The following is a 55,741-nucleotide window of genomic DNA, read 5'->3' on the forward strand; positions in this document are numbered from 1 at the left end:
CACCGAGAACCCCCAGCGAGATCAGCGCGGCGTTGCTCAGGCCCTCAGGCGCAGCCTCGGTCGAGATCTCACCCGGCTGCTCGGTCTCTGCTTCCGCCAGCTCGTCGCTCTGGCGCCGCGAGGAAGCGGGCCCTCCCACGGGCGTGGGCGCAGGCGCGGACACGAGGGTCGGGTCGTCGTCGCCGGCCCAGCTCAGGGCGTCGTCATCACGGCTCGTCACCTCCTCAGAGTAGCGCCGGCCACCGGCGACTGGGAGGAACGAGCGCGCTCCGACGAGGTCAGCGACCGATCTGGCGGCCGCCACGCAGCACGAGCACGGCGACAGCAGCACCGGCGACCGCCAGAGCACCGCCCCACGGGGCCCAGACGGCGGGTTGCGCGAGCTCGACGCCCGAACCGTCGTGCAGCGAACCGACACGGACGGCATCGGTTCGTCCCGTGGGATCTTCCGCGGGGACCGAGGCACCGAGCTGGGCCGATCCGCCCACATCGGGTCCGCCGTCGACATGGACGACATCGCTCGGCTCGGGCGTCGGCGAGGCCGGGACGGCGTTCCGCGGCGTCAGGCGCAGCAGAGCGCCGAGGCGAACGGCGGTCGGCGCGCGCAGTTCGATGCCGGCCTCGCCTTCGACGCGCGGCGGGACCGGCGCCGGAGCCGGCGGCACCGGAGCGGGAGGAGAGGGCTCTGATGTCGGCTGACTCGGCGACGGGCTGGAGCTGGGCGACGGCGTGGGCTGCGCGTCGGTCGGGGAGGGCTCCGGCGTCGGCTCGGGAGAGGGCGTGCCGCTCTCCCCCGGCGCCGGGGTCACGACATCCTCGTTCGTCTCTCCGTCCTCAGGCTCCGTCGGCGTGACCGGAGCGTCCGACCGCGGAACGATCTCGATCTCATCGGTCGCGACCGACCAGGCGGACGGAGCGGTGATCGCCCCCGCGATCACAGAAGCTGCGACGCACACCGCCCCCAGGCGCGCGCGAGCGAACTGCTTCTTACGGACGGGCATGCATCCATCGTAAAAGGTCGGGGCGATGCAAGCACGCCGAAAGCCCGGCCCCTGATGGGGACCGGGCTTCCGTGGCACGAGGCCGGGCTCGACGGGGTGCCGCCGAGGGTCACAGAACGGACGGAGCCGTCCGTCACGGGTCAGCGCGCGGCGCTGCCCTCGATGTAGTCGCTGTCCTGCTGCTTCCAGGCGAAGAGGCCACGCAGCTCCTTGCCGGTCGCCTCGATGGGGTGACCCTGCTCCTTCTCGCGGAGGCCGAGGAACTCGGTGGCGCCGTTGTCCTGGTCGGCGATGAAACGCTGCGCGAACGCACCCGACTGGATGTCGGCGAGCACGGCCTTCATGTTCTCCTTGACCTCGGGCGAGATGACGCGGGGGCCGGAGACGTAGTCGCCGTACTCTGCCGTGTCGGAGATCGACCAGCGCTGCTTGGCGATGCCGCCCTCCCACATGAGGTCGACGATGAGCTTGAGCTCGTGGAGCACCTCGAAGTAGGCGATCTGCGGCTGGTAGCCGGCCTCGATGAGGGTCTCGAAGCCGTACTGCACGAGGTGGCTCATGCCACCGCAGAGCACGGCCTGCTCGCCGAAGAGATCGGTCTCGGTCTCTTCCGTGAAGGTGGTCTTGATGACGCCGGCGCGCGTGCCGCCGATGGCCTTGGCGTACGACAGCGCGGTGTCCCAGGCCGAACCCGACGCGTCGCGCTCGACGGCGATGATGTCGGGGATGCCGCGGCCGGCGACGAACTCGCGGCGCACGGTGTGGCCCGGCGCCTTCGGAGCGACGAGGATGACGTCGACGCCCTCGGGAGCGTCGATGTAGCCGAAGCGGATGTTGAAGCCGTGCGCGAACGCGAGGGTCTTGCCCGCCGTCAGCTTGTCCTTGATGGAGTCGGCGTAGATCGAGCGCTGGTGCTGGTCGGGTGCCAGGATCATGATGAGATCGGCCCACTCCGCGGCATCCGCGACGTTCTTGACCTCGAAGCCCTCGTCCTGCGCCTTCGCGGCCGACTTCGAGCCGTCCTTGAGCGCGATGACGACCTCGACGCCGGAGTCTCGGAGGTTCTGGGCGTGGGCGTGTCCCTGCGAGCCGTAGCCGACGATCGCGACCTTCTTGCCCTGGATGATGGACAGGTCGGCGTGGTCGTCGTAGAAGATCTCGGCCATGTTCGTGTGTTTCTCCTTGATTCGTGGTTCGGAAGGTCAGCCGCGCAGAACGCGCTCGGTGATGCTCTTGCCGCCGCGCCCGATGGCGAGCAGGCCGGACTGGGCCAGCTCCTTGATGCCGAAGGGCTCGAAGGCGCGGAGGATCGCGTCGATCTTGCCGCGATCTCCGGTCACTTCGACGACCAGGGCATCGGGTGCGTAGTCGACGATCGACGCCCGGAACAGGTTCGCGACCTCGATGACGTTGGAGCGGGTCTGGTTGTCGGCCCGCACCTTGATGAGGATGTGCTCGCGCTGCACCGACGACGAGAAGTCGAGCTCGACGATCTTGATGACGTTCACGAGCTTGTTGAGCTGCTTGGTCACCTGCTCGAGCGGCAGCTCCTCGACGTCGACGACGACCGTGATGCGCGAGAGACCCGGCACCTCGGTGACGCCGACCGCGAGCGATTCGATGTTGAAGCCGCGTCGGGCGAACAGCCCGGCGACTCGGGTCAGCAGACCCGGCTTGTCCTCCACCAGGAGGCTCAGCACGTGGCGCGACATCTCAGGCCTCCTCGTCGAATGCGGGCGCGTGCTCGCGGGCGTACTGGATGTAGCTGTTGCTGACGCCCTGCGGGACCATCGGCCACACCATCGCGTCCGCGCTCACGACGAAATCGATCACGACGGGGCGATCGTTCGTCTCGAGTGCGAGCTTGATGGCGTCGTCGATCTGGTCCTCCGTCTCGACCCGGATGGCGAGGCAGCCGTACGCCTCGCCGAGCTTGACGAAGTCGGGGATGCGCGCCGTGCCGTGCCCGGTGTTCAGATCGGTGTTCGAGTGACGGCCGTCGAAGAACAGCGTCTGCCACTGCCGGACCATGCCGAGCGACGAGTTGTTGATGATCGCGACCTTGATCGGGATCTGGTTGATGACGCAGGTCGCGAGCTCCTGATTGGTCATCTGGAAGCAGCCGTCGCCGTCGATCGCCCAGACCACACGGTCGGGCTCGGCGACCTTCGCGCCCATGGCCGCGGGGACCGCGTACCCCATGGTGCCGGCGCCCCCGGAGTTGAGCCACGAATTGGGGCGCTCGTACTTGATGAACTGCGCAGCCCACATCTGGTGCTGACCGACGCCGGAGGCGTACACGCCCTCGGGACCGGTGAGCTCGCCGATGCGTTGGATCACGTGCTGCGGCGACAGCAGACCGTCGGTGGTCGGGGCGTAGCCGAGGGGGAATTCCTCGCGCAGCCCGTCGAGGTACGCCCACCACTCGGTCGTGTCGGGCTTTCCGTCGCCGATTACGCCACGGAACGCCGACTCGAGGTCGACGAGCACGTCGCGCACATCACCCACGATGGGCACATCCGCGAAGCGGATCTTCGAGATCTCTGCGGGGTCGATGTCGACGTGCACGACTTTCGCGTGCGGGGCGAACAGCGACGCCTTGCCGGTGACACGGTCGTCGAACCGCGCGCCCAGCGCGACGATCAGGTCGGACTCCTGCAGCGCGAGCACAGCGGGAACCGTGCCGTGCATGCCGGGCATGCCGAGGTGCTGGGGGTGCGAGTCGGGGAACGCGCCACGAGCCATGAGGGTCGTCACGACCGGCGCACCCGTCGCCTCGGCGAGAGTGAGCAGCTCGTCCGAGGCACGCCCCCGGATGACGCCGCCGCCGACGTAGAGCACGGGCTTCTGCGACTCGGCCAGCAGCTGCGCGGCGGCCTGGATCTGCTTGCCGTGCGCCTTGGTCACCGGGCGGTAGCCCGGCAGGTCGACCTTCGGCGGCCACACGAACGGCGCCGCGTTCTGCTGAGCGTCCTTCGTGATGTCGACGAGCACGGGGCCGGGACGCCCGGTGCCGGCGATCTCGAAGGCTGCGGCGATGGCGCCGGGAATCTCCTCGGCGGTCTTCACGAGGAACGAGTGCTTCGTTATCGGCATCGTGATGCCGACGATGTCGGCCTCCTGGAAGGCGTCCGTTCCCATCAGGGTCGAGAACACCTGGCCCGTGATGCACACGAGCGGGACGGAGTCCATGTAGGCGTCGGCGATCGCCGTCACGAGGTTCGTCGCTCCGGGACCCGAGGTGGCGATCGCCACCCCGACCCGGCCGGATGCCGCGGCGTAGCCCTCGGCGGCGTGACCGGCGCCCTGCTCGTGCCGGACGAGGATGTGGCGGACCGCCTCATCGTCCATGAGCGGGTCGTAGACGGGCATGATCGCGCCGCCCGGGAGCCCGAAGACCTCGGTGACGCCGAGGTTGTCGAGCGAGCGGACGACGGCCTCTGCGCCCGTGATCACGGGAGCCGAGGGCGTGCGGGACGGCGGCCGGGGAATGGCCGCGGAGATGTCGGTGGACATGGTGATGAACCTCGCTGGAGAAGAGGAGACGATGTCGGAGCCGAAGTCAGCCGGTGGTCGCGCCCTCCGCGGCGGAGCGCACGAGCTTGGAGTACTTGGCAAGAACGCCACGGGTATAGCGCGGGGGAAGAGGAGCCCAGCCGTCACGGCGAGCGTTCAGCTCAGCCTCGTCGACGAGTAGGTCGAGGGAGCGAGCCGCGATATCGACCCGTATCAGATCACCATCGCGCACGAATGCGATGGGACCTGCGTCCACCGCTTCGGGTGCTATGTGGCCGATGCACAGGCCGGTTGTGCCGCCTGAGAATCGTCCGTCCGTCAAGAGTAGTACATCTTTGCCGAGGCCGGCGCCCTTGATGGCGGCCGTGATGGCGAGCATCTCGCGCATGCCGGGTCCGCCCTTCGGGCCCTCGTAGCGGATGACGATGACCGAGCCCGGCTCGATCTCGCCGTTCGCGACGGCATCCATCGCAGCCCGCTCGCGCTCGAAGACGCGCGCAGGTCCCTCGAACACGGCCGCGTCGAATCCGGCGGTCTTGACGACGGCGCCCTCGGGGGCGAGCGAACCGTGCAGGATCGTGATCCCGCCGCTGGCGTGGATCGGGTTGTCGAACGTGTGGATGACCTTGCCGTCGATGGGCTCCGGGTCGAGCTCGCGCAGGTTCTCGGCGAGCGTCTTGCCGGTCACCGTCAGAGCGTCGCCGTGCAGCAGGCCCTCGTCGAGCATCGCCTTCATGACGACCGGGATGCCGCCGTGACGGTCGACGTCGTTCATGACGTACTGGCCGAAGGGCTTCATGTCCGCGACGTGGGGCGTCTTGTCCCCGATGCGGTTGAAGTCGTGCAGGCTGAGGTCGACCTCCGCCTCGCGGGCGATCGCGAGGAGGTGAAGGACGGCGTTCGTCGAGCCGCCGAGGGCCATGACAAGCGCGATCGCGTTCTCGAAGGCCTCCTTCGTCAGGATGTCCTTCGTCGTGATGCCCTGGCGCAGCAGGTTGACGACGGCCTCGCCCGAGCGGTGGGCGTAGTAGTCGCGGCGACGGTCGGCCGACGGCGGCGCGGCGGAGCCCGGCAGGCTCAGGCCCAGGGCCTCGCCGACGGAGGCCATCGTGTTGGCGGTGTACATTCCGCCGCACGCGCCCTCGCCGGGAACGATGGCGCATTCGATGCGCTTGAGGTCGGCCTCGCTCATCTTGCCGGCGCGACAGGCACCGACGCCCTCGAACGAGTCGATGATCGTGACGTCCTTCTCCGTGCCGTCGCTGAGCTTGACCCATCCGGGCATCGTCGATCCGGCGTACAGGAAGACGCTCGAGAGGCCGAGGCGGGCGCTGGCCATCATCATGCCCGGGATCGACTTGTCGCAGCCGGCGAGAAGGACGGTGCCGTCGAGCCGTTCGGCCATGATGACGGCCTCGACGGAGTCGGCGATGACCTCGCGCGAGACGAGTGAGAAGTGCATGCCCTCGTGGCCCATCGAGATGCCGTCCGAGACGGAGATGGTGCCGAACTGCAACGGGTAGCCGCCGCCGGAGTGCACACCCTCCTTGGCGCCCTGCGCGAGGCGGTCGAGGCTCAGGTTGCAGGGCGTGATCTCGTTCCAGCTCGAGGCGATGCCGATCTGGGGCTTGTCCCAGTCCTCATCCCCCATACCGACGGCACGCAGCATGCCTCGGGAGGTCGTGGCTTCGATGCCGTCGGTGACGGCACGACTGCGGGGCTTGATGTCGATGGTCTCGGAGCTGTCGGGCATTCTCGAATTCTATGCCCGCGGGCCGAGGCTCATTCTCCGGCGCGCGCCTCGGCGAGCCGGCCGAGCACCTCCGCGAGCGCGGCGGCATCCGGCACCCGATACGCGGCGACGCTCTCTCCCCCGCCGACCCGGATACCGACGTCACCGGCGCCGAGCGATCGCAGCGCGTCCTCATCGGTCACATCGTCGCCCGCGAACACGACGACGTCGGCACCGACCCGCTCGCGGAGGTTGCGCACTGCCGAGTCCTTGCCCTCGTGCCGCGATGCGAACTCGAGGATGTCCTGGCCGGTACGGCGTCGCCACGTCGGGGCTTCCGCGCGGACGAGTTCGTCGATACGCGCCGCGGCGTCGGCCGCGCTCGTTCGATCGGCGAGGCGCGTGTGGAGGCCGAATCCGAATCGCTTGTGCTCGATCCACGCGCCCGCGATGCCCTCGACCATCTGCTCCGCCCGCGCCGTCAGGTCGTCGCGGAGGGCAGCATCGCCATCGGATTCGGAATCGGCCCGGGCACCCGGATGCCAGAACTCGGCACCGTGCGAACCGGCGAGATGGATCCGCGAGTCGGGTTCGCGCTCGGAGATCTCCGCCAGATGCTCGAGCGTCCGGCCCGATACGAGAGCGACGGTCGTCTCGGGTGCCTGCGCGAGCCGCGTGAGCGCTTCGCGCGCCGCGGGCAGCATCCGGGCCGACATGGGCTCGTCGACCAGCGGGGCGAGAGTGCCGTCGAAATCGAGGGCGACGAGGAGATGCCGCGCGCTCGCGGCGCGTTCGACGGCTTCTGCGATGCCGTCGGGCGTTGTGTACGCCACAGCGCTCATGCGCGGTGCTCCGCCTCGGTGGCCGCGGTCGAGATCGCGCGTGCGCCGGCAGCGGAATGGGCTGGGCTGTTGGAGCGAGCCGCTGACGCGAGCGCATCGAGGAATGCTCGCGACCAGTCCTCGACGTCGTGTTCGCGCACGCGTTTGCGCAGAGCGCGCATGCGCCTTCCCTGCTCGGCCGCGGGCATCTCGATCGCCCGCACAATGGCATCCTTCATCCCGTCGATGTCGTGCGGGTTGATACGAACGGCGCTCGCGAGCTCATCGGCGGCCCCGGCGAACTCGCTCAGAACGAGCACGCCCCGGTTGTCGATGCGACTCGCGACATACTCTTTCGCGACCAGGTTCATGCCGTCGCGGAGCGCGGTGACGAGCATGATGTCGGCAGCGAGGTAGAGAGCGACCATCTCTTCGCGCGGGAAGGCCTGGTGCATGTAGCGGATCGCGCTGTGACCCCATGTGTCGTGATCGCCGTTGATACGCGCGACCGTCAGCTCGATCTCGTCCCGCAGCTGCACATACGACTCGACGCGCTCGCGGCTCGGGCTGGCGACCTGCACCAGCGTCGCATCCTCGACCGAGACGCGCCCGTCTTCGATCAGCTCGCCGAACGCCTTCAGCCGGTGCCGGATGCCCTTGGTGTAGTCGAGCCGGTCGACCCCGAGCAGCACCGTCTTGGGGTTGCCGAGGTCTTCGCGGATCTCGGCGGCTCGCGCCTGGATGTCGGGGCGCTGCGCGAGCTCGATGTAATCGTCGGTCGAGATTGAGATCGGAAAGGCCTTCGCGAGAGCCGTACGGTGTCCGCCGCCCTCCGCCGGGACGCGGATGCCGCTCGCCTTCGTCTCGTACCGCAGCTGGCGCCGCACGGCGCGGGCGAAGTTGCCGGCATCGGCGATCCGCTGGAAACCGATCACGTCGGCGCCGAGCAGCCCCTCCAGAACCTGCTTGCGCCACGGAAGCTGCGAGTACAGTCCGTACGCCGGGAACGGGATGTGGTGAAAGTAGCCGATCGTCAGATCGGGCCGCATGTCGCGGAGCATCTTCGGAACCAGCTGAAGCTGGTAGTCCTGCACCCACACGGTGCCGCCGTCCGCCGCGACAGCCGCCGCGGCTTCGGCGAAGCGACGGTTCACACGCTGGTAGGCCTCCCACCAGTTGCGTCGGTACCTTGGCGCGGCGATGACGTCGTGATACAGCGGCCAGATCGTGTCGTTGGAGAAGCCCTCGTAGTAGTCCTCGACGTCAGCGGCGCTGAGAGCGACGGGCACGAGGTGCATACCGTCGAAGTCGAACGGTTCGAACTCGAGGTCGGGCTTGCCCGGCCAGCCGACCCAGGCCCCCTCGGTGCGGCGCATGACGGGCTCGAGGGCCGTGACGAGCCCTCCGGGCGAACGGCGCCATTCCCCGTCCCCACCACCATCCGTGTTCCGGTCAACCGGAAGCCGGTTGGCGACGACGACGAAATCAGCGGTGCTCATGCATGCCTCCAGGCTGCGATCGGCGGTGATCCCAGCCTACCCGCGCGCCCGGCGACCCTCAGGGCCAGCTACGTTTGTGGTATGCGCAAGTACCTCTTCGGCACCGGCCTCTTCTCCGCGATCACCGGCGGCGTCACGCTGCTCCGCTCGGCCCGCAGCGACGAGCCGTTCACGTGGCGCACCGCCCTCGCCTGGCTCAGCTGGGGCATCACGATGGCGCTCGCGATCGGCGCCGTGGTCGACAGCTACCGCGGGGCGCGCGGACGTCTCGTCGCGGACGACTCCAACGTCGACCGCGACAAGCTCTTCGCCGAGCGGGTCAAGCGCAACCGCCGCTGACCGCGACCCGTCGCCGTACCGGGTCAGCGGGTCAGAATGAGGGCCTCGCCCTGACCGCCGCCCCCGCACAGGCCTGCTGCGGCCGCGCCCGAGCCGCGGCGCGCGAGCTCATGGGCCAGGTGCACGACGAGCCGCGCCCCGGAAGCGCCGATGGGGTGGCCGAGAGCGATTCCCCCGCCGTCGATGTTGACGATGTCGGGCGAGACGCCCAGGCGGCGCTCCGAGGCTGCCACGACGGCACCGAACGCCTCGTTGATCTCGATGAGGTCCAGGTCGGAGGCCGTCATTCCCTGCTTCACCAGTGCGCGCTCGATCGCGGCGGCCGGCTGCTCGTGGAGTGAGTTGTCGGGTCCAGCCACCTGACCGCTGGCACCGAGCACGGCCAGTACCGGCCATCCCTCGCGCTCCGCGCGCTCGCGGGTGGTGAGGAGCACCGCGGCTGCGCCGTCGGAGATCTGCGAGGCGTTGCCCGCCGTGATCGAGCCGTCCTTCGCGAAGGCGGGGCGCAGGCCGGCGAGAGTGTCGACGGTCGTGTCGGCGCGGATACCCTCGTCGGTGTCGACGACGACAGGCTCGCCTCGTCGCTGCGGAACGGTCACCGGCGCGATCTCAGCCGCGTAGCGGCCCGCGTCGCGGGCGGCCGCGGCACGCTGGTGCGAGCGCGCGGCGACGGCGTCCTGCTCCTGGCGGGTGACGTCGAAGCGCGGGTTCAGACGCTCGGTCGAGGCGCCCATGCTCTCGCGATCGTACGCATCGGTCAGACCGTCGAACGCGGCGTGGTCGAGCACCTCGATCGATCCGTACGACCATCCCGAGCGAGAGCCGGGAAGGAGGTGTGGCGCTCGGCTCATCGACTCCATGCCGCCCGCGACGACCACCTCGGCGTCACCCAGCGCGATCATGCGCGACGCGTCGATGATCGCGGTGAGGCCGGACAAGCAGACCTTGTTGACGCTGGAGGCCGGGACATCCCACCCGATCCCGCCCGACAGCGCCGCCTGACGAGCCGGGTTCTGCCCGTTTCCGGCGGGGAGCACCTGCCCCATGATGACCGCGTCGACGGCATCCGCGGGAACGCCCGAGGCCGCGAGCGCCGCGGCGATGGCCGCCCCACCGAGCTCGGGCGCCGGAAGAGACGAAAGACTCCCCTGTAAGCGCCCCTGCGGGGTGCGAGAGGCTGCGACGATGACGATCTCGGGCGGGGTCATGCTCCCAGCCTAAGAGCGGACCCGACATCAACAGGCGACGCCGCACGCGCTCGGGGTGACCGCGAGCGGCGTACCCGCTGTGGATGGCTCCGGGGCGATGTCGGGGGTGTGTGACATGATTCGAACATGCATTCGAACGACGGGCTCGGTGGCGGGATGGGCAGCGACGGCGACGTCGCCGCGCTGGCTGCGCTCGTCGCGGATGCCGAGGACGTTTCGGATGCCGCGCGGGCGGTGCAGATTCGTGAGGTTCGGGTGCTCGCGGCGGCTGGAGTTCTCGCGGAGAAGCAGGTCGCTGGAGCGTCGGAACGCGTCAAGGCGCGTGAGATGGCGTTGCGCGGGATCGCCGCCGAGCTGGCTGGGGTGTTCGTGGCGACCGACCGGACGCTGCAGCGGCGCATCGACGAGGCGCGTGACCTGGTGGACAACTACCCGGTGACGATGGCGGCGTGGGAGGACGGACGAATCGTCCGCGGGCACGTGCGGGTCATCCAGGAGACGGGATGCCTCGTGCCCGCGGAGGAGCGGGCGGAGTTCGAACGGCTTGCGATCGAGCGGTGCGAGGGCGAGACCCCGAACCGGGTCCGGGACGCACTTCGGATGCTGGCTGAGCGGATGCACCCGCGGAGTTTCACGGAGCGACATGAAGAGGCCGCGGCGGGGCGGTGCGTGCGGGTGCAGGCAGGCGCGGATGGGATGTCGGACCTGATCGCGACCCTGCCGACGGTGATCGCGGATGGGATCGTCGACCGGCTGACGCGGCAGGCCCGGGAGATCATCAACGTGCAGCAGCACGCCGAAGCGGCGGGCGTTGACGCGATCGGCGCTGACGCTCGAGCCGACGCGCTTGGCGCTCGAGCCGACGCGGCGTCCGGTGGCGCTGGCGCTCGAGCCGACGCGCGTGGCGCTCGAGCCGACGCCAACGGTGGCGGCCGCGATGCCGACACGACGATCCGCGACGGGTCGTCGTTTGTCGACGATGCGCGAAGCATCGACCAGGTCCGCGCCGACGTGCTCAGCGACCTCCTCCTCGCCGGCACACCCGCCCTCGACCCCACCGGCACCGGTGACGGCAACGGAACCCTCGGCGCGATCCGGGCACACGTGCAGGTCGCCGTATCCGCGCTCACCCTCATGGGGCAAGACGACGGGCCCGCCGACCTCGCTGGCCGCTCCCCCATCGACGCGAACACTGCACGCGAACTCGCCGGAAACACCACCTACTGGGACCGGCTCCTCACCCACCCGGTCACCGGAACCGTCCTCGAATGCGACACCTACCGGCCCACGAGCGCGATGGTCCGGCTGCTGCGGGCACGTGACCGGCACTGCCGGTTCCCCGGATGCCGGCAACCCGCCATCCGCTGCGAGCTCGACCACACGATCGCTGCCTCCGACGGCGGTGCGACGCACGTGTGCAACCTCGCCAACCTCTGCAAACGACACCACGACGTCAAACACCACACCCGCTGGCGAGTCCGACAACTCCCCGGCGGAAGGCTCGTCTGGACCTCCCCCACCGGACGGATCTACCGGGAAGACGCACCACCGCCACTGGTGGCATTCGCGATCGCTGCGCCACCCGGCGGTGACAGACCGCATTCCTTCGTGAACGCGACGCCGACCGAGTTGGGCACTGCCGTGCGGGCCGTCACTGCCGTGCGGGCCGTCAGCGGCGCCCCGCCGTTCTGAGGCGCTCGATCGCATCCTGACGGCAACACACGAAGGCCCCGCAACTGGCGAGAGTTGCGGGGCCTTCGTGCTGGTGCACCCCCTGGGACTCGAACCCAGAACCCACTGATTAAGAGTCAGTTGCTCTGCCGATTGAGCTAGAGGTGCAGGCTGTTCGCGGTGAAGCGAACCGAGGAGAAACGTTACCCCACTTCGCGTCATCGCGCCAATCGAGGGCTCCGGCGCGTCGTATCCTGGAGCCGTGACCCCCACCACACCGGATCCGACAGCGCCGTTCGCAGGCGCCCTGGCCGACGACCTGGCTCTCGCGCTCCGCCTGGCCGATGCCGCCGACGCGGTGAGCATGGCCAGGTTCGACGCGGCCGACCTCGACGTGCAGCTGAAGGCGGATGCGTCGCACGTGACCGAGGTCGACCTCGCCACAGAACGCGCGATCCGCGAGCTCCTGGGCGCGGAGCGACCCGACGACAGCGTGCTGGGTGAGGAGTACGGCGCCACAGGAGACGCGCGTCGCCAGTGGATCATCGACCCCATCGACGGCACCGCGAACTACCTCAAGGGCATCCCGATGTGGGCGACCCTGATCGCGCTGGCTGTGGACGGCGTGCCGCGGGTCGGTGTCGTCAGCCAGCCGGCGATCGGCCGCCGGTGGTGGGCCGCGACCGGACACGGCGCATGGACGAACGTCCCGGGCGACACGACCCCCCGGCGCATCGCGGTGTCGCCGATCGACGACCTCGCGCAGTCGAGCATCAGCTTCCAGAGCATCCATCAGTGGGACGAGGTCGGTCGCGGCGAGCAGCTGCTCGCTCTGTCGCGGCGCGTCTGGCGTGACCGCGGCTACGGTGACGCGTGGCCGTACATGCTCCTGGCGGAAGGGCGACTGGAGTTCGTAGCGGAGTTCGGCGTGAAGGAATACGACCTGGCCGCGCACGTCCCGATCGTGAGCGAGGCGGGCGGACGCTTCACCGACATCGACGGGGCCGAAACCCTGTCGACCCGCTCATCTCTCGCCACCAACGGCGTCCTCCACGACACCTTCCTCGAACTGCTCTCTCGCAAGGACGGCGACGCATGACCCGGCGGCACACACCCCTGGCCCTTGCGACCGGCTCGGCGATGATCCTGATGCTGCTCGCCGGGTGCTCCGCCCCCGAACCCGCCGAGACCGCTCCGCCCGAAGCCGTGCCATCGTCGCCCGTCGCGACGCCCGAGGCCACCGCTTCCGAGCCCGCCCTGCCCGATCCGACCTGCGAGAACATCATCCGAGAGGCGAGCCTCGAAGAACTGCAGTCGCAGGGCTGGGAGTATCAGCAGGGGCCGTTCATGATCGGCGAGATGCAGATCGACGCGGGCGTCTCGTGCACCTGGACCAACGCTGCCGAGCCCGGCGGCAACATCCTCCAGTTCGGATGGGCGCCGCTCACCGCCGCCGAGACGACGGATGCCGAGCGCACCCTCGAGTCTCAGGGTTGGATCCGCGAAGAGGGCGACGGCGGGGTCTACCTGACCGAAGACCCGTCCTTCGCGCTCAACATCGACGCCGACGGTTACGGCGTCACCTACTTCTTCGGTGACGGCTATGCTCAGGTCGCCGACGTGAAGCAGGGCCTCGTCGTCATCGAGCGACGTTGATGAACGAGCTCGAAGCCGTCGGCGTAGCCGACGACCTGGCCGGCCGTATCCGCGACGCCGAGCGCGACCTGCTCACGAGTGCCGTCCGCCAGGACGCGCGACGCCTGCGACAGCTCATCCACCCGGACTTCACCGAGATCGGTCGATCCGGTCGCCTGTGGACGCGGTCCGATCTCCTCGTCGAACTCGTCGAGGAAGCGACCCGAGACACTCCGCAGACGGACGAGTGGGTCATCCAGCGCCTCGACGTCGACACGGTGCTCGTCACGTATCGTCTCATCGCCGGCACGCGGATCAGCCGGCATTCGTCCGTCTGGGCCACGTCGGGTGACACCCTGGCGCTGCGCTTCCATCAAGGCACCGAACAGTCATCGGCCGACGCACGTCCGTAGGCGTCGTCTCCATAGAGTCTGCGCGGCGCGAGGTCAAGGACCTGCGCCGAAGCCCGGTGCGCGTCACAATCGAGACATGCCTGCACTTGCGATCATCCTCATCATCATCGGCATCGCGTTGCTGTTCACGGGAATCTTCGTCGAAGCGGTGAAGTTCCTGCTGTTCGTTGGCATCGCGCTCATCCTCATCGCGGTCATCGCCTGGCTCATGCGCTCGATTCGCAACAAGACCTGATCACCCGAACGGCGAAGGCCCCCGCCCAGCTGAGGGCGGGGGCCTTCGCCGTACCTTCCGCTGAGCTCCGCCCCTCTGGGCACGGACTCCAGAAGCTGGAAAGCCGGCACCCGCCCATGCGGATGGCGATGGCGAATCGGAGTCGCAGCAATCCGACCCTCGCGCTGCTCCGAAAGGAGACACGTGCGCCGGGTGCATTTGGGGGGTACGCGGTGCGCGTGCCCCGCCTGATTCGGGTCAGGACGGGGCAACCTCAGCCCGGGAACGCCGAAGCCCCCGGATCTCCTGAGGTCAGGGATGCGGGGGCTTCGTGCTGTGACAGCGGCAGTGGTGGAGATGGGGGGAATCGAACCCCCGTCCATCGCTGAGATACGGCGTCTTCTCCGGGCGCAGTCTGTAGAGGCGTTCTGCTCGGCCCCGACTTTCAGTACAGACACATAAGTCGACGGGCCCAGTCCGGGAAGAGTCCCGCGTGACGTCCGGACGCCGTCACGCAGCAAGATCCCTAGATGACGCCAGGGTCCGTGGCGGGATCACACACGGTCTGACGGACTATCGGGCTCGCTTATGCAGCGAGGGCGAAGTCAGTGCGCTTGGATTCGGCACTTATTGGTTTGCAGAGATCGTTAACGAGATAACCCTGCATCCTCGGCCCGCTTCTCGCCGACACACAGGCGATGTCGAAACCGGTCATCCCCATGAGCCTTCGGACGAAGGGCCGCTGTCACACTGTGGAGTTACCAAACCGGATGCCGCAGCACCCGAGCACTACAGACTACAACCGATCGGCATCCTGCGCCATTCCCGACCACCGCGCCTAGAGTCAGACCATGGCAGACATCCTCATCTCCGTCCGCGGCGAGGCCGAGCGGCGCGTCTCGCCCGAGGTCGCGATCGTCTCGGCCGCCGCCTCCGCCGATGGTCCCGAGCGAACCGCCGTCGTCGCCCGGGCCACCGCGACGATCGCACCGCTGCGCACCCGCCTCGAAGAGCTCACTCGGGCCGGAGTGGTCTCGAACTGGTCGAGCGGGTCGGTGTCGACCTGGTCGGACCGGCCGTGGACCCCCGCAGGGAACCAGCTCGCGCCGGTGCACCACGCCACGATCGACCTCCTGGCCACCTTCGATGACTTCGTGGCGTTGGCCGAATGGGTAGCGCTGCTCTCGGACGACGCGGGGATGCGCGTCTCGAACGTCGAATGGCAGCTCTCCCCCGCCACGCGAGCGACGATCGAACGCGAGGTCGCCACCTCGGCAGTCGGCGTCGCTGTGGCGCGGGCATCCGCCTATGCGACCGCGCTCGGGCACGGAGCCGTCGAGCCCGTCGAGATCGCCGACGTCGGCCTGCTCAGCGGCGCCGACACCCCGCCCGCAGCCCCGATGTTCGCGCGCGCCGCCACGATGTCGGCCGATGCGTCATCCGGAGGCGTCGAGCTGCGCCCGGCGGAGATCGTCGTGACGGCCGCGGTGGAGGCCCGTTTCCGGGCTCGATGACGAGGCCAGGCCGAACCGCACGGCGGTCAGCCTCGGGCCATCGCGGATGCCGTCACTCCCCGAGGCGGTTACGGGTGCGCATGGCGCGCTCGGCCTCGCGCTTGTCCTCGCGTTCGCGGATGGTCTGGCGCTTCTCGAACTCGCGCTTTCCCTTCGCGACGGCGATCTCGACCTTCGCGCGGCCGTCCGAGAAGTACAGTCGCAGCGGCACGAGCGTGTAGCCCCCCGCGCTGACAGCATGGGAGAGCTTGACGATCTCCTCCTTGTGCAGCAGGAGCTTGCGCGTCCGCTTGGCCGCGTGGTTCGTCCAGTGGCCCTGCGAGTACTCGGGGATGTGCACGGCGTCCAGGTAGGCCTGACCGTTGTCGATGTAGGCGTAGCCATCGGTGAGGTTGGCCCGGCCCTGCCGCAGCGACTTCACTTCGGTGCCGGTCAGCACGAGACCGGCCTCGTACGTCTTCTCGATGGCGTAGTCGTGACGGGCGCGCTTGTTGCTCGCGACGAGCTTCTCGCCCTGTTCCTTCGGCATGACGCGCCTCCTTCCTGGTGCACTGGCGCAGCCCTACAGTCTAAGGGCACGCCGGCCGGGTGCTCGACCCGACCGCGACCTGATGTCAGGCGCGCAGCCACCGCCGGATGGCGAATCCGGCCGAGACGGCCGCCAGCACGACACCGATCACGATGACCGCGGGCACGACCAACGCGACGTCCCCCAGGTTCACCCAGCTCGTGACGAAGTCGATCTGCGACGACAGATAGTCGCCGACGCCGACCTGAACCATCGCGATGATCGCGACGCTCGCGAGCGCCGATCCGATGAGCGCCGCGAACACGCCCTCGAGGATGAACGGTGTCTGGATGAAACGGTTGGAGGCTCCGACGAGGCGCATGATGCCGAGCTCTCTCCGACGCGCGTATGCCGACAGCCGAATGGTCGTCGCGATGAGGAGCACTGCGGCGATCAGCATCAAGCCGGCGATGCCCACCGCGATGTATGTAGCAACGGTGAGCGCCGAGAACAACGGGTCGAGGTACTGCAGCTGGTTCGCGACCTCCTCGACTCCGTCGAAGTCCTTGAACGCCTCGCTGATGACATCGCTCTGCGACGGGTCGGCGAGATTGACCCAGTAGGTGTTGTTCAGCTGCTCTGGGCTGACGAACTCGGCGTAATCCTGTCCCATGAGGGAGAGGACGTTGTCGTACGCCTCCTGACTCGTCTCGAAGCGGACGTCACGCACGACGCTCTGCAGCGCGGGCGATTCCAAACGCTCGGCGACGGCGGCGATCTGCTCGTCGGTCGCGGCGCCATCGGCGCAGTTCTGCACCGTGGCGTCCTCGCGGCACATGTAGACCGCGACCTGCGCCCGCTCGGACCAGTAGTCCTTCGTCTTGCTGATCTGCATCTGCATGAGCATCGCCGCGCCCACGAACGTGAGCGAGACGAAGGTGACGAGCACGACGGAGATGACCATCGACGCGTTGCGGCGCAGACCGGTCAGGGCCTCGCCGAGGATCAGGCCGACTCTCATGACGTGGGCCCCACTTCGTCGCTGCGGTCATCGCGATCGCCGAGCCCGAGCTTCTTGGCGACGTCGGGCAGCCCGAGGCCGGCCAGGTCGATGTCGGGGGCGACGATGGGGATGGCCCGCGTCTCCCCCACCGGTGGCGGCGGCTCGGCGGGCGCCTCGGGCTCGTCGGGAACGGGAACGTGCGCGGTCGGCGGCGTCTCGGCGATCTCGCGTTGCAGTTCGAGGACCGCTGTGAGCGCGGCGACGGCGGCGGCGCCGCGGACCGGTTCGGGGGCCAGGCTCGGGAGAGCCGACGTGTCGCCGTAACCGCCGCCGACCTCGTCACGGACCATCACGCCACCGCTCAGCTCGATCACGCGGCGCTGCATCTGGTCGACGAAGCCGGCCTCGTGGGTGGCCATCACGACCGTCGTGCCGTTGGCGTTGATCCGCGCGAGCAACTGCATGATGTCGACGGATGTCGCCGGGTCGAGGTTTCCCGTCGGCTCGTCGGCCAGCAGCACCTGCGGACGGTTGACGATCGCGCGCGCGATGGCGACGCGCTGCTGCTCACCGCCCGACAGCTCGTGCGGGAGTCGCTTCTCCTTGCCCGCGAGGCCGACGAGCGCGAGCGCCTCGGGGACCGCCTGGGAGATGAAGGCGCGCGACGACCCGATGACCTGCAGGGTGAACGCGACGTTCTGGAAGACGGTCTTGTTCGGCAACAGCCGGAAGTCCTGGAAGACGGCGCCGATGTGGCGACGGAAGTAGGGGACCTTGCGCGTCGAGAGACCGCGGAGGTCGCGGCCGAGCACGACGACACGCCCCTCGGAAGCGACATCCTCGCGCAGGATCATCCGCAGGCACGACGACTTGCCCGATCCGGAAGCGCCGACGAGGAAGACGAACTCGCCGCGCTGGATCTCGAAGTCGACGTCGCTGAGCGCGGGCTTCGAGGTGCCGCGATACCGCTTGCTGACGTGTTCGAACCGGATCATGACTCGATGAGCCTAAGCGGCTCCCCCGCGCAACCACGCCGCGACACCCGCGCGCCGCGGCATCCGCGCCTCAGCACTCGATCAGGCGTCGTCGTCCTTGCGCTTGCGCCACCGGATGCCCGCAGCGATGAACCCGTCGAGATCGCCGTCGAAGACGGTCGAGGGGTTGCCGACCTCGTGGCCGGTGCGCAGATCCTTCACGAGCTGCTGGCCGTAGAGGAAGTAGGAGCGCATCTGATCGCCCCAGCTCGCGGTGATGGTGCCCGCCAGCTCCTTCTTCTTCGCAGCCTCTTCCTCGCGCTGCAGGAGCATGAGTCGGGTCTGCAGGACGCGCATGGCCGCGGCACGGTTCTGGATCTGCGACTTCTCGTTCTGCATCGACACGACGATGCCGGTGGGGATGTGCGTGATGCGCACGGCCGAGTCGGTGGTGTTGACCGACTGCCCACCGGGGCCCGACGAGCGGAAGACGTCGACGCGGATGTCGTTCTCGGGGACGTCGACCTCGACGGCCTCCTCCATCACCGGGATCACCTCGACGGCGGCGAAGCTCGTCTGGCGCTTGTCAGCCGACCCGAAGGGGCTGATGCGCGCGAGGCGGTGCGTTCCGGCCTCGACCGACAGCGTGCCGTATGCGTAGGGGGCGTCGACCTCGAACGTGGCCGACTTGATCCCCGCGCCCTCGGCGTACGACGTGTCCATGACCTTCACGGGGTACTTGTGGCGCTCGGCCCAGCGGAGGTACATGCGCAGCAGCATGTCGGCGAAATCGGTGGCGTCGTCGCCACCCGCGCCCGAGCGGATCGTCACGACGGCCGCGCGGTCGTCGTATTCGCCGTCGAGGAGCGTCTGCACCTCGAGTTGACCGATGACCTCTTCGAGCTGCTTGAGCTCCTTGCGCGCCTCTTCGGCCGACTCCTCGTCGTCCATCTCGATCGCGAGCTCCACGAGCACGTCGAGGTCGTCGAGTCGGCGCTCGACCTCGGTGACGCGCTTGAGTTCGGCCTGGCGGTGACTGAGCGCGCTGGTGACCTTCTGCGCCTTCTCGACGTCATCCCAGAGATCCGGCGCGCCGGCCTCCTCGGAGAGGCGGGCGATCTCGGCCCGAAGAGCCTCGACGTCGACCACCGCCTGGATGTCGGCGAACGTGGAGCGCAGGGCCTGGATGTCGGCGGAGATATCGAATTCGAGCATGGCACTCCAGAGTATCGTGGAAGCAATGGGAGCCAGCGACGAGAACGAACCGATCCGCCGCGTTCTCTGGCGCCTCGCCCCGATGATCTACGGACCGACGACCCTGTTCGGGCTCGGTGAAGGCGCCGTCATCCCCCTCATCCCGGTCATCGCCGCCGAACTGGGCGCTGACGTCGCCACCTCGGCACTCGTCGCCGCCGCACTCGTGGTGGGCCAGCTGTGCGGCAATCTGCCCGCTGGGTGGGCCGTGGCCCGCATCGGCGAGCGGGCGACCATGATCATCGCGGGGCTGCTCGCCCTCGTCGGTGTCGCTGCGATGGCCTTCGCTCCCGTGCTGGGGGTGTTCGCGGCATCCGTCTTCGTCATCGGCATCTGCGCGGCGGCTTTCGGCGTCGCCCGTCACGCGTTCATGACCACCCGGGTGCCCCTCACCTTCCGCGCTCGGGCGCTGTCGCTGCTCGGCGGCAGCTTCCGCCTCGGCATGTTCGTCGGGCCTTTCATCGCCGCTGCGCTCCTGTGGGCGTTCGGCGACGAGCACGCCACGATCTGGTTCTTCGGGGTGTGCCTCGTCGCGATGATCGCTCTGGTCGCCTTCGGACCCGAACCCGAGAAGCGGCTGGGTCCGCCGCCCGCCATCGCACGGACCGTCGAGGGCGAAGCGATCACGACGGCGCCTGTCCGGACGCGCCGCGCCCCCGGCACCGGCGTCGTCCGCACCGCCTGGCGCAACCGCGACGTGCTGGCGCGCCTCGGTGTCGCGGCGGCGTCGCTGTCGGCGCTGCGGTCCACGCGTCAGGTCCTGCTCCCCTTGTGGGGCGTGGCGATCGGGCTGGACGGCTCGACGATCGCACTGGTCGTCGGCGTCTCGGGTGCGATCGACTTCGCGCTGTTCTACGCCAGCGGCCAGGTCATGGACCGCTTCGGTCGCCTGTGGGCGGCCCTCCCCGCGATGCTCCTCATGAGTGCGGGCCTCATCGCCCTCGCGCTCACCGCGGCCAGCGCGCAGCCCGAGCTCTGGTTCGCCCTCTTCGCCGCCGTGCTGGGGGTCGGGAACGGACTTTCGAGCGGCATCCTCCTCACGCTCGGCGCGGATGTGGCGCCGACGGCGAACCCGGCGCCGTTCCTCGGTTCCTGGCGCACGCTCACAGATGCGGGCGGTGCCGCCGCCCCGCTGCTGGTCTCCGGGATCACCGCCGTCGCCTCGTTGCCGGCCGCCGCCGCCGTCATGGGGGCGTTCGGTCTCGTCGGCGCTCTGGGGTTCATCCGGTGGGTCCCCCGTTTCGTCCCGCGCACCCGGATCAACCGTGATCCCGAGGGCCCGGACGGCGGCCCCGACGACCGTGACGACCCCGCCTAGCATGCTCGGCGTGCGCAGATTCGCGGCCGCCGGCTCGGCCATCCTGGTCGCCGGCGTCCTGCCCGGCTGCGCCGTCGGCATCCCCGGGCACGGGGATGCGAAGGGGGCTGTCGCCGAGTCCGCGCACGCCGTCGACGTCATACTGCCGCCGGTCGGCGGAAAGCCGGACTACCAGCTGGGCGGAGACTACCCGCCCGGCGAGGACGTGGAGATCGTCGGCCGCGACCGCACAGCGGAGCCCGCACCGGACCGTTACTCGATCTGCTACGTGAACGGGTTCCAGACGCAGCCGGCAGAACGCGACCTGTGGGATGACGATCTGCTCGTGACGGTCGACGGCGAGCCCGTCATCGATCCGGACTGGCCCGACGAGGTGCTGATCGATTCATCGACGGCCGACAAACGCGAGCGCATCCTCGCCCTGGTCTCCCCCTGGATCCGCGGCTGCGCCGAGTCCGGGTTCGACGCGGTCGAGTTCGACAACCTCGATTCCTTCACGCGCTCCGAGGGCATGCTCGACATCGACGGCAATCTGGCGCTCGCCGCCGCCTACGTCGACGTAGCCCACGACGCGGGTCTCGCCGCAGGTCAGAAGAATGCGGCGGAGTTCGCTCGGCAGCTCCGCGACGAGGCGGGCTTCGACTTCGCCGTCGTCGAGGAATGCGCCGCCTACCTCGAGTGCTCCCGCTACACCGAGGTCTATGGCGAGGCCGTCGTCGACATCGAGTACACCGACAACCTTCCGCGCACCTGGGACGAGATGTGCGCCGATCCGGAGACCCCGCCTTCCGTCGTGCTGCGCGACAGGGACCTGACCGTGCGAGGTTATCCTGAGCATGTAGCGACGCATTGCTGAGGCGAATCTTGGTCTGAGCGTCGTTCATGGCGCAACCCGTTTCACGCCGCGACACGGTGCTGACAGCGTTGCTCTCGACCGAGGGAGATCGATGGTCTTCGAGACGACGCTGGGCCGCGAGGGCACACGGCGCGAGGTGGCGCGCCAGTCGAAGCGGACGGCGAGGCGCCTCGCGCTGATCCGGCTCGTCGTGCTGCTCGCCGCGATCTCCGGCGTGAACTACATCGTCTGGCGCTGGCTCGCCTCCGTGAATTGGGAGGCGTGGTGGATCGCCCTGCCCCTCGTCCTCGCCGAGACATACAGCCTCATCGACTCGCTCATCTTCGCCGTCGGCGCCTGGCGGCTGCGCGAGCGCCACGATGCGCCGCCCCTGACGCGCGACGTCACGGTCGACGTCCTCGTCACCACCTACAACGAACCGCTCGACCTCGTCATGCGCACGGCGCGTGCGGCCCAGGCGATCGACTACCCGCACGAGACCTGGATCCTCGACGACGGCGACCGGCCCGAGCTCCGCCGTCTCGCGGAGGCCGAGGGCATCGGCGTCGTCACCCGGTCGCAGGCATGGCGCGACCGCCCACGCCATGCGAAGGCCGGCAACATCAACAACGCCCTCATGGTCACCGAGGGCGAGTTCCTGCTCATCCTCGACGCCGATCAGGTGCCCTCGCCGAAGATCCTCGACCGTACGCTCGGCTGGTTCATGGACGACAAGGTCGCTCTCGTCCAGACGCCGCAGTGGTTCGTCAACGTTCCGCCGAGCGATCCGCTCGGCAGCCAGGCTCCGCTCTTCTACGGCCCGATCCAGCAGTCCAAGGACGGGTGGAACGCGGCGTTCTTCTGCGGCTCGAATGCGATCCTGCGCCGCGAGGCTCTGATGCAGCTCGGCGTCTCGCGGTACGTCGACGAAGTCACGCTCGCCGTCAACCGCGGCGTCCGCTCCTCCCGTCGCGTGCTCGCCCGCGCGCGCCGGGACCACGGCGCCGACCCGCGCATCGCGGCCGCCCTCGACACCGTCGCCGCAGCGCTCGACGACGTCAAGGCGGAGATCGCGCGTGGTGACGCACTGGCCGATGTCACCTACGCCTTCCAGAGTCGGATCGACCGCGTCCGCCGCGAGCTCGCCGACCAGGACATGTCCGATGTCCGCGAAGAGCTGCGCGCCCTCGCCGAGCTGACCGCGGACACCGAGGCCCTCGCCGTCATCGACGAGGTCACCCTCGATGCTTTGGGCGACCGGAGCCTGTCGCCGTTGGCCGCGCTCGAGTCGATCAGCATGCTCGTCTCGGCGTTCGATGTCGGACGAGATGAAGAGGCCCAGGCGATCATGCCTCTCGCGACCATCTCGGTCACGGAGGACATGGCGACCTCGATGCGGCTGCACGGCCTCGGCTGGAAGTCGGTGTATCACGACGAGGTGCTCGCCGAGGGACTCGCGCCCGAAGACCTGCCGACGATGCTGACGCAGCGGCTGCGGTGGGCGCAGGGCACCATGCAGGTGATGTTCCGCGAGAACCCTCTCGTGCAACGCAGCCTCAGCTGGGGACAGCGGATCATGTACTTCGGCACGATGTGGAGCTACCTGGCGGGCTTCGCCGGGATCGTCTACATCGCCGCGCCGGTGCTCTACCTGACGTTCGGCGTCATGCCGGTTCAGGCTTGGAGCGTCGACTTCTTCGCGCGGTTCATCCCCTTCTTCCTCCTCAATCAGCTGCTCTTCCTCGTGGTCGCCAACGGACGCCCCACCTGGCGCGGCGCGCAGTACTCGCTCGCTCTCTTCCCCGTCTGGATCCGCTCCGTGACCACGGCATTCGCGAACGTCTACCGCGGTCGAGCCCTCGGGTTCGCGGTCACCCCGAAGACGCGCGCCACCGAGGACAGCCCACGGTGGGATCTCGTGAAGCCGCAGCTGATCGCGATGTCAGCGCTCGTCCTGTCGCTCGTCGCCGTCGCCATCCGCTATGCCGTCGGGCAGGCCCAGGGCATCGCGCCGCTCATCAACATCGTCTGGGTGCTGTACGACCTGATGGTCTTCAGCATCATCATCCGCGCCGTGCTCTACCGGCCACCGGCACATCTGGAACTGAAGGAGACATGACCATGCTGGACCTCGATATCGACGTACGCGAGAACGGTCGAGTCGTCCGCCCCCACGGTCGACTCACGATGGTCTCGGCCCGCCCCTTCCGCGAGCGGGTGACCGAGGAGATCGCCGCGGCGGGCGAATCGCCCGTGATCGTGGATCTGTCGGACGTCGCCTTCATCGACTCATCGGGCCTCGGCGCCCTCGTGGCCTGCCTCAAGACCGCTCGGCAAGGTGGTGGCGATCTCCGACTCGCCGCGCCGAGCGAACAGGTCACCATGGTGCTCGGCCTGACGAACCTCGACCGCGTGCTCCGGCCGCGCGCAACCGTGCAGGACGCCCTCGATGGCTGAGGTCGCGCACCGGTCGCTCGTCGCCGATGTCTCTCTCGAGAGTGTGGAGGCGGTCCACGACCTGCTCGCATCCTGGTGGGAGGAGGCGGGCGACGTCGACCCGCGCACGCGTTTCGCCTTCGAAATCGCCGTCATCGAGATCGCTGGCAACATCGTCGAGCATTCCGTCGCCGCGCACGGTGCCGAGGGGCGGCATTTCACGCTCGACCTGCGCGCCACCCCCGAGGCACTGACGGCGACCTTCCAGGATGACGCGCAGCCCGCCGAACTCGACCTCAGCGCGGTGACGATGGCCGACGCCGACTCCGAGGATGGCCGCGGGCTCGCTCTCGCGCTCGCGAGCGTCGACTCCGTCGACTACCGCTACGAGAACGGGCGCAACGTGTGGAGTCTCGAGTGCCGCCGCGAGTGACGCGGCACCTGAGGCGGGCGCTCGCCGCCCTGATCCTCGCCGCCGCCGGCGCTCTCCTCGCGGCGCCCGCGGCCGTCGCCGACACCTCCGTGCCCGCGCCCGTCACGCAGGACGGGCTCTGGTTCGGCCCGGAACTCGATTGGGGCTCCGACGGTCCGGACGGATACGCCGACCGGCTCGGCGAGACGCCCGCGACCTACGCCATCCGCCTGTCGTACCCGCTCGATGACAGAGCCCGCCAGGACTGGTCCCGCGCAGCCACGGCAGCCGCTGCCCAGGGCGCCGTCCTCGTCCTGAGCATGGAGCCGCGCGTTGCCCTCGCGGACCTGACGCGCGACGATGCCGCGGCGTTCAACGCGATGCTCGAGAAGATGCAGGGCGACTACGACACGCACCACCTCGTGCGCTTCGCCCCGGAGATGAACGGTTCGTGGACCTCGTGGGGGCAGCAGCCGCGTGAGTTCGTGCGCGCCTTCGAGGCCGTGGCCGACGTCGTCCACGACGGCGGTTCGGGCGCCGAGATGGTCTGGGCCCCCTCCTACGGCGCGGGCTACCCGTTCGAACGCGCGGACGGTCGCCTCGACGATCTCTCCCCCGCTGACCTTCGGGCGCTCGACACCGACGCGGACGGTCTGCTGACCGAGGCCGACGACCCGTACGGCCCCTACTTCCCCGACGCGGATGCCGTCGACCGGGTGGGTCTGACGATGTTCTACTTCGGCAAGGGCGAGTCGGGTGCTGCCGCGGGTCGCGACGTGCCGCTCGTGTCGAACAGCGCTCCCGATGAGGGTGAGGTGGCCGCGCGCCTGGACGAGCAGTGGGGCTACACCGTGCCGCAGGCAGAGGCCTTCTACGACAGGTTCGCGGCGGGCGAGAGCCGGGACCTTCTGCTCGACACCGGCGCTCTCTACGACTTCTCACTCGACGGAGACACCGAGCTCGCCGTCAAGCAGGGCTGGTGGCGCCAGGTGCTCGCCGAGCTGCCCGATCACCCGCGGATCACCGCGGTCACCTGGCTCGAGGCCGTGCGCGAAGAGGCCGAGGCCGGCGCGCAGGAGGTCGACTGGCGCCTGACCGCCTCGGGTGAGCTCGCGAGCGCGTTCCGCGCCGACCTCGCGGCATCCGGGCAGGTGCAGTGGAGTCCGATCACTGACGTGATCACCCCCGAGCAGGCCTCGGCCAGCACCGTGCAGGTGCGCGAGGGCAACGACGAGATGAACTGGATCACCGGCGCGGCCGCCGTGCTCGCCATCGCGTTCCTCGTCTCGGGGATCGTGGGACGGATGCTGCCGTCGTGGCGCTATCCCGATGATTCCGCGACCCGCGATCTGCGCATCGACATGATGCGGGGCTTCGTCATCATCGTGGTCGTCGTGACGCACATCGAGGTGCTGAGCCCCTACTCGTTCGCGTCGCTGAACATCATCGGCGCCATCACGGGCGCCGAGCTCTTCGTCCTGCTGAGCGGCGTCGTCCTCGGCATGGTCTTCCCCGCCGCAGTGAAACGCGGCGGGGAGTGGGGCGCGGCGCTCGCTGCGTGGGCGCGAGCGCGGAAGCAGTACCTGGTCGCTCTCGCCGTCATCCTGCTGATCTTCATCGTCAGCTTCGTGCCGTTCATCGACGCCTCGGCGATCATGACGTTCACCGACCGTGGCACCGGCGAGGACGGACAAGCGACGACCGGACGCGTGTACGACCTCTACCCGAACGCCGACCGCCTACTCGACTACCCGCCGCCCTGGTACGCGGTGAGACAGCTGCTCCTGCTCGAGATGGGGCCGTGGCCCTTCAACATCATGGGGCTGTTCGTCGTGCTGAGCCTGGCCTATCCCGCGCTCATGTGGCTCATCCGCCGGCGCCTGTGGTGGCTCGTGCTGGCGGGCAGCTGGGGTCTCTACGCTCTCCACATCACGATGCCGGAGCTGTCGCCCCTGCCGTCGCAGTTCAACGCGGTCTTCCCGCTGCTGGCCTGGCAGGTGCTCTTCACGCACGGACTCGTCATCGGGTACTACCGGCGCCAGATCATCGGGGCGCTCACCTCGACACCGGGGAAGATCCTCGTCGGGCTCTTCGTCGTCGGCTATGCCGGGTTCCTGGTCTATCTCTGGGCGGGCGACAGCTTCGGGTTCGAGCCGGCCCCGTTCCCTGCCGGCCTCTACGGGATGCTGTACGACTCGGGCTACCCGCGGATCGATCTGCACTGGGGGCGCCTGCTCGACCTCGTTCTCGTGATCACCTGCAGCTACGCCGTGCTCACCGTCGCCTGGAAGCCGATCAACGCGGTCATGGGGTGGCTCTGGATCCCGCTCGGGCAGGCGAGCCTGTACGTCTTCATCGTGCACGTGTTCTTCGTGCTCGCCGTGGCGAACATCCCCGGGCTCGATCGGCAGAGCTTCTGGCAGGGAACGCTGATCCATACCGCGGTCATCGCGGTGATCTACCTGATGGTGCGGAAACGGTTCCTGTTCTCGGTGATCCCCCGCTGACGACGTCCGGACGGCCGTGGTCAGCGCACCGAGACGACCACGGCCGTCACGTCATCGTCGACGACGTGCTCGGAGACGCGGATCGAGAGCTCGTCGAAGAAGGCGTCGGGCTCCGTGGCGCGGCGGAGGTCTTCGCCGATGAGACGCAGGCTGTCGAGTGTCGAGTCGTAGGCATCGAGGGCACCGTCCGAGACCGAGATGATGAGGTCGCCGTGACCGACCACCGTCTCGCCGGCCTCCCACTCGGCGTCGGATGGGCGCAGGCCGAGCGGAAGGTTGCGTGAACTCAGGCGCTCGCTCGCGCCGTCGGCACGGAGAAGCAGCGTGAGCCCGTGTCCCGCATCGACGTAGGCCACCCGGCCGCTTCGGGTCTCGATGACCGCGTGGAACAGGGTGGCGAAGGTCTCGCGATAGCGCTTGTCGTGCCGGGCATAGTCCTCGACCGAGAGCATCGCCTCGACCGGGTCGAGGTGAGCGCGCTGCTGGAGCGCACCGATCAGCTCCTCCGCGAACCCGCCGGCCTCCTCGCCCTTGCCCATGACGTCGGCGAGGGTGACGATGATGCGGTCTCCGACCTGCTGCCAGCTGCTCCGGTCGCCGCTGACCTGCCCGTACGGGATCGCCAGGGCTGCGAGCCGGACCTCTCCCGCTGCGAGACGGTCGTCGCGCTTGGCCGGGGCGCTGGACGCGGCGGGCACGGGCACGGCTCCGGACGCACCGGGATCGTCCATGCGCATCTCGGCCTGCGCCCACAGGCCGAAGCGCTCGAACGCTTCGCGGTCGGCGTCGCTGAGATCACGGGGCGCGGTGTCGAGCAGGCAGAGTGTGCCGACCGTCTCTCCCGCGTCGGTGTGGATCGGGAAGCCCGCGTAGAAGCGGATGCCGTGCTCGGCGACGATCGCGCGGTCGGCGAACCGCGGGTCGGCGCGGCCGTCGCGCACCTCGAGCACGGCGGGCTGCTTGACGGCCTCGCCGCAGAACGAGTCCTCGATCGGGGTGTACCGGAAGTCGGACTCCGCCGGCTGCGACTTCGTGAACACGGTCTCGGAGTTCACGACGTTGACGACGGCGTAGTCGACGTCGAACATCTCGCGAGCGAGCCGCGTGATGCGGTCGAAGCGCTCCTCCGGGGCCGTGTCCATCAGACCGAGACGGGTCACCGCGTCGTCGTTGACATCGAGTTGCTGGGTCATGAGCGGGCTCCCCCTCCACGCATAGCCGGTCATCCGACCCTAGCCAGCGCCGATTCCTCCGGGAAGGAGGTTGCGCGATCGCTGCGCCTCGCGGACTCAGCGCAGCACGGTCCGGCTCGTCGCGGTCGCCTCGACCCGCACGCCGTCGGGCACGAACATAGATGAGACGGGCGGATGCCACACCGTCGCCACGGTGACTCGCGCGGACACCCCGTCGGGAGTGGCAGCGTCGACCAGCGTGACGTCACCGGATGCCGCGACGACCTGGGCGGCGAGGTCACGGACACCAGCCGGGTCGAGGAGCGCGCGCGGCGAGCCCTGTTCGACCGAGAACTCGAACCCGTCGGAGGCGGCCAGAGCCGCGGCGTCCGCGACGGTGTCTGCCCGCTTGTGGGCGAGATACAGGCTCATCGCGTCGGCGCCGACGAGGACGAGCACGATGGCGAGCAGAGCGTATCCGAGCGTGAGCGGCAGCACGCTCCCCTCGTCGCCCAGCCGATGATGTCTCGTCATGGCGCGCCCCACAGCCGCGGCATCCGTTGCACCGCGGTCGCCTCGATCGGAACGCGGGCGAGCCGGTCGAGGCCGAGCACGGGAGGCACGAGCGGAAGCGTCGCCTCGGTCTCCGCGGTGACGCGGAACGTCTCCCCCGGACGCGGACACGGACCAGCCCCGTCGCACGAGACGGCGAGCGAGAGATCGTCCGTCGCCATCCCGTACTCGGCGGCGATCGCCTGCGTGGTGTCATCGGCGCGCGCGTCGGCCTGAGCGACGTCGCTCGCTGTCGCGATCGCGCGAGCCACGTGCCGCGCCGCCGCCTGGGCGGCGAACGTGTGGGACTGCACGATGCCGAGCGACACGATCAGGTATACGACGGGGACGAGCAGGATGAGCCCGGCAGTCAGGAACTCGAGCGACGCCGATCCGTCCTCAGCGCGGTGTTGCTCACTCCCCGTCGTCCGCATGCGCATGCGCGGTCACCTCCCACGCTGCCGGGACGCCCGTCAATCCGACGAGCGGCAGGGTGAGCCGCATCGTCACCTGGACCATCACCGCGTCATCGACTGCAGTGCGCCGTGTCTGGACGTCCTGCACGACCCCCGGCCCAAGCGTCCGATCGACGATCTCCCGGGCGCGCGCAGCTCCCTCCCCGTCGGTCACATCGGCCAGCGCGGCGTCGTACGCGCCTTCGACCGCCGCGTCGTGAGCGACCCCTCGAACGTAGACGGCGAGAGCGAGCTGAATGACCCCCAGGGTGAGCAGGGTCAGCAGCGCTCCGACCATCACGAACTCCGCCGGACTCGAACCGCGGTCGTCGAGAGTGACCGCCATCTCAGAGTCCGGAGACTCGTGCGATGGCCTGCTCGAACAGGTTCGACAGCGCCGGACCGGCGAGCGCCCAGATGACGACGACGAGCCCCGCCGTCATGAGGGTGACGAGCACCCAGCCGGGAACATCGCCGTGCTCGTCATCCCGGAGGTCTCGTGCGGCTCCGCGGACCATCGCGACCGTTCGTCTCATCGCGTTTCCTTTCTTCGTTCTGGATGTGGTTCACAGCCCCAGGCGCAGCATCACGATGCCGGGGAACACCGCGAACAGGACCGAGAGAGGCAGCACGAGGAAGACCAGGGGAACGAGCATGAGGATCTCCTTGCGGCCCGCTTGCTCGATCAGAATCCGCTTCGCGTCCTCCCGCGCATCGGCCGCCTGGGTCTGCAGCACCTGTGCCAACGGGGCGCCACGTTCGATGGCGCCCACGAGCTGGTCGACCGCGCGATCGATGCTCGCCACGTCGAGGGAGCGTGCCATGTCGCGCAGGGCATCGGTCAGGGTCGACCCGGTGCTGGCCGAGAGTACCGCCGCACGGAGGTGACGCGTCAGTTCGCCGGCTCCCACGTCACTGACGCGGCGGAGCGCATCGTTGAGGCTCTCGCCCGCAGAGAGGCAGAGCGCGAGGAACTCCAGCACCGTGGGCACCTCTTCTCGCACCTGCCGCATCCTCTTCTCCGCGGCCTGCGCGAGCATCGTGTGGGCTGCGAGCGTTCCGGCGCCAGCGAAGACGATCGGCAGCAGCAGCGTCGCTCCGTTCGCATCGCCGCGAATCGCCACGACGATCGTGATCGCGGTTCCCATCGCGAGACCTCCGAGGCCGGCGAAGAGTTGCCGCAGGCGGAACGCCTCGGCAGAGACGGACCAGCCGGCCCGCAGCAGCCGCCGTCGCACCGTGTCTGATCCGCCGACTCGCGCGCCCAGCCGCGAGACCCAGGTGAGAAGGCGCCTCTGCCACGAGGATCCCGGATGCAATGGAGTCAGGCCCATCGGGTCGGCGATGTCGCGCAGGTAGGGCGCGATGCGTCGCTCGAGCGGAGGTCCCGCCCAACGCGGCATCCCCGCGACGGTGAGGAGAACCCCGGTTGCCAGAACAGTCCCCCAGATGATGGCGAGGGCGAGGTCGGAGAAGGCGGTCATCGCACCCACCTCCGCGGTTCCGGCAGCCGGCCGATCCGCAGCATGAGCCGGTACGCGACGAAGGACACCGCGGCCCCAGCCACGATGAGGACCGCTCCCTCACCCGAGGCATACGCGCGTGCCCCTTCCGGTCTGAGTGCCAGGAGCGTCAGCACCACCCAGGGCGCGACCAAGCCGAGCACGGCCGCGCCGCGGATCCACGACTGCCGCGCCTCCACCTCCGCGCGCAGGGCCGCATCGGCGCGGACGGCGGTCGACAGCGCCCTCAGTACCGGGACGAGCTCGGTCCCGCCCACCTGCCGGGCCATCCGGAGCGTCTCCACGATGCGGTCGGCCACAGGGTCGGCGAGCATGGCTTGCAGACGCGCGGCACTGGTGTCGAAGTGACCGGAGGCAGCGAGATCTCGTGCGAACCCGTGGAACGCGGGCCGAAGGGGCGGTGGCCCGTTCTCCGCTATCGATGCGACGGCGTCACCGAGAGGCATCCCGGCTCGAACGGATGCGACGAGGAGGTCGCAGACGTCGGGCCAGAGTCCTCGGCGAGCTCTCCGCAGTCGCCGCGCGCGTGATCGTAGCCAGGCCGCCGGCAGGAGCGCCCCGGCGCCCCCGGCGACGATGGCAACCACAGGCAGCGATGTCACGAGCCATGCAGCCGCGGCGGCGAGCACCGCGGCCCCGACCGATACGGCGGCGAGCCCGCTCACCGGCGCGTGCGCGAAACCGGAGGATTCGAGGAGGACGCGACCGCATCGCCGGGACGGACCGGGTGTCGCCGCAGTCGTGGCCGTCAGAGGCGACAGCCACGGCGAGACGATCAGCAGAAGTCCCGCGCCGAGGCTGGCGCCCCACAGCAGGATCACGTCCGGCTCCGGTAGACCGAGCGCGTCGCGATAACACCCTCGACCACTGCCCCGGTGGGAGACACGATCTCGGCGACGCGGCGGCGGCCCGAGCTCAGGAGCTCGCAGTGGACCACGAGGTCGACGGACGCCGCGAGCGCGCCGCGCACGAACTCGATGTCGATGTTCCGGCCGGCCAGAAGTGGGAGGGCCGAGAGCTTCCGCAACGCATCCGCCGCGGAGTTGGCGTGGACGGTCGCGGCTGCCGGAACGCCGGTGTTGAGTGCGAGGATCAAGTCGAGAGCTTCCGCGTCGCGCACCTCGCCCACGACGAGACGGTCCGGTCGCATACGCAGCGCCTCCTTCACGAGGCGCCGCAGCGTCACTTCTCCCCCGCCTTCGAGGCTCGGCTGACGGCCCTGCAGGGCGACGACATCGGGCAGATCGACGGCGAGCTCGAACGTCTCCTCCACCGTGACGACACGCTGCTCGGGCGGACTCGTCGCCATCAAAGCGCTGAGCATTGTCGTCTTGCCCGCGTGAGTGGCACCGGACACGATGATGTTCCGTCCGCTCGCGATCGCGGTGCGCAAGATGTCCGCCGCCTCCACCGTCACCGACCCGACCGCCACGAGGTCGTCGAGCGTGCGGAACGTGCGGAGGAATTTGCGGACATTCACGGACCAATGGCGGGTGATATCGGGAATGACGACGTGAAGCCGCGAGCCGTCCGGAAGCGAGGCATCGGCGAACGGCTGACTCAAGTCGACGCGGCGCCCAGTCGCGTGCAGCATCCGCTCGACCAGGTCGCGCACCTGCCCCTCGGTCAGAGTCAGCGCGACCCTCTCGCTTCGGCCGCCGCGCGCGACGAAGATGCGGTCGGGAGCGTTTACCCACAGCTCCTCGACGCTCGGATCGTCCAGGAGAGCCTGCAAAGGGCCGTAACCGGCCACGGATGCCAGCACGCGGCGCACCGCAGCGGACTCGTCGTCGACGGCTTCGAGCCCGCGTGCCAGAGCGAAGTCGTTGTGTCGCTGCACTTCCGCGGCCGCGACGCGCTCGACCTCGTCCGGGCGCTCGGCGGGATCGATGCCCTCCGACCGCAGCCGATCGCGCAGACGGCACGCGATCCGCGTCTCGGGAGGCAGATCAGGCGGCTCGGACCCGGATGCGGAAGAGAGAGAAATGCCCACCCGCAGCATCGTGGTCGCTATCTCGTGAGCCCGTCGTGACTTTCCACAGGGCCGGCTTGACTACGTAACCTGGCGACGGCGAGCGAGCGCTACTCTTCCTGATCCCGGACCTCGTGAAGCGTCCGCGCGAGCGACAGCACTGCCGTCCTGTACAGCTCGGGTCTCACGTTCTCCGGGTCGAAAAGGGCCAGCGCAGACAAGCCCAGGTCGATGGCCGTCAGGATGCGGAACTGATCCGCAGGAGCTATTCGCGCGAACCTGCTATCGGCCGGGATCGGAGACGCATCGGCCGGGATGTCGTCTGGCGGCGATATGAACTCGAGGAACCCCGCCGTCAGTCGGTCATCCCGCAGCGCATATGGGATGAAGTCGAAGACCAACCGCGCGTAGCTGGCGCGATCGCCGCTTCTCGCCGTGCGAATCCAGATATCGCACCACGCTTCGAGTCGTTCATCGTCATTCGTCGCCCGATCGAGCGTGGCACGAAATTCCTGTGCCTCCGGCGAGAGCGCCTGACGGTATCGGATGACCTCCAGGATCAGTTGACCCTTGTCGCGGAAGTTGGAGTAGACCGCCCCCTTCGTCAGTCCGGCTTCCAGCGCCACGTCGTCGAGAGAGGCGCCTGCGACGCCGCGCGCGGCGAAGATCCGCTCTGCCGCCTCGAGCAACAGCGTCCTGTTCCGCTGCCGCCGCTCATCGCGGGTCGTCCGTGTCATGCGTCGAATCCTAGAGCAGCGCGATCAGCCGCCTTCGATACCGTCGACCCGTTGATCCGGGTTTCAAATACTGCCAGTATCTGAATATGAGACGCGTGGCAGCTGGCACCGACGCCCTCTCGCTGGAGCAGATCACCAAGATCTACAAGCGAGGGGGTACCGCGGCGAATCAAGCCGTCAGTCTGACCTTCCGCCCGGGTGAGCTCGTCGCGCTGGTCGGTCACAACGGGGCAGGGAAGACCACGCTGCTCAACCAGATCATCGGGGCGGTGAAACCCACCTCCGGCGACATCCGGTACGGAGCAACCTCGCTCATTGCGTCACCGGACATCGCTCGCCGGGTCGCGTCGATGATGCCGCAGATGCACGCTCCGCTGACCGGCGTGACACCGTGGCAGGCGATAACGTCGATCGCCCGATTGAGGGGCCTCTCTGGATCAGATGCGAAGACCGCGGCGCTCGGCTTGATCGATTCGCTCGACATCGAGCCCTGGAAGAACACCGGCGGCGAGAAGCTCTCGGGCGGCCTGCGTCGACTGACGTCCTTCGCGATGGCTGTGATCGCGCCCCCACCCGTGCTGTTGATCGATGAGCCCACAAACGACGTCGACCCGATCCGGCGACCCCTGATCTGGCGGCATCTGCGCCGGCTCGCCGATGACGGACATACCGTCGTGGTGGTCACGCACAACCTGGTCGAAGTCCAGCGCGCCGCCGACCGGTATGTGTTGCTCCAGAACGGCACAGTCCTCGTCGACAGCACGCCGAGCCAACTGCGTCAACAGGCACGCACCGCCACCCTCAGCGTTTCTCTCCGTCCTGGCGCGGACGCCACGACGGCTCCCCCGGCCGCAGCGCACATCGTGGACGACGACGGGCGGCTCACACTCGACCTGGAACCGGCGCAGATCCCCGCCGCGATCGAATGGGTTCTCCACCTGGTCGATACCGGCACCGCTGACACCTATGCGCTCGCGCCGGCATCGCTCGAAACCCTCTACGAAGGGATCACCCATGGCCGTTGACGTTCTCACGACCCCGACGATCAGCGTGCCACGCCGGCGCGCGTGGCTCGGTAGCTGGTGGGGTCTCGTCCGGTGGAGCCTGACTCGGCACAAATACCTCTTGCCGGCGTTCACCGTGGTGCAAGCCCTATTCGCCATCGCGATCGTTTACGGCCTCGCGCTGATGATCCCGAACATCGGCGCCGAGGCGGCCCGATATCTCTCCTCGGGCGCCTGGACGCTGGGAATCATTGCCGTCGGGTGCGTGCTCGCCCCGCAGATCATGAGCACCTCGAAGCAGGAGGGCCTGCTCGACTATCAGAGAACCCTTCCGGTTCCGCGCTCCGCGATCCTCCTCGCTGACGCCGTCGTCTGGAGCTTCGCCGCGTTGCCCGGGATCGCGGTCGGAATGCTCGCCGCGTTCCTGCGCTTCGGGCTCGACATCCACATCGACCTGCTCGCCGTGGCCGCGATCCTCTCTGCGCAATTCACCGCGGTGAGCATCGGCTATGCGATCGCGCTCTGGTTGCCGCTGGGTGCCACGTCTCTCGTGACGCAGGTCATCATGATCGGAGGCTTGCTGTTCTCACCGATCACCTACCCCGCGGAGCGCCTTCCCGAGTGGGCCGTCACACTCCATCAGTTCCTTCCGTTCGCGCCGATGGCAGACATCATCCGCGAAGCGACGTTCTGGACCGGCGAGAGCCAGGTGGTGAACATCATCGTCGTGGCCGCGTGGGCGACGGCGGCATACTCAGCGGCCTATCTCGCGCTCCGCAGGAGAAAGTGAACGCGTCGACTGACGTTCGGTGGGCGTCAGCCCGCGGCTGATCCCGTGTCGTAAGACATGCCCGCACCGTAGAAGCAGGCTTCCACTCCGAGATCGTCGGAATCGAACGGGAAATCACCGCGCATCGACGCGAACATGAACCGATGAACGTCCTCGACGGTGCCCGAGGCGGCGATGAGATCACCGTCTCGCAAACAGGTGAACGCCCGCAATGACGGGTCGGCGTAGAGATCGGGATTCGCTTGCTGCATTTCATATCCCATGATCGCGTGGATCGATGTCGTTTGTTCGCAACGGTGCTTCGCCGCCATCATCCTGTCCGGATCGGTCACGGCAGCAGGGGGCTGCACGTTCACGATCCCCGAGGGGTATGTCGTGAGATCGAGGTCATGGCCTGCGTCCGCCATACAGTCAACGAGCCGCTCGAGGGAGTCCTCGTACTGGACTCGCGTCACCCGGCCCGTCGCTTGGGCCTCGGTGAGGATCTCGACATCCCTCTCCGTCAGTTCAGGATCCGCGAGCCAGCTCGCGTACATCGCCTCGAAAGAGACCGCCAAGCGCTCTGCCGTCGGTTGGCTCCCATGCGCCTGTGGTGCGGGAGAGCCGCACCCGACTAGACCTCCCACCGTTAGCAATGACGCAATCGCGGCGACGACGATTTTCTTCAGCATGACTCCTCCGCAAAATGTATTCGCGCTCTGCGCCCGTGGCATGTTCACGCTAGCCAGCGGGACGTAGGGGCCGAGGTGACCGCAGTACCCGCTCCGTGAACTGTCAGGTCAATCTAGCCTTATCGCTTTTTCGGCGGCACGCCAAGGCCACGCTCGGCACTTTCCGCCTCCTGCTGCCGCCGGACCGCCCGATTCAGGGCCCCGATACCCACGGAGACGCTTGCCACGACAAAGGCGAGGCCGAGAAGGAGCAAAAGATCCGAAGCACTCGGTGGCGTTAAGAGCATCGCCAGCGCCAGGAAAAGGAGCAGCGCGGCCGATGTCAGCACCCACGAATAGAGGGCCCGAAGACCGGCTCGCCAGGCGGCGTCGGACTCATCCGCTCGACGCCGCCGCATGCCGTTGATGGACGCCGTCTCGTATCTACCGCGTACTCCGAGGGTGCTGGCGATGACGACAGCCAACGCCCATGCCACCAGCAGCCCCGCGGTGATGATCTGCATCCCGCCGCACCTCCTCCAGCTCGGACGCAAAGGGAGAGTCCCAGCAGAGTCGACGACCGCGACAGGACGCGGCCGTCGAGGCCCGCCGGAATCGTGAACAATCCGTAACACTAACGAAACACACCGTTTCGTATCGTTGTGGCCATGACGTCGCAGACCGAGAAGCCGGGCCGACCCACCGACGAAGACCTGACCCGCCGTATCCTCGTCGCCGCCGCCGACCTCCTCGGCGCGCACGGGTATCAGCAGCTCAGCGTCGAACGGGTCGCCAGGGCCGTCGGCTGCGGGAAGACGGCGATCTACCGCCGCTACTCCGACAAGGGAGCGCTCGTCGCCGCCGTGTTGCGGTCGCAGGTCGAGGTCGGCGCCATGCCCGACCACGACGACGTGCGCGCCGACCTGCTCGAGCATGCCCTGCAGAACCAGCGCAACCAGGTGCTCTCCCCCGAACAGCGCAACGGACTCCGTGCGATGTTCGAGCCCGACGTCTTCACCCTGCTCTGGGACACCTTCTTCCAGCACCGCCGCCAACAGGGCATCGAGATCATCGATCGCGCCATCGCCCGGGGCGACCTCCCCGAGGACGTCGACCACGACATCCTCCTCGACACGATCGCCGGGCTCACCCTGTACCGGCAGTCCGTCAAGCGCATCCACATCGATGAGCGCCACTACGTCGACATCATCGACGCCCTCGTGACACACCCTCCCCGTCGACTGCCCGACGCCGATGAACAGGTTCCCGATGTCCCCTGAATCCCCACCCCTCACCCAGTCCCTGCCGAAGGTCAGCGTCCGCGCCGTCGTCGGCTTCCTCGTCTTCTGCGAGCTCGCCAGCGGCTTCGTCCAGGGGTTCTACGCCCCGCTCCTCGGCGAGATCGCCGGCCATCTTCGCGTATCCGATGCCGACATCACGTGGTTCCTGACCGTTCAGACGCTGGCGGCTGCCGTCTGCGTGCCACTCCTGTCGAAGATGGGCGACATCTTCGGGCACCGGCGGATGCTGCGCATCGCTGTCGTCGCGGTGCTGATCGGCACCCTCGTCACGGCGTTCCTGCCGAGCTACCCGATCGTGCTCGCCGCGCGGATCCTCGTCGGCCCGCTCGCCGTCTGGCTGCCGCTCGAGATCGCGCTCGTCCACAACCGCATCAAGGGCGAGACGGCGCGTACCTCGATCGGTCTGCTCGTGTCGTGCCTGACCGGTGGTGCGATCCTCGGGACCCTCGCGGCCGGCCTGTTCTCCGCGGTGCTGCCGAGCCTCACCCTCACCCTCCTCGTGCCGGTCGTCTTCGTCGCGGTCAGCGCTTACGCGGTGTTCTTCAAGGTGCCCGAATCGACCACCCGCACGGCGGCGAAGGTCGACGTGCTCGGCTTCGTCGGCATCGGCCTCGCCATGGTCCTCCTGCTGTTCGGGCTGCGCCTCGCCTCGACCTCCGGCTTCGCGTCGCCCCTGACGATCGCAACTCTCGCCGCAGCGCTCGTCGTCTTCGCGGTCTGGGTCGTATGGGAGCTGCGGACGACGTCACCTGCGATCGACCTCCGTCTCGTCGTCTCTCCCGGGCTCGGTCCCGTCTACCTCACGGCCTTCCTCTTCGGCATGGTGATGTTCGGCGCGCAGTCGCCGACGACGACATTCCTCACCGCCGATCCCGCGCAGACGGGCTACGGATTCGCCGCGTCGGCGAGCACCGCCTCCGCCGTCACCGCGGTGGTCACGATCCTCGCCACCCTCGGGGCGGCCACATTCGCACCGCTGGCCCGGCGGGTCGGCATCCGAGCCGTCTTGATCGCGGGGGCGCTCGCGGCAGCATCCGGTTCGCTCGTCCAGATCGCGTTCCACGACCACCTCTGGCAGATCTTCGTAATCTCGGCGATCAACGGCATCGGGATGGGTCTGCTGCTCGGCGCTCTGCCCGCGCTCGTCGCAGAGCTCGCTCCCACCGATTCGACGGGCATCGCAGCGGGCGTCTACAACTCGCTCCGCACGCTCGGCGGCTCGACCGCCGGCGCCGTGTTCGCCGTCGTGCTCGCGGGCTTCACGACCACAGGCGCATTGCACTCGTCGATCCAGGGCTACATCACGATCTGGGGAGTCTGCGCCGCGGCGTTCCTCATCGCCGCCGTCGCCCTCGCCACCATGCGCATGCCGCGCTCCGTCACCCCGGCAACGAAAGGCTGACATGACCACCCCCGATTTCACCGCCGATGCGGCCGCGATCGTTCCCGATCTCGTCGCCCTGCGCCGCGCGCTCCACGCCGACCCCGAGCTCGGGCTCGACCTGCCCCGCACACAGCAGCGCGTGCTCGACTCCCTCGAGGGGCTGCCGCTCGAGATCACGACGGGAACGGCGACGACGTCGATCGTCGCCGTTCTCCGCGGCGCGCTGCCCGGCCCGGCCGTGCTGCTGCGCGGCGACATGGATGCCCTGCCGATCGACGAGGCGACCGGTCTCGACTACGCCGCGACGAACGGCACCATGCATGCGTGCGGCCACGACCTGCACACCGCGGGACTCGTGGGCGCGGCGAAGCTGCTCTCCGCTCGCCGCGATGAACTGCACGGGTCGGTCGTCTTCATGTTCCAGCCCGGCGAGGAGGGCCACGGCGGCGCCAAGATCATGCTCGACGAGGGGCTGCTGGATGCCGCGGGCGAGCGCCCCATCGCCGCCTATGCCATCCACGTCGCACCGGGACCACGGGGCATGTTCGCGACGAGGACGGGCGCCGTGGCAGCCGGCTCGAACCAGCTATTCATCACGGTCAACGGTCGCGGCGGGCACGGCTCGCAGCCGCACCAGACGCTCGATCCGGTGCCGGCCGCCGCCGAGATCGTGCTCGCGCTCCAGAGCTTCGTGACGCGCAGCTTCGACGCCTTCGACCCCGTGGTGTTGTCGGTCACCCGCCTGTCGACGGGAGACGGGGCCGTCAACGTGATCCCCGAGAAGGTCGAGATCGCCGCGACCGTGCGGAACATGTCGCCGACGTCGCTGGCGATCCTGCAGAGCGGACTGCCGCGGGTCGTCGACGGCGTCGCCTCGGCGCACGGTCTCACCGCCGACACCCGCTTCGAGACCATGTACCCCGTGACCGTGAACGACGTCGCCGAGACCGAGGCGACCCTCGCCGAGCTTCGCCGGGCATTCGGCGAGCAGCGCGTCATGGTGCTGCCCTCCCCGATGATGGGCTCCGAGGACTTCGCGTTCGTCCTGGCGGAAGTGCCCGGGACCTTCATCGCGCTTCTGACGTCACCCGAGGGAACCGATCTGAGCACCGTCGAGTGGAATCACTCCCCTCGCGTGGTGTTCGACGATTCGGTGCTGGGCGACCAGGCCGCGGCGTTGGCATCGGTCGCCTTCGCGCGCACGTCACGGTAGCCGACGAGTCGTCGCCGCACCCAGCTCGTGCGGCCTGCGGCGACGACTCCGGCTCAGCCGAGCAGCTCGATGCCGAATCCCGCGACGACGGCGCGGACTTCCTCGAGATAGCGCTGCGCCTGCTCGGTGAGCGGGACGGCCGTGCGGCCGATCCACCCGATCTCGATGCGTTCGTCGACATCGAGCGGCACGGCGACGATCTCAGGATCCAGGTCATCGCTGATGATGCCCGTCGAGATCGTGTAGCCGTCGAGGCCGATCATGAGGTTGAAGATCGTCGCGCGATCCGACACCCGGATCTCCTGCTTGCTCGAGAGCGTCGAGAGGATCTCCTCGGCGAAGTAGAACGAGTTGTTCGCGCCCTGGTCGAAGGTCAGGCGCGGCAGGTCGGCGAGATCGTCGAGGGTCGCGCGGGCACGGGCCGCGAGCGGGTTCCGGCGCGAGACGAAGATGTGCGGTTCGGCAACGAACAACGGGTGGAACGCGAGCCCCGAATCCCGCAGCAGCTTGTCGATCACGTTCCGGTTGAAGTCGTTGCGGAAGAGGATGCCCAGCTCGCTTCGCAGCGTCCGGACGTCCTCGATGATGTCCCACGTCCGGGTCTCGCGCAGCGAGAACTCGTATTCGGGCGCCCCGGTGCTCCTGACCATCCGAACGAACGCGTCGACGGCGAACGAGTAGTGCTGCGTCGAGACGCCGAGCAGCCGCCGCGACGGCGGCCTCCCGAGGTAGCGCTGCTCGAGCAGCTCGGCCTGCTCGACGACCTGACGGGCGTACCCCAGGAACTCCACGCCGTCGGTGGTCAGGGTCACGCCTCGGGCCGACCGGACCAGCAGATCACGGCCGACCCGCGCCTCGAGATCCTTCATCGCCGCAGACATCGTGGGCTGCGCAACGTAGAGCAGATCGGATGCCGCCGAGATCGACCCCTCGGCGGCGACCTCGATGAAGTACTGCAGCTGCTGCAGGGTGATCCCGCTTCGACGCACGGCCATAGCCCCAGACTATGGCACTGGATAGCGAGCGGGAATTACCCGATGACTACCGCCAGAGCGCACGATGGAGCCGACATCTTCCGCACGGCTCTCCGGAGCTCCGCTTGATTGGCTGATCATGGCGAACGACTTCACGTTCCGCATCTCGACGACGCGTTTCGACGAGGACTACACCCCCTCCGACTCGTCGCGCATCACCACGAACTTCGCCAACCTCGCCCGCGGCGAGCGCCGCCGGGAGAACCTCCGCGGCGCGCTCGCGATGATCGACGCTCGACTCAACGACCTCGCCCGCACCGGCAACCCGGAGGGCGACCGGTACACCGCCGAGCTCGACATCGTCTCGGCGCACCTGCGGTCCGACGACGACACCGACTCCGATACCGACGGCGCATCGACGGATGCCCCCGCCGACCGCGAGTTCCCGCTGCTCGAGGTGCTCGACATCCACATCGTCGACCGGCAGACCGGCGAGCGCCACCACGGCATCGTCGGCAACAATTTCTCGTCGTATCTGCGCGACTACGACTTCAGCATCCTGTTGCCGTCCGCGCAGCAGACGCCCGGCGCGTTCACGGTGCCGGATGGGTTCGGCGACCTGCACGGCAAGCTCTTCCAGCACTTCCTCGATTCCGACGCCTACCGCGAGCGGTTCCCCCAATCCCCCGTCGTGTGCATCAGCGTGTCGACGAGCCGGACCTACCGGCGCAACGGCAACCGGCACCCGGTCCTCGGCGTCGAGTACGAGCAGGACTCGTTCTCTCTGACGGACGAGTACTTCGCGAAGATGGGGCTGCAGGTGCGGTACTTCATGCCGCGCGGAAGCGTCGCGCCGCTGGCGTTCTACCACCGCGGCGACCTGCTCGCCGACTACACCGATCTGCAGCTGATCGGCACGATCAGCACGATGGAGACGTTCCAGAAGATCTATCGGCCCGAGATCTACAACGCCACCGAGCCCGCCGGCGAGGCCTACCGGCCCACCCTCGAGAGTGATGACTTCGTGCGGACGGACATCACCTACGACCGGGTCGAGCGCAGCCAGCTCGCCACGACGCAGGGCAGGTACGCCGAGGAGCACTTCGTCACCCCGCACCGCCAGGTCCTCAGCCGCTGGGCCGCCCGCTACGCCGCCCCGAGCGCGCTCACCCGCTGACCCGCTGACCCGCTCACCCGAAGGACCATCCGTGTCTCACACCGTTCTGCCCACCTCGACCGTCGGCAGTCTGCCCAAGCCGTCGTGGCTCGCCAAACCCGAGGTGCTGTGGTCACCGTGGGAACTGACCGGCGACACGCTGACGGAAGGCAGACGAGACGCCCTGCGCGTCGCGGTGCACGAGCAGGAGCGCCGCGGACTCGACATCATCAGCGACGGGGAACAGACCCGCCAGCACTTCGTCACGACCTTCATCGAGCACCTCGACGGCGTCGACTTCGAACGGCGCGAGACCGTGCGCATCCGCGATCGATACGACGCGAGCGTGCCCACCGTCGTCGGCGCCGTCAGTCGCCGGCGGCCGGTTTTCGTCGATGACGCGGCCTTCCTCCGGCAGCAGACCGACAGCCCCATCAAGTGGGCGCTCCCGGGACCGATGACCATGATCGACACGCTGGCCGATCGTCACTATCGGAGCCGCGAGAAGCTCGCGTGGGAGTTCGCGACGATCCTCAACCAGGAGGCCCGAGAGCTCGAGGCCGCCGGCGTCGACATCATCCAGTTCGACGAGCCCGCGTTCAACGTGTTCTTCGACGAGATGAAGGACTGGGGTATCGCCGCGCTCGAGCGGGCTGCCGAGGGCCTGCGCGCCGAGACGGTGGTGCACATCTGCTACGGCTACGGCATCGCGGCCAACAACGAATGGAAGGCGACGCTCGGTCCGGAGTGGCGGCAGTACGAGGAGTCGTTCCCGCTTCTCCAGCGCTCGAGCATCGACGTCATCTCGCTCGAGAGCCACCACTCGCACGTTCCGGTCGAGCTGATCGAGCTCATCCGAGGCAAGAAGGTGATGCTCGGCGCCATCGATGTCGCAAGCCACGAGGTCGAGACGCCGGATGAGGTCGCCGAGACGCTCCGCCGCGCCCTCGAGTTCGTCGACGCCGGCAACCTGATCCCGAGCACCAACTGCGGCATGGCACCGCTGCCCCGCGCCGTGGCGTACGACAAGATCAGCGCCCTGGTGGCCGGGGCCGCCATCGTCCGAGCCGAGGTCTCCGAGCCGAGCGCGCTCGCCGCGCGCTGACCCGGGTTATCCCCGGCCCGCCGCCCCCTTTCGGCCCGCGCATCGAGCGCACACTGGCGGCGGAAGGACGGTGATCCCGTGCTCACGATCCCCGAGGCGCTCGCCGCACAAGCCGAGAACGGCCGCCACAAGACGGACGGGCTGCGCTCGCCCGCTCGCTTCACGGTGTCGGGCATGCTCGCCGGCGCGTACATCGGCGTCGGGGTCGTGCTCATGGTCACGGCAGCCGGGCCCCTCTTCGCGGCGGGCTCGGGCTGGGGCAAGCTCGTGTCGGGACTGGTGTTCGGGGTCGCCCTGACGATCGTCGTCATCGCGGGCGGCGAGCTCGTGACCTCCTCGATGATGACGGTCCCCCAGGCGACGCTCATGAGGGCCGTGCCGGCGGGGCGCGCAGCCGGGGCGGTCCTGTGGACGTTCGGCGCCAACCTCGTCGGATCGGTCGTGTTCGGAGCGCTGATCGTCGCGTCGGGGGTGCTGCACAGCAACGCCGCGGCCGGCACGATGATCTCCGACATGCTCGCCGCGAAGGCACACGAGTCGCCGGTCGAGCTGTTCGTCCGCGGCATCCTGTGCAATGTGCTCGTCTGCATCGCGATCTGGATGACGGTGCGGCTGCGCAGTGAGAGCGCCCGCATCCTCGTCGTGTTCGCCGCGATCCTCGCGTTCATCACCTCCGGCTTCGAGCACGTCGTGGCGAACATGACCACGTTCACGATCGGCCTGCTCTCCGGCGACCCGTCGGCGACCCTGGGCGGCTTCGCCCTCAATCTGGTGCTCGTGGGCGCCGGGAACCTCGTCGGCGGCGGCCTCGTCGTCGGCACCGGATACTGGTTCGTCGGCGGCTCCCCGCGGATCACTGAGGCCCCCGCGAACATCCCGGGCTCAGGGCGCGAGAGCTCGGTCGCGCGATAGGTGCGATGGGGCGGCCATGCGTGCGCCGTGACCGCCACATCATCTCGGCGGATTCGGGGGTTATGCGGACGATTCTGGCTATCCCACCCGCCTAGACTGAACCCGTCAGCGGGAGTGGTGGAATTGGCAGACACGCAGGATTTAGGTTCCTGTGCCTCACGGCGTGTGGGTTCAAGTCCCACCTTCCGCACGGATCGGGCGTTCGCCCGTCCTCGCGTCATCCTCTCCCGACGGGAAACTCGTGCATCAGATCGCCCTCATCCCCTGGCTCGACCCCGCCACCATCATCAGCGCGGCGGGCCCCTGGGCTCTGCTCGTGGTGTGCTTCATCATCTTCGCCGAGACCGGACTGCTCGTCGGCTTCCTGCTTCCCGGCGACACGCTGCTGATCATGGCGGGCCTGCTGTCGAACCCGGTCACGCACGCACCCCACGGGGTCTTCGGGATCAACGTATGGATCGTCGGTCTCCTGATCGGATTCTCGGCCTTCCTCGGCGGTGAGGTGGGCTATGTGATCGGCCGCAAGGGCGGCCCCGCCGTCTTCGAGCGCAAGGAATCGGGCCTGTTCAGTCGCCGCAACGTCGAGCGCACGAACGCGTTCTTCGAGCGATACGGCGGCGTCACCGTGATCCTCGCCCGCTTCGTCCCCATCGTCCGCACATTCGCGCCCGTCGCCGCCGGTGTCGGCAAGATGCCGTGGCATCGGTACTCGCTCTACAACCTCATCGGGGCCGTCATCTGGGGCTTCGGCCTGACCGTGATCGGCTACCTCGTGAGCCTGATTCCGGGCGTCGGCGAGTTCGTCGCGAAGTACATCGACGTCATCCTGCTCGCGGCCGTCGTCGGCACCGTCTTCTTCATCGTGTGGCACTACTTCGCCGAGAAGCGGAAGGCGAAGAAGGAGATGGCCGCCGGACCCGACGAGTACACCGACTCCGAAGAGGCGCGCGAGCTCGTGCTCGACCCGGAGGTCTTCCGTGAGCACGGCCACCCGCACGTGCACCGCCCCGGGGCGCCGGCGGCTGAGCCCGACGGCGGTCACGAACCGCCGCGGAGCTGATCAGGAGGCTTTCGCGCTCTTCTTCGCGGGAGTCTTCTTCGCGGCCGTCTTCTTCTTAGCGGGCGCTTTCTTCGCGGGCGACTTCTCGTCGGCATCCGGCTTCGCCGCCGCACTCTTCCCGGCGCGCTTCTTCGCGGGCGTCTCGGTGTCGCCGTCTCCGGCATCGTCGCTGGATGTCTTCGAGCCCCCGCCACGCGCCGCACGGCTGCGCTCGACACTCGCCCGCAGCGCCTCCATCAGGTCGATGACCTCGCCGCCCTCCTTCTCGGCCTTCTCACCGAAGGTCTCGGAGGTGTCGAGAGCGTCGCCCTTCTCGAGCTTGGCGTCGATGAGGGTCCGCAGCTCCTCCTGATACTCGTCCGTGAACGCCTCGGGGTCGAAGTCGCTCGAGAAGCTCTCGACGAGGGATGCCGACATCTCGAGCTCCTTCGCCGAGATGCGCACCGACTCATCGAGGGCCGGGAACGCCGCCTCACGGACCTCGTCGGCCCACAGCAGCGTCTGCAGCACGAGGACATCGCCCCGCACGCGCAGCGCCGCGAGCCGCGTCTTCTGTCGCAGGGAGAACCGCACGATCGCGGTCCGATCCGTCTGCTCCAGGGTCTTGCGGAGCAGGACGTACGACTTGGGCGACGACGAGTCGGGCTCGAGGTAGTACGCCTTGTCGAGCGTCAGCAGATCGATCTGGTCGCTCGGCACGAACTCGACGACGTCGATCTCGCGGCTCCGCTCGGAGGGCAACGACGCCAGATCCTCCTTCGTGAGCACGACGGTCTGCTCGCCGTCGTCGTAGGCGCGATCGATATCGGCGTAGGGCACGACCTCACCGTCGATCTCGCAGATGCGCTGGTAGCGGATGCGCCCGCCGTCGGCGTTGTGCACCTGGTGCAGGGGCACGTCGTGGTCCTCGGTCGCCGAGTAGACCTTCACCGGCACATTGACGAGCCCGAAGGTGAGGGCGCCTTTCCAGATCGATCTCATGCACGAAGTACACACCGCAACCCCTCGGCGACGCCAGCGGGTGGCGCAATAGCCTGTCGGCATGGCAGGAGAGCAGACGGTCCGGGTCGACGGCCGACGTCTGCGGCTGTCGAACCTCGACAAGGTGCTGTACCCCAGAACGGGCACCACCAAGGGCGAGGTGATCGACTACTTCTCGCGCATCGCGCCCCTGATGCTCCCCCACCTCGACCGGCGCCCGGTGACGCGCAAACGCTGGCCCGAGGGCGTCGAACAGCCCGATTTCTTCGCGAAAGCCCTCGAGCCCGGCGCTCCCTCATGGCTCCCCCGCATGCCGATCGACCATTCCAGCGGATCGAAGGACTACCCCCTCGTCGAAGAGGTGGCCTCGCTCGTCTACCTCGCGCAGGTCGCGAGCCTCGAACTGCACGTCCCGCAGTGGCGCTTCACCGACGCCGGCGAGCGCGGCTCTCCCGACCGGCTCGTCCTCGACCTCGATCCGGGCCCCGGTGTCGGGCTGGCCGAGTGCGCCGAGGTGGCGCGGTGGGTGCGCAGCATCCTCTCGGACATGGGAATGGAGTTGTTTCCCGTCACGAGCGGAAGCAAGGGCATCCATCTGTACGCTCCGCTCGCCGGCGCGAAGACGAGCGATCAGGCCTCGGCGTTCGCGAAAGAGCTCGCCCGCGCTCTCGAGGCCGACCACCCCGACCTCGTCATCAGTCAGATGACCCGGAGCGCCCGCACCGGCAAGGTCTTGCTCGACTGGAGCCAGAACAACGGTTCGAAGACCACCATCGCGCCCTATTCGCTGCGCGGCCGCGATGAGCCGACCGTCGCTGCACCGCGAACGTGGGACGAGCTCGACGATCCGGACCTCCGCCACCTCCGCTTCGACGAGATGCTCGAGCGCGCAGACGACGTCGGCGACCTGCTCGCGGCGCTCGCACCCCGGCGAACGGCACCGCTGGCGCCGTACCTCGCGAAGCGGTCCGCGGACCGCACGCCCGAGCCCATGCCCGATGCCGTGTCGGGTGCTGCGGCGGGCGTTGCGGGTACCGCACCAGCGGGCAAGCCCCGCTTCGTCGTGCAGGAGCACCATGCCCGGCGGCTGCACTACGACCTGCGCCTGGAGCGGGACGGAGTGCTGGTCAGCTGGGCTGTGCCCCGCGGCATCCCCGAGACGACCGACCGCAACCATCTCGCCGTGATGACCGAGCCGCATCCGCTGGAGTACCTGACCTTCCACGGCGAGATCCCCGCCGGCGAGTACGGTGCGGGCACCATGACGATCTGGGACACCGGCGTCTACGACCTCGAGAAGTGGCGCGAGGACGAGATCATCTTCACCCTCCGGGGCACCACCGGCGGAACCGCGCACGACGCGCGCCTCGTGCTCATCCGCACCGGCGGGTCGGGCGAGAAGTCGCAGTGGCTCCTGCACCGGCTGAAGACCGAGGCTCCGGGGTCGGCCCCCTCCGCACCCGCGGGGTCTGCGCGGCCGGAGGCATCCGCGCGGCCGGCGCCGTCCGCGCGGCCGCCGGCATCTGCTCATCCCGACGCCGAGACGGGCGCATCGACGATCGCGGCGGGACCGGTGTCGCCCATGCTGGCCGTCTCATCGTCGCGCGGAGCCGCCCGCGCGACGGCGGAACGCTGGGGGCCGTGGGTCGAGTTCAAGTGGGATGGCGTGCGGGCGATCGCGTACTGGGACGGCGAGCGGATGCGGTTGCACGCCCGCAGCGGCACCGACATCACGGCCCGCTACCCCGAGCTCACGGGCGAGGATGCGGATCTGGGACTCGGCGAGACCCCCCTGGTGCTCGACGGAGAGATCGTCGCGCTCGACGGGGCGGGACGCCCGAGCTTCCCGCTCCTGCAGAACCGGATGCACCTCACGAAGGCCCGCGACATCGCGCGGGAGCGCGACCGCACGCCCGCCGATCTCTTCGTGTTTGACATGCTGCGGCACGGCGACCGCGACGTCACGACCCTGCCGTTGCGCGAGCGCCGACGACTGCTCGAGTCCGCGACGGCGCACGCAAAACCGCCGCTCACGGTGCCGCCCGTCACCGACGACCTCGACGCCGCGCTGACCGTGGCTCGGGAGCTCGATCTCGAGGGTGCCGTCGTGAAAGATCCGTCATCCCGTTACCGCCCCGGCGTTCGATCGGAGGAATGGCTCAAGGTCAAGCTCACCCGCACGCAGGACGTCGTCGTCGGCGCGATCCGGCCGGGCAAGGGCGAGCGGCGCGGGGGCATCGGGTCGCTGCTGCTCGGCATTCCCGACGACGACGGCGCTCTGCACTACGCCGGGCGCGTCGGCTCCGGGTTCTCCGATGCCGAACTCGCGCGGCTGACCGCCGCCCTCGAGCCTCTCCGCTCGAACGAGAACCCGTTCGTGGGCATCCCCGCAGCCGACGCCTCCGACGCCCGGTGGGTTCGACCCGAGCTCGTCGGCGAGGTCGAGTTCGCCGAGTTCACGCCGGGCGGCATCCTGCGCCACGCTCGCTGGCGGGGCCTGCGGCCGGACCGGACCCCCGGCGACGTCCGCCGAGAGGAGAGCTAGGGTCGCCGGTCGGGGTTGTGCCGTCGGGGTGTGCCGACGACAGGCTGAACCGCTGCACTCGGTCGCGGCGTGCGGGGTGCGTCGGCGACCGGCCCGCGCGGCGCGGTGGGCCTGCCGGACGAAGGTCAGAGCGAGCGCAGCAGCTCGGTGAGCGCGACGAAGGCTCGCGCGCGGTGCGACGCGGCGTTCTTCTCCGCTGCCGACCACTCCGCGACGGTGCGAGCCGGCTCCGGCTGCCCGTCGGGCACGAACACCGGGTCGTATCCGAAACCGCCCTCGCCGGCCGCCTCGGTCGCCAGCCGGCCCGGCCAGACGCCCTCGACGACATGTTCGGTCTCACCGTCGACGAGCGCGATCACCGAGACGAACTGAGCCGTGCGACGCGGATCGGCGATGTCGGAGAGCTGATCGAGCAGCAGGGCCGTGTTGGCGGCGGCATCCTTCTGGTGACCGGCCCAGTACGCCGAGAAGGCACCCGGGGCTCCCCCGAGCGCGTCGACGCAGATCCCCGAGTCGTCGGCGAGGGCCGGGAGCCCCGTGTGCGCCGCGGCAGCCCGGGCCTTGATGAGCGCGTTCTCCGTGAAGGTGACGCCGTCCTCGATCGGTTCCGGCCCGTCGTGCCCGATGACCTCCAGGTCGGGGCGGACCGCCGCGACGATCGCGTGGAACTCCTCGACCTTGTGGGGGTTGTGGGTCGCCAGGACGATGCGGCCGGTCATGCCAGCGTCGCCGTTTGGATGTCGCGCAGCTGCGCGCACCCGTTCACGCCGAGCTCGAGCAGCGCATCGAGCTCGCGCTTGTCGAAGGGAGCGCCCTCAGCGGTGCCCTGCACCTCGACGAAGAGCCCGCGGCCGGTGACGACGACGTTCATGTCGGTCTCGGCCCGCACGTCCTCGACGTAGGCGAGGTCGAGCATCGGCGTTCCGTCGATGATCCCGACCGACACCGCCGACACGGAGTCCACCAGCGGCGCCGAGCGCTGCGCGATGAACTTCTGCGACCGCCCCCACTCGATGGCGTCGGCCAGGGCGACGTAGGCCCCGGTGATCGCGGCGGTGCGGGTGCCGCCGTCGGCCTGCAGCACGTCGCAGTCGATGACGATCGTGTTCTCGCCCAGCGCCTTCGTGTCGACGACGGCCCGCAGGGCGCGGCCGATCAGTCGCGAGATCTCGTGCGTCCGTCCGCCGACCTTGCCCTTGATCGACTCGCGGTCGTTGCGGCTGTTGGTCGCTCGCGGCAGCATGGCGTACTCCGCCGTGACCCATCCCTTGCCCTTGCCGGTCAGCCAGCGCGGGACGCCGTTGGTGAACGAGGCGGTGCAGAGCACCTTCGTGCCCCCGAAGCTCACGAGAGCCGATCCTTCGGCGTGTGCGCTCCAGCCGCGCTCGATCGTCACGGTGCGGAGCTGGTCGGCGGTGCGCCCGTCGGCGCGCAGGGAATCGGTCATGAAGGTGTCTCCGATCGGACGGCGGATGGGGGTCAGGATGCGGGCGGGGCGAGCTTGGGCAGCACGATCGCCCCCGTCTGGACCATGCGCACCGAGGGCACGCCCCGGCCCATGAGCCGGTCTGCGAGGTCCAGGAAGTCGTCGCCGGAGTCGCCCGTGGCCTCGTAGACGTGACGGGGCACCGCCGAATCGTGCGCGAGCAGGCCCCGGGAGACGAGCTGACGGTACACGTCCTTCGCCGTCTCGGAGTCGCTCGAGACGAGCGCGACGTCGGGGCCCATGACGTAACTGATCGCGCCCTCGAGGAACGGGTAGTGGGTGCAGCCGAGCACGAGGGTGTCGACCCCCGCTTCGCGCAGCGGCGCGAGATAGTCCTCGGCGACGGCGAGCACCTCGGGCGACTGCGTGATGCCCGCCTCGACGAACTCCACGAAGCGGGGGCAGGATGCCGCGAAGACCTCCAGCCGCTCGTTGACCTCGAGCATGTCCTGGTAGGCGCGGGAGGCGATGGTGCCGACTGTCCCGATCACGCCGATGCGCCCGTTGCGGGTGGTGGAGATCGCTGCCCGCACGGCGGGGTTGATGACCTCGACCACCGGCACGTCGTAACGCTCACGCGCGTCGCGGAGCAAGGCGGCGGAAGCGGTGTTGCACGCGATGACGAGCATCTTCACGCCCTCGTCGACGAGGGTGTCGAGCACCTCGAGCCCATAGCGCCGAACGTCGGCTATGGGCTTCGGACCGTACGGCGAGTGCGCGGTGTCACCGATGTACAGCAGAGACTCCCGCGGCAGCAGCTGCGAGATCGCCCGCGCCACTGTGAGCCCCCCGACACCCGAGTCGAAGATTCCGATGGGCGCGTCGTTCACGATCATCGAGCCTACCTGGCCTCGCCGCCGCGGCATCCCGTGTCGTCGGTGCGCAATGCAGCGTCGCTACAGTGGCAGTCATGGCCTCCAGCGCTCTGCTCACCGACCGTTACGAGATCACGATGCTGCAGGCGGCCCTGCGCGACGGCACGGCCGATCGACGCTGCGTGTTCGAGGTCTTCGCGCGGCGGCTCCCGGGCGGGCGGCGGTTCGGCGTCCTCGCCGGCACCGGACGGCTGCTCGAGGAGATCGAGCGCTTCCGCTTCGGCGACGAGGAGCTGACGTTCCTGCGCGAGCACGCGGGTCTCGATGAGACCACCCTCGCGTGGCTCGCCGACTATCGCTTCACCGGCACCATCACCGGATACCGCGAGGGCGAGCTCTACTTCCCCGGTTCACCGGTCCTGACCGTCGAGGGGACCTTCGCCGAGGCGGTCGTCCTCGAGACCCTCGTGCTCAGCATCCTCAACTACGACTCCGCCGTCGCCACGGCGGCGGCGCGCATGGCGATCGCCGCCGGGGACCGCCCTCTCGCCGAGATGGGGTCGCGCCGTGCGCACGAACGCAGCGCGGTCGCGGCCGCGCGGGCAGCCCACATCGCCGGCTTCGGGGCCACGAGCAACCTCGAGGCGGGTCGCACGTGGGGCATTCCGACCATGGGCACCGCGGCACACGCCTGGACGCTGCTGCACGACAGCGAGGAGGCTGCCTTCCGCAGCCAGATCGACGCGCTCGGCGCCGACACGACGCTCCTGATCGACACCTACGAAATCACCGAGGGCGTCGCAACGGCCATCCGGGTCGCGGGCACCGGACTTGGCGGCGTGCGGATCGACTCGGGCGACCTCCCGACCGTCGCAGCGGACGTCCGAGCGCAGCTCGACGAGCTCGGCGCCCACGCCACGCGCATCACCGTCACGAGCGACCTCGACGAGTACGCGATCGCGGCCCTGGCGGCATCCCCCGTGGACGCCTACGGGGTGGGAACGTCGCTCGTCACGGGCTCGGGCACTCCGACCGCCGGCATGGTCTACAAGCTCGTGGCGCGTCAGAACGACGACGGGTCCTGGCTCTCGGTCGCGAAGGCCTCGGCGGACAAGGTGTCGCACGGCGGACGCAAGACGGCGTTCCGAGCGCTCGACAACGGCACGGCTCTTGAAGAGATCGTCGTCGTATCCGACGGGTTCGAGCCCCTCGACACTCCCGCCGAGCATCCCGATGCCCGCGCACTGCAGACGGTGTTGTTCGCCGACGGCCGGGCCGTCGTGGATTGGGTCGGTGCCGCCGGCGTTCGGGCCGCCCGAGCCCACCACGCGAGCGTCATCGAGGAGATGCCGGTTCGCGCTCTGGCACTGAGCCGCTCCGAGCCCGCCATCCCGACGATCTACCGCGACGCGGACTGAGGCGAATCCCCGCTTCGCCGAAAACGCACCGCCCCGCTCAGAACGCACCCATGACGGTGCACTCTCGGCGGGGCGGTGCGTTCTCGCGAGTTCAGCAGCGACCCGTCAGCGCGTCATCGACTCGTAGATCTCCTTGCAGGTGGGGCAGACCGGGAACTTCTCGGGGTCGCGACCGGGCGTCCACTTCTTGCCGCACAGCGCGCGCACGGGCTTACCGGTGATCGCGGACTCGAGGATCTTGTCCTTCTTGACGTAGTGCGAGAACCGCTCGTGGTCGCCCGGCTCGATCGTCTCCTCGCGGATGAGCTCTTCGAGCTCACGGTCGAGGGTCGCGAGACCGCCCTGGTCGGGAGAATCGAGAGGAGTGCTCATGCGGGAATTCTATCGGCGAACGGTCAGGTCGTCTCGGCGAATGCCATCAGCCGGTCCCCGCGCCGGTCGAACAGCAGACCGCCGATGAGGATACCGGCCACGAGCACGACGAGCCCGACCCCGACTCCGGTGCCGAGAGCCCACCACTGCGCGTGCGATTCGCCCAGCAGGAACCGCCACGACCACCACAGCGCCGGTGCTGCCGCGAGCAGCGCCCCCACCAGCACCGCTCCCTGAGCGAGCCCGCCGCCGGTGCGCTGCGGCTGCTGGAAGGGGCTGTCACCGTGTCGTGCGACCGCGTAGGGCGCGAGCACGGACGAGACCGACGAGAGACCGAGACCGCCGAGGAGCAGCGCGGAACAGACTCCGACCATGACCGGCAGGACGCCCCAATCACCGTGGATGCCGATGCCGACGGGGATCGCGATGGCGAGCAGCGGCAACGCCACGAGAAGCAGCGGCACCAGTCGACCGACCCGGTCGGACGCACCGCGCACCGCGCTCGAGATGTGCAGCCAGACGGCCGAACCGTCGTACGCGAGGTCGTTGTGGACGACCCAGCCGAGCAGGAGCGCGATGAGCGGCGCGGGGATCAGCGCGGCGATCTCGTGCGGCACGCCCACGATGACGAGCGGTACGACCGCGACGACAGACGCCACCGGGATGATCGCGATGTCGACGAGGTAACGGGGATCGCGCAGCCAGTAGACGAGAGAGCGCGCCGCGACAGCGCCCCCGGGCGTTCCGGGGGTCACGGTGAACCAGCCGAGCCCGCGGCGCTCGCGCACGGAAACGGGCCGTTCGGTGTGGGTGAGCATCCGCCGCACGATCAGGATCCATGCCACGGCCAACGCCGCCGCCGTGAGGACCGCGACGATGACGACGGTCGGCCGGGGGTCGAGCGGGAGAACCCAAGCCGCCCCGATGGGGGTGACCGCGAGCGTCCCCACGGCCGCGAGCAGCGGGCCGGGGACGCCGTCGTCCCAGTTGAGCGAGGCCAGGAAGACCGCGACCGGAATCGCGACCACGCCGATGCCGAGCAGCAGCAGGGTCGTGAGCTCCCGCGATCGACGCTCCGCGAGCACGAGAGCGGCTACTCCGAGCGCGACCCGCGCGAGGAGGAGCTGAGTGACGACGATCAGCGCCGCGCCGAAGACGGCGGCCACCGGGTCGACGCCGTGGGCGATCCAGGTGAGCGCGACAGCGACCGACACGACGATCACAGCCGCCGACGGCAGACTCAGCGGACTTGCCGCAGCCGTCGACGCGGCGACGAGCCGCCAGTCACGACCCGTCACGATGAAGGCACGCGGATCGAGCGGGTCGCGAACGGGCGTGACCAGCGGCACGAGGGCGAAGCATGCCGAGACGGCCGCACCGCCGACGGCGAGCACCACGAGAGCGCTGGCGTAGGGCGCATCCTGCAGACGCAGGAGCGCGAGGACGATCGCGCCGACGAGAACCACGGTCGCTGCGAGCGCTGCGAGCGCGCGGGCACGGTGGAACCGCAGTGCCCCGACGAGGACGTCGAACCTCAGTCGGAGAACGTGTGCAACCATTCGAGGCCCTCCACCGCGCTCGTCCCGCCGGCAAGTTCGAGGAACCGCTGTTCGAGCGTGCGTCCGTCACGTACCTCGTCGACGGTGCCCGCAGCCAGGATGCGGCCGCCCACGAGGACCGCGACGCCGGAGCAGGCGCGCTGGACGAGCTCCATCCCATGACTCGACAGGATGACGGTGCCGCCGTGATCGACGTACTTCTGCAGGATGTCGAGGATGACGGCGCTCGACACCGGATCCACCGACTCGAAGGGCTCGTCCAGGACGAGCAGTCGCGGCGCGTGGATCATCGCGCCTGCGAGCATGACCTTCTTCGTCATGCCGGCCGAGTAGTCCGAGACGCTCCGTCCGAGTGCGTCGGTCAGATCGAACGCCGCAGCCAGGTCGGCGATGCGGTTCTCGACGACGGCGGGCTTCAGTCCGCGCAGGACCCCGTAGTAGTAGAGGAGCTGGCGGCCGGAGAGACGGTCGAAGGTGCGCAGCCGGTCGGGGAGAACGCCCATCTGCCGCTTCGCCCCGGCCGGGTCGCGACGGATGTCGATCCCCGCGATCTCGACCGCTCCCTCATCGGGGCGGAGAAGGCCCGCGATCATCGAGAGCGTCGTCGTCTTTCCCGCGCCGTTGGGACCGACGAGTCCGTAGAAAGATCCTGCGGGGATCTCGAGGTCGATGCGATCGACCGCGCGTGCCTCACCGTAGGCCTTCGTGACGCTCCGCAGGCGCAACGCCGGGGCGCTCGGGGCGACGTCCTCGGAATCGTGCGCCGAGGTGACCCCGCTTGCAGCCACCGTCGCGATGACGACCTCTTCGGAGGGCTCGGCGTCATCGTCGGAAGCGGCCGCCTCGGGCTCCGGTTCCCCTCCCTCGTTCGGAGCCACGACGCCCTCCGGCTCCGGGTCCGGCTCAGGCTCCGGCTCAAGCTCCGGCTCCGGCGCAGGCTCCGGGTCCGCGTCCGGCTCCGGCTCCGGCTCCGGCTCCGGCTCCGGCTCCGGCTCAGGCTCCGGCTCAGGCTCAGGCTCAGGCTCAGGCTCCGGCTCAGGCTCCGGCTCCGGCTCGGCGTCGGGCTCCGGTTCGGGTGCGACGTCCGCGGAAGCCACGGTTTCCGCAACGGCATCCTCATCAGGTGCGGTCTGGGTGACACCATCCGCAGACGTCTCGCCGGCGGACTCACCGGTCGAGGCCGCCTCCGACGGGGTCGCATCGGCTGCGACGGCCTCGTCGACCGCCTCGGGAACGATCTCCACGGCCTTCGGGCCCGTGTCCGCCGCAGGCGCCACGAACGACGCCGCCGCCACGGCGGCGGGAATCTCCGGCTTCGGCGGTGTCGCCCCCGCCTCCGGCGCCGCGTCCGTGGGACGCGGCTTCCGCGGGGCCTTCTTCGCGCCAGTCGAGCCCGATGCACGCGGCTTGCGTGGCTTCGTCGTCCGGGGAGCGCCCTTCTTGGTCGCCGTCGTGGCTCGCTCGGACGAGCCAGCGGAGGGTGCTGCCGCAACCGCGAGCTCGGCGGCCGCGACCTCTGCGGGGATGTCGGGCAGAGGCGGCGCGGACGTACCGACAGGCGACGCGCCACGCTGTTCGTGCTGAGGGGTGGCTGAGTCGTCTGTCACGCCTCAAACCTATCAAGCGGGCCGTCTGCGCCGAGGCTCCGCGTCATGGGGGAACACCGAGAATCGCGCTACCAGCAAGGTCACGAAAGCGCAACGGCTGCAGGTGTTCGGGCGACCTCCCAGATCGGGTCGCTACCATGAAAAATGCTGTCCCGGGGTGTCGCTCCGGTGAATGCTGATCTAACTCG

General features: G+C 69.0%; 56 protein-coding genes, 2 tRNA genes and 1 other RNA gene (1 of these 59 running past the window's edge). 25 read left to right on the top strand and 34 right to left on the bottom strand.

The genetic code is table 11. The annotated features are described in order from the left end of the window. The 8 genes from C3481_RS02375 to C3481_RS02410 form a co-directional block, all read right to left on the bottom strand. Window positions 1-220, bottom strand: the 5' end (the start) of a protein-coding gene (locus tag C3481_RS02375; protein ID WP_023951068.1) for a hypothetical protein. Its footprint begins 254 nt before the window's first position; the window shows 220 of its 474 coding nt (coding positions 1-220); the start codon lies at window positions 218-220; its stop codon lies beyond the left edge, outside the window. A gap of 58 nt (window positions 221-278) precedes the next feature. Next, window positions 279-1,001 carry a hypothetical protein gene (locus tag C3481_RS02380; protein WP_064956666.1) on the bottom strand — a complete coding sequence of 241 codons (723 nt, stop codon included), beginning with the start codon at window positions 999-1,001 and terminating at the stop codon, window positions 279-281. Window positions 1,002-1,141: 140 nt separating this feature from the next. Beyond that, complete coding sequence (gene ilvC / locus C3481_RS02385) at window positions 1,142-2,167, bottom strand: ketol-acid reductoisomerase (RefSeq protein WP_023951072.1); 1,026 nt, start codon at window positions 2,165-2,167, stop codon at window positions 1,142-1,144. Window positions 2,168-2,203: 36 nt separating this feature from the next. Next, on the bottom strand, window positions 2,204-2,713 hold the full coding sequence (gene ilvN, locus C3481_RS02390) for an acetolactate synthase small subunit (RefSeq protein WP_023951074.1): 510 nt from the start codon (window positions 2,711-2,713) through the stop codon (window positions 2,204-2,206). 1 nt (window position 2,714) lies between these two features. After that, window positions 2,715-4,517: an acetolactate synthase large subunit gene (locus tag C3481_RS02395; RefSeq protein ID WP_103840642.1), complete on the bottom strand. Its 1,803-nt coding sequence runs from the start codon at window positions 4,515-4,517 to the stop codon at window positions 2,715-2,717. Window positions 4,518-4,563: 46 nt separating this feature from the next. Continuing rightward, window positions 4,564-6,270, bottom strand: coding sequence for a dihydroxy-acid dehydratase (gene ilvD, locus C3481_RS02400; RefSeq protein WP_023951078.1), 1,707 nt, complete (start codon window positions 6,268-6,270; stop codon window positions 4,564-4,566). A gap of 29 nt (window positions 6,271-6,299) precedes the next feature. After that, window positions 6,300-7,091 (bottom strand): trehalose-phosphatase, encoded by a 792-nt coding sequence (gene otsB, locus C3481_RS02405; protein WP_071918202.1) that lies wholly within the window; start codon window positions 7,089-7,091, stop codon window positions 6,300-6,302. Further along, entirely contained in the window at window positions 7,088-8,569 is a 1,482-nt protein-coding gene (locus C3481_RS02410; RefSeq protein ID WP_023951082.1) for a trehalose-6-phosphate synthase, read from the bottom strand. Before C3481_RS02410 ends, otsB begins: the two co-directional genes overlap by 4 nt. Window positions 8,570-8,650: 81 nt before the next feature. Here C3481_RS02410 and C3481_RS02415 point away from each other — a divergent pair, with 81 nt between their 5' ends. Beyond that, window positions 8,651-8,908 (top strand): hypothetical protein, encoded by a 258-nt coding sequence (locus tag C3481_RS02415; protein ID WP_023951084.1) that lies wholly within the window; start codon window positions 8,651-8,653, stop codon window positions 8,906-8,908. A gap of 23 nt (window positions 8,909-8,931) precedes the next feature. Here the strand turns inward: C3481_RS02415 and C3481_RS02420 are convergent, their stop codons facing one another. Next, the gene (locus C3481_RS02420; protein WP_103840644.1) at window positions 8,932-10,116 is read right to left on the bottom strand and encodes an acetyl-CoA C-acyltransferase; all 1,185 of its coding nucleotides are present in this window, start codon (window positions 10,114-10,116) and stop codon (window positions 8,932-8,934) included. Window positions 10,117-10,242: 126 nt separating this feature from the next. On the opposite strand from C3481_RS02420, the gene C3481_RS02425 reads away from it, so the two are divergent. Beyond that, window positions 10,243-11,808, top strand: coding sequence for an HNH endonuclease signature motif containing protein (locus C3481_RS02425; protein ID WP_258038999.1), 1,566 nt, complete (start codon window positions 10,243-10,245; stop codon window positions 11,806-11,808). Between the two features lie 71 nt (window positions 11,809-11,879). Here C3481_RS02425 and C3481_RS02430 read toward each other — a convergent pair. Continuing rightward, window positions 11,880-11,955 (bottom strand) — tRNA-Lys (locus C3481_RS02430). A gap of 94 nt (window positions 11,956-12,049) precedes the next feature. Here C3481_RS02430 and C3481_RS02435 point away from each other — a divergent pair. The 4 genes from C3481_RS02435 (at window position 12,050) to C3481_RS16485 (ending at window position 14,070) form a co-directional block, all read left to right on the top strand. Then, complete coding sequence (locus tag C3481_RS02435) at window positions 12,050-12,886, top strand: inositol monophosphatase family protein (protein ID WP_258039000.1); 837 nt, start codon at window positions 12,050-12,052, stop codon at window positions 12,884-12,886. Beyond that, window positions 12,883-13,443, top strand: coding sequence for a hypothetical protein (locus tag C3481_RS02440; protein WP_023951092.1), 561 nt, complete (start codon window positions 12,883-12,885; stop codon window positions 13,441-13,443). Before C3481_RS02435 ends, C3481_RS02440 begins: the two co-directional genes overlap by 4 nt. Beyond that, window positions 13,443-13,835 carry a DUF4440 domain-containing protein gene (locus C3481_RS02445; protein WP_023951094.1) on the top strand — a complete coding sequence of 131 codons (393 nt, stop codon included), beginning with the start codon at window positions 13,443-13,445 and terminating at the stop codon, window positions 13,833-13,835. Before C3481_RS02440 ends, C3481_RS02445 begins: the two co-directional genes overlap by 1 nt. A gap of 76 nt (window positions 13,836-13,911) precedes the next feature. Beyond that, entirely contained in the window at window positions 13,912-14,070 is a 159-nt protein-coding gene (locus tag C3481_RS16485; protein ID WP_023951097.1) for a hypothetical protein, read from the top strand. Window positions 14,071-14,398: 328 nt separating this feature from the next. Here C3481_RS16485 and ssrA read toward each other — a convergent pair. Next, window positions 14,399-14,768: a transfer-messenger RNA gene (ssrA, locus tag C3481_RS02450) on the bottom strand. A gap of 132 nt (window positions 14,769-14,900) precedes the next feature. Here ssrA and C3481_RS02455 point away from each other — a divergent pair. Further along, window positions 14,901-15,563, top strand: a complete 663-nt coding sequence (locus C3481_RS02455) for an SIMPL domain-containing protein (protein WP_023951099.1) — start codon at window positions 14,901-14,903, stop codon at window positions 15,561-15,563. A gap of 52 nt (window positions 15,564-15,615) precedes the next feature. Here C3481_RS02455 and smpB read toward each other — a convergent pair whose 3' ends face one another. The 4 genes from smpB to prfB all read right to left on the bottom strand — a co-directional run bounded on the left by smpB (window position 15,616) and on the right by prfB (window position 19,263). Then, window positions 15,616-16,092 carry an SsrA-binding protein SmpB gene (gene smpB / locus C3481_RS02460; RefSeq protein WP_023951101.1) on the bottom strand — a complete coding sequence of 159 codons (477 nt, stop codon included), beginning with the start codon at window positions 16,090-16,092 and terminating at the stop codon, window positions 15,616-15,618. Window positions 16,093-16,177: 85 nt separating this feature from the next. Then, window positions 16,178-17,092, bottom strand: a complete 915-nt coding sequence (ftsX, locus tag C3481_RS02465; RefSeq protein WP_023951103.1) for a permease-like cell division protein FtsX — start codon at window positions 17,090-17,092, stop codon at window positions 16,178-16,180. Further along, window positions 17,089-18,069: a cell division ATP-binding protein FtsE gene (ftsE, locus tag C3481_RS02470; protein WP_023951105.1), complete on the bottom strand. Its 981-nt coding sequence runs from the start codon at window positions 18,067-18,069 to the stop codon at window positions 17,089-17,091. Before ftsE ends, ftsX begins: the two co-directional genes overlap by 4 nt. An 81-nt stretch (window positions 18,070-18,150) precedes the next feature. Further along, on the bottom strand, window positions 18,151-19,263 hold the full coding sequence (gene prfB, locus C3481_RS02475) for a peptide chain release factor 2 (protein WP_023951108.1): 1,113 nt from the start codon (window positions 19,261-19,263) through the stop codon (window positions 18,151-18,153). Between the two features lie 25 nt (window positions 19,264-19,288). Here prfB and C3481_RS02480 point away from each other — a divergent pair, with 25 nt between their 5' ends. The 6 genes from C3481_RS02480 (at window position 19,289) to opgC (ending at window position 26,810) form a co-directional block, all read left to right on the top strand. Further along, window positions 19,289-20,620 carry an MFS transporter gene (locus C3481_RS02480; RefSeq protein WP_242435629.1) on the top strand — a complete coding sequence of 444 codons (1,332 nt, stop codon included), beginning with the start codon at window positions 19,289-19,291 and terminating at the stop codon, window positions 20,618-20,620. 1 nt (window position 20,621) lies between these two features. Beyond that, window positions 20,622-21,476, top strand: a complete 855-nt coding sequence (locus C3481_RS02485; RefSeq protein ID WP_103840646.1) for an endo alpha-1,4 polygalactosaminidase — start codon at window positions 20,622-20,624, stop codon at window positions 21,474-21,476. Window positions 21,477-21,567: 91 nt separating this feature from the next. Then, a complete protein-coding gene (locus tag C3481_RS02490) occupies window positions 21,568-23,574 on the top strand; it encodes a glycosyltransferase family 2 protein (RefSeq protein WP_083990668.1) in 2,007 nt (668 codons plus the stop codon). Then, entirely contained in the window at window positions 23,571-23,912 is a 342-nt protein-coding gene (locus tag C3481_RS02495; protein WP_237049186.1) for an STAS domain-containing protein, read from the top strand. The genes C3481_RS02490 and C3481_RS02495 overlap by 4 nt, the downstream gene beginning before the upstream one ends. Continuing rightward, window positions 23,905-24,324: an ATP-binding protein gene (locus C3481_RS02500; RefSeq protein ID WP_023951113.1), complete on the top strand. Its 420-nt coding sequence runs from the start codon at window positions 23,905-23,907 to the stop codon at window positions 24,322-24,324. The genes C3481_RS02495 and C3481_RS02500 overlap by 8 nt, the downstream gene beginning before the upstream one ends. After that, window positions 24,309-26,810, top strand: a complete 2,502-nt coding sequence (opgC, locus tag C3481_RS02505) for an OpgC domain-containing protein (RefSeq protein ID WP_103840648.1) — start codon at window positions 24,309-24,311, stop codon at window positions 26,808-26,810. Before C3481_RS02500 ends, opgC begins: the two co-directional genes overlap by 16 nt. Window positions 26,811-26,830: 20 nt before the next feature. Here the strand turns inward: opgC and C3481_RS02510 are convergent, their stop codons facing one another. The 9 genes from C3481_RS02510 to C3481_RS02550 form a co-directional block, all read right to left on the bottom strand. Beyond that, window positions 26,831-28,003 carry a GAF domain-containing SpoIIE family protein phosphatase gene (locus tag C3481_RS02510; protein WP_181021867.1) on the bottom strand — a complete coding sequence of 391 codons (1,173 nt, stop codon included), beginning with the start codon at window positions 28,001-28,003 and terminating at the stop codon, window positions 26,831-26,833. A 96-nt stretch (window positions 28,004-28,099) separates the two neighbouring features. After that, window positions 28,100-28,516: a pilus assembly protein TadG-related protein gene (locus C3481_RS02515; protein ID WP_103841974.1), complete on the bottom strand. Its 417-nt coding sequence runs from the start codon at window positions 28,514-28,516 to the stop codon at window positions 28,100-28,102. Then, complete coding sequence (locus C3481_RS02520) at window positions 28,513-28,974, bottom strand: TadE family protein (RefSeq protein ID WP_258039002.1); 462 nt, start codon at window positions 28,972-28,974, stop codon at window positions 28,513-28,515. Before C3481_RS02520 ends, C3481_RS02515 begins: the two co-directional genes overlap by 4 nt. Further along, window positions 28,949-29,335 (bottom strand): TadE/TadG family type IV pilus assembly protein, encoded by a 387-nt coding sequence (locus C3481_RS02525; RefSeq protein WP_103840652.1) that lies wholly within the window; start codon window positions 29,333-29,335, stop codon window positions 28,949-28,951. The genes C3481_RS02520 and C3481_RS02525 overlap by 26 nt, the downstream gene beginning before the upstream one ends. 1 nt (window position 29,336) lies before the next feature. Beyond that, the gene (locus C3481_RS02530) at window positions 29,337-29,525 is read right to left on the bottom strand and encodes a hypothetical protein (RefSeq protein WP_064956691.1); all 189 of its coding nucleotides are present in this window, start codon (window positions 29,523-29,525) and stop codon (window positions 29,337-29,339) included. Between the two features lie 30 nt (window positions 29,526-29,555). Then, a complete protein-coding gene (locus C3481_RS02535; RefSeq protein ID WP_103841977.1) occupies window positions 29,556-30,473 on the bottom strand; it encodes a type II secretion system F family protein in 918 nt (305 codons plus the stop codon). After that, the gene (locus tag C3481_RS02540; protein WP_103840654.1) at window positions 30,470-31,333 is read right to left on the bottom strand and encodes a type II secretion system F family protein; all 864 of its coding nucleotides are present in this window, start codon (window positions 31,331-31,333) and stop codon (window positions 30,470-30,472) included. The genes C3481_RS02535 and C3481_RS02540 overlap by 4 nt, the downstream gene beginning before the upstream one ends. Beyond that, window positions 31,330-32,505 carry a CpaF family protein gene (locus tag C3481_RS02545; RefSeq protein WP_374754833.1) on the bottom strand — a complete coding sequence of 392 codons (1,176 nt, stop codon included), beginning with the start codon at window positions 32,503-32,505 and terminating at the stop codon, window positions 31,330-31,332. The genes C3481_RS02540 and C3481_RS02545 overlap by 4 nt, the downstream gene beginning before the upstream one ends. Before the next feature lie 89 nt (window positions 32,506-32,594). Further along, window positions 32,595-33,221: a TetR family transcriptional regulator gene (locus C3481_RS02550; RefSeq protein WP_023951132.1), complete on the bottom strand. Its 627-nt coding sequence runs from the start codon at window positions 33,219-33,221 to the stop codon at window positions 32,595-32,597. Between the two features lie 95 nt (window positions 33,222-33,316). Between C3481_RS02550 and C3481_RS02555 the strand changes: the two genes are divergently transcribed. Next, complete coding sequence (locus C3481_RS02555) at window positions 33,317-34,246, top strand: ABC transporter ATP-binding protein (RefSeq protein ID WP_219817635.1); 930 nt, start codon at window positions 33,317-33,319, stop codon at window positions 34,244-34,246. After that, window positions 34,236-35,015, top strand: a complete 780-nt coding sequence (locus C3481_RS02560) for an ABC transporter permease (protein WP_083990671.1) — start codon at window positions 34,236-34,238, stop codon at window positions 35,013-35,015. The genes C3481_RS02555 and C3481_RS02560 overlap by 11 nt, the downstream gene beginning before the upstream one ends. Before the next feature lie 26 nt (window positions 35,016-35,041). Here the strand turns inward: C3481_RS02560 and C3481_RS02565 are convergent, their stop codons facing one another. Then, window positions 35,042-35,686, bottom strand: a complete 645-nt coding sequence (locus tag C3481_RS02565) for a hypothetical protein (RefSeq protein WP_146053613.1) — start codon at window positions 35,684-35,686, stop codon at window positions 35,042-35,044. A gap of 119 nt (window positions 35,687-35,805) precedes the next feature. Beyond that, complete coding sequence (locus C3481_RS02570; protein WP_103840662.1) at window positions 35,806-36,189, bottom strand: hypothetical protein; 384 nt, start codon at window positions 36,187-36,189, stop codon at window positions 35,806-35,808. 144 nt (window positions 36,190-36,333) lie between these two features. Between C3481_RS02570 and C3481_RS02575 the strand changes: the two genes are divergently transcribed. Genes C3481_RS02575 through C3481_RS02585 form a run of 3 tightly spaced genes read left to right on the top strand, consistent with a single transcriptional unit; the run spans window position 36,334 to window position 39,563 of the window. Then, on the top strand, window positions 36,334-36,945 hold the full coding sequence (locus C3481_RS02575) for a TetR/AcrR family transcriptional regulator (RefSeq protein WP_103840664.1): 612 nt from the start codon (window positions 36,334-36,336) through the stop codon (window positions 36,943-36,945). Further along, a complete protein-coding gene (locus tag C3481_RS02580; protein WP_181021868.1) occupies window positions 36,935-38,368 on the top strand; it encodes an MFS transporter in 1,434 nt (477 codons plus the stop codon). The genes C3481_RS02575 and C3481_RS02580 overlap by 11 nt, the downstream gene beginning before the upstream one ends. A gap of 1 nt (window position 38,369) precedes the next feature. Continuing rightward, window positions 38,370-39,563, top strand: a complete 1,194-nt coding sequence (locus C3481_RS02585) for a M20 family metallopeptidase (RefSeq protein WP_103840668.1) — start codon at window positions 38,370-38,372, stop codon at window positions 39,561-39,563. 53 nt (window positions 39,564-39,616) lie between these two features. On the opposite strand, the gene C3481_RS02590 is transcribed toward C3481_RS02585, so the two are convergent. Continuing rightward, entirely contained in the window at window positions 39,617-40,558 is a 942-nt protein-coding gene (locus C3481_RS02590; protein ID WP_023951144.1) for a LysR family transcriptional regulator, read from the bottom strand. 118 nt (window positions 40,559-40,676) lie between these two features. On the opposite strand from C3481_RS02590, the gene C3481_RS02595 reads away from it, so the two are divergent. The 5 genes from C3481_RS02595 to C3481_RS02615 all read left to right on the top strand — a co-directional run bounded on the left by C3481_RS02595 (window position 40,677) and on the right by C3481_RS02615 (window position 44,770). Beyond that, window positions 40,677-41,714 carry a putative oxygenase MesX gene (locus tag C3481_RS02595; RefSeq protein WP_103840670.1) on the top strand — a complete coding sequence of 346 codons (1,038 nt, stop codon included), beginning with the start codon at window positions 40,677-40,679 and terminating at the stop codon, window positions 41,712-41,714. 31 nt (window positions 41,715-41,745) lie between these two features. Further along, window positions 41,746-42,798, top strand: a complete 1,053-nt coding sequence (locus tag C3481_RS02600; protein WP_103840672.1) for a methionine synthase — start codon at window positions 41,746-41,748, stop codon at window positions 42,796-42,798. A gap of 78 nt (window positions 42,799-42,876) precedes the next feature. Then, on the top strand, window positions 42,877-43,710 hold the full coding sequence (locus tag C3481_RS02605; RefSeq protein ID WP_103840674.1) for a formate/nitrite transporter family protein: 834 nt from the start codon (window positions 42,877-42,879) through the stop codon (window positions 43,708-43,710). A 108-nt stretch (window positions 43,711-43,818) separates the two neighbouring features. Then, window positions 43,819-43,900 (top strand) — tRNA-Leu (locus C3481_RS02610). 51 nt (window positions 43,901-43,951) lie between these two features. Beyond that, the gene (locus C3481_RS02615) at window positions 43,952-44,770 is read left to right on the top strand and encodes a DedA family protein (protein ID WP_023951153.1); all 819 of its coding nucleotides are present in this window, start codon (window positions 43,952-43,954) and stop codon (window positions 44,768-44,770) included. Here C3481_RS02615 and C3481_RS02620 read toward each other — a convergent pair whose 3' ends face one another. After that, the gene (locus C3481_RS02620; RefSeq protein WP_103840676.1) at window positions 44,771-45,751 is read right to left on the bottom strand and encodes a Ku protein; all 981 of its coding nucleotides are present in this window, start codon (window positions 45,749-45,751) and stop codon (window positions 44,771-44,773) included. Between the two features lie 61 nt (window positions 45,752-45,812). Here C3481_RS02620 and C3481_RS02625 point away from each other — a divergent pair, with 61 nt between their 5' ends. Then, entirely contained in the window at window positions 45,813-48,296 is a 2,484-nt protein-coding gene (locus tag C3481_RS02625; RefSeq protein ID WP_103840678.1) for an ATP-dependent DNA ligase, read from the top strand. A gap of 125 nt (window positions 48,297-48,421) precedes the next feature. Here the strand turns inward: C3481_RS02625 and rdgB are convergent, their stop codons facing one another. From rdgB to murI, 3 genes are read right to left on the bottom strand one after another with little or no spacing between them, the layout of a single operon-like run. Further along, on the bottom strand, window positions 48,422-49,015 hold the full coding sequence (gene rdgB / locus C3481_RS02630; RefSeq protein WP_103840681.1) for an RdgB/HAM1 family non-canonical purine NTP pyrophosphatase: 594 nt from the start codon (window positions 49,013-49,015) through the stop codon (window positions 48,422-48,424). Beyond that, window positions 49,012-49,743: a ribonuclease PH gene (rph, locus tag C3481_RS02635; RefSeq protein WP_023951161.1), complete on the bottom strand. Its 732-nt coding sequence runs from the start codon at window positions 49,741-49,743 to the stop codon at window positions 49,012-49,014. The genes rdgB and rph overlap by 4 nt, the downstream gene beginning before the upstream one ends. 32 nt (window positions 49,744-49,775) lie before the next feature. Beyond that, complete coding sequence (murI, locus tag C3481_RS02640; RefSeq protein ID WP_036304919.1) at window positions 49,776-50,612, bottom strand: glutamate racemase; 837 nt, start codon at window positions 50,610-50,612, stop codon at window positions 49,776-49,778. An 80-nt stretch (window positions 50,613-50,692) separates the two neighbouring features. On the opposite strand from murI, the gene C3481_RS02645 reads away from it, so the two are divergent. Continuing rightward, a complete protein-coding gene (locus C3481_RS02645; RefSeq protein WP_103840683.1) occupies window positions 50,693-52,015 on the top strand; it encodes a nicotinate phosphoribosyltransferase in 1,323 nt (440 codons plus the stop codon). A 105-nt stretch (window positions 52,016-52,120) separates the two neighbouring features. Here C3481_RS02645 and C3481_RS02650 read toward each other — a convergent pair whose 3' ends face one another. The 3 genes from C3481_RS02650 to C3481_RS16840 are packed head-to-tail and all read right to left on the bottom strand — an operon-like array spanning window position 52,121 to window position 55,553. Further along, window positions 52,121-52,387: a DUF3039 domain-containing protein gene (locus C3481_RS02650; protein ID WP_023951164.1), complete on the bottom strand. Its 267-nt coding sequence runs from the start codon at window positions 52,385-52,387 to the stop codon at window positions 52,121-52,123. A gap of 23 nt (window positions 52,388-52,410) precedes the next feature. Beyond that, window positions 52,411-53,946, bottom strand: coding sequence for a hypothetical protein (locus C3481_RS02655; RefSeq protein ID WP_088380293.1), 1,536 nt, complete (start codon window positions 53,944-53,946; stop codon window positions 52,411-52,413). Then, window positions 53,922-55,553 (bottom strand): ATP-binding cassette domain-containing protein, encoded by a 1,632-nt coding sequence (locus tag C3481_RS16840; RefSeq protein ID WP_308457268.1) that lies wholly within the window; start codon window positions 55,551-55,553, stop codon window positions 53,922-53,924. The genes C3481_RS02655 and C3481_RS16840 overlap by 25 nt, the downstream gene beginning before the upstream one ends. Window positions 55,554-55,741 lie beyond the last annotated feature (188 nt).

The sequence above is a fragment of the Microbacterium sp. Ru50 genome, assembly GCF_002920555.1.
In the GTDB taxonomy this organism is placed as follows: Bacteria; Actinomycetota; Actinomycetes; order Actinomycetales; family Microbacteriaceae; genus Microbacterium; species Microbacterium arborescens.

Coding starts and splice junctions, on each gene's coding strand:
- C3481_RS02380 (WP_064956666.1), bottom strand. CDS start 1,001: ATGCCCGTCCGTAAGAAGCAGTTCGCTCGCGCGCGCCTGGGGGCGGTG.
- ilvC (WP_023951072.1), bottom strand. CDS start 2,167: ATGGCCGAGATCTTCTACGACGACCACGCCGACCTGTCCATCATCCAG.
- ilvN (WP_023951074.1), bottom strand. CDS start 2,713: ATGTCGCGCCACGTGCTGAGCCTCCTGGTGGAGGACAAGCCGGGTCTG.
- C3481_RS02395 (WP_103840642.1), bottom strand. CDS start 4,517: ATGTCCACCGACATCTCCGCGGCCATTCCCCGGCCGCCGTCCCGCACG.
- ilvD (WP_023951078.1), bottom strand. CDS start 6,270: ATGCCCGACAGCTCCGAGACCATCGACATCAAGCCCCGCAGTCGTGCC.
- otsB (WP_071918202.1), bottom strand. CDS start 7,091: ATGAGCGCTGTGGCGTACACAACGCCCGACGGCATCGCAGAAGCCGTC.
- C3481_RS02410 (WP_023951082.1), bottom strand. CDS start 8,569: ATGAGCACCGCTGATTTCGTCGTCGTCGCCAACCGGCTTCCGGTTGAC.
- C3481_RS02415 (WP_023951084.1), top strand. CDS start 8,651: ATGCGCAAGTACCTCTTCGGCACCGGCCTCTTCTCCGCGATCACCGGC.
- C3481_RS02420 (WP_103840644.1), bottom strand. CDS start 10,116: ATGACCCCGCCCGAGATCGTCATCGTCGCAGCCTCTCGCACCCCGCAG.
- C3481_RS02425 (WP_258038999.1), top strand. CDS start 10,243: ATGCATTCGAACGACGGGCTCGGTGGCGGGATGGGCAGCGACGGCGAC.
- C3481_RS02440 (WP_023951092.1), top strand. CDS start 12,883: ATGACCCGGCGGCACACACCCCTGGCCCTTGCGACCGGCTCGGCGATG.
- C3481_RS02445 (WP_023951094.1), top strand. CDS start 13,443: ATGAACGAGCTCGAAGCCGTCGGCGTAGCCGACGACCTGGCCGGCCGT.
- C3481_RS16485 (WP_023951097.1), top strand. CDS start 13,912: ATGCCTGCACTTGCGATCATCCTCATCATCATCGGCATCGCGTTGCTG.
- C3481_RS02455 (WP_023951099.1), top strand. CDS start 14,901: ATGGCAGACATCCTCATCTCCGTCCGCGGCGAGGCCGAGCGGCGCGTC.
- smpB (WP_023951101.1), bottom strand. CDS start 16,092: ATGCCGAAGGAACAGGGCGAGAAGCTCGTCGCGAGCAACAAGCGCGCC.
- ftsX (WP_023951103.1), bottom strand. CDS start 17,092: ATGAGAGTCGGCCTGATCCTCGGCGAGGCCCTGACCGGTCTGCGCCGC.
- ftsE (WP_023951105.1), bottom strand. CDS start 18,069: ATGATCCGGTTCGAACACGTCAGCAAGCGGTATCGCGGCACCTCGAAG.
- prfB (WP_023951108.1), bottom strand. CDS start 19,263: ATGCTCGAATTCGATATCTCCGCCGACATCCAGGCCCTGCGCTCCACG.
- C3481_RS02480 (WP_242435629.1), top strand. CDS start 19,289: ATGGGAGCCAGCGACGAGAACGAACCGATCCGCCGCGTTCTCTGGCGC.
- C3481_RS02485 (WP_103840646.1), top strand. CDS start 20,622: ATGCTCGGCGTGCGCAGATTCGCGGCCGCCGGCTCGGCCATCCTGGTC.
- C3481_RS02490 (WP_083990668.1), top strand. CDS start 21,568: ATGGTCTTCGAGACGACGCTGGGCCGCGAGGGCACACGGCGCGAGGTG.
- C3481_RS02495 (WP_237049186.1), top strand. CDS start 23,571: ATGACCATGCTGGACCTCGATATCGACGTACGCGAGAACGGTCGAGTC.
- C3481_RS02500 (WP_023951113.1), top strand. CDS start 23,905: ATGGCTGAGGTCGCGCACCGGTCGCTCGTCGCCGATGTCTCTCTCGAG.
- C3481_RS02510 (WP_181021867.1), bottom strand. CDS start 28,003: ATGACCCAGCAACTCGATGTCAACGACGACGCGGTGACCCGTCTCGGT.
- C3481_RS02515 (WP_103841974.1), bottom strand. CDS start 28,516: ATGACGAGACATCATCGGCTGGGCGACGAGGGGAGCGTGCTGCCGCTC.
- C3481_RS02520 (WP_258039002.1), bottom strand. CDS start 28,974: ATGCGCATGCGGACGACGGGGAGTGAGCAACACCGCGCTGAGGACGGA.
- C3481_RS02525 (WP_103840652.1), bottom strand. CDS start 29,335: ATGGCGGTCACTCTCGACGACCGCGGTTCGAGTCCGGCGGAGTTCGTG.
- C3481_RS02530 (WP_064956691.1), bottom strand. CDS start 29,525: ATGAGACGAACGGTCGCGATGGTCCGCGGAGCCGCACGAGACCTCCGG.
- C3481_RS02535 (WP_103841977.1), bottom strand. CDS start 30,473: ATGACCGCCTTCTCCGACCTCGCCCTCGCCATCATCTGGGGGACTGTT.
- C3481_RS02550 (WP_023951132.1), bottom strand. CDS start 33,221: ATGACACGGACGACCCGCGATGAGCGGCGGCAGCGGAACAGGACGCTG.
- C3481_RS02560 (WP_083990671.1), top strand. CDS start 34,236: ATGGCCGTTGACGTTCTCACGACCCCGACGATCAGCGTGCCACGCCGG.
- C3481_RS02565 (WP_146053613.1), bottom strand. CDS start 35,686: ATGCTGAAGAAAATCGTCGTCGCCGCGATTGCGTCATTGCTAACGGTG.
- C3481_RS02570 (WP_103840662.1), bottom strand. CDS start 36,189: ATGCAGATCATCACCGCGGGGCTGCTGGTGGCATGGGCGTTGGCTGTC.
- C3481_RS02575 (WP_103840664.1), top strand. CDS start 36,334: ATGACGTCGCAGACCGAGAAGCCGGGCCGACCCACCGACGAAGACCTG.
- C3481_RS02580 (WP_181021868.1), top strand. CDS start 36,935: ATGTCCCCTGAATCCCCACCCCTCACCCAGTCCCTGCCGAAGGTCAGC.
- C3481_RS02585 (WP_103840668.1), top strand. CDS start 38,370: ATGACCACCCCCGATTTCACCGCCGATGCGGCCGCGATCGTTCCCGAT.
- C3481_RS02590 (WP_023951144.1), bottom strand. CDS start 40,558: ATGGCCGTGCGTCGAAGCGGGATCACCCTGCAGCAGCTGCAGTACTTC.
- C3481_RS02595 (WP_103840670.1), top strand. CDS start 40,677: ATGGCGAACGACTTCACGTTCCGCATCTCGACGACGCGTTTCGACGAG.
- C3481_RS02620 (WP_103840676.1), bottom strand. CDS start 45,751: ATGAGATCGATCTGGAAAGGCGCCCTCACCTTCGGGCTCGTCAATGTG.
- C3481_RS02625 (WP_103840678.1), top strand. CDS start 45,813: ATGGCAGGAGAGCAGACGGTCCGGGTCGACGGCCGACGTCTGCGGCTG.
- rdgB (WP_103840681.1), bottom strand. CDS start 49,015: ATGACCGGCCGCATCGTCCTGGCGACCCACAACCCCCACAAGGTCGAG.
- rph (WP_023951161.1), bottom strand. CDS start 49,743: ATGACCGATTCCCTGCGCGCCGACGGGCGCACCGCCGACCAGCTCCGC.
- C3481_RS02645 (WP_103840683.1), top strand. CDS start 50,693: ATGGCCTCCAGCGCTCTGCTCACCGACCGTTACGAGATCACGATGCTG.
- C3481_RS02650 (WP_023951164.1), bottom strand. CDS start 52,387: ATGAGCACTCCTCTCGATTCTCCCGACCAGGGCGGTCTCGCGACCCTC.
- C3481_RS02655 (WP_088380293.1), bottom strand. CDS start 53,946: ATGGTTGCACACGTTCTCCGACTGAGGTTCGACGTCCTCGTCGGGGCA.